The sequence below is a fragment of the Myroides sp. LJL116 genome, from assembly GCF_054871685.1.
Map to the genome: position 1 here is coordinate 1 of NZ_JBTXLR010000018.1, position 55780 is coordinate 55780.

Below are 55780 nucleotides of genomic sequence, written 5' to 3' on the forward strand. Positions count from 1 at the left end.
TGAAATCAGAACTATTTTATCTAAAGAAATACAACTCCATACTGGAGTTGACACAGGAAATAAAACAGTATATAAAATATTATAATAACGAGCGAATACGTATTAATTTAAATGGAATGAGCCCGGTGGAATACCGAGCTCATTATATTAAAAAGATTGCATAACTTCGTCCAACTTTTTGGGGTCAGTCCACAGATTAAAGTTAGAAGGGATTTTTATTTATTTTAGTAATTCTAGGGTTCTTTCTAGGGCCATTGCTCTAGATCCTTTTACTAAAATTGTTTTATTTTTTAAGGTATCTATTAGGTCCTGATCTTTTTCAAAGTCTTCGAAACTTGCGAAGAAATGATGATTATCCTTTGCTTTATCCTTGTGTTTAAAAAACTCTTTACCAATGTAGACCCCTTTGATATCTGCCTGATTATTTAGGTCTTCTACAATTTGTAAGTGCTCTTGGTTGCTATAGGTGCCTAATTCATACATATCACCAAGTATACATACTTTGTTTTTCTGGTCATCTAAAGCTATAAAATTTTCTATTGCCGCTTTCATACTAGAAGGGTTGGCATTGTAGGCATCTAATAAAACTTTGGTTTTATCAATGTTAACCCATTGCGAACGGTTATTAGTAGGTGTGTAGTGTTCAATGGCCTGTTTGATGGAATCAAGAGGTACATCAAAGAATAAACCTATGGCTACTGCTGCAGCTATATTAGTAGCATTATAAATTCCAGTTAAGTTGGAGTCTATCTTTTGATTCTTATAAGTAATTTGTGCATTTGGTAGGCTACAATAGTTTTCAAAAACAACACTAGCATCCTGGTTTTGTCCAAAAGTATATCGTGGGAAAGTAATTGTTTTAGCGTCTTGGATAGGATCATCTAAATTAATAAAGGCCATTTTATGATGATCCTCTAGATAATCGTATAACTCACTTTTTGCTTTAATAACCCCCTGTAAATCTCCGAATCCTTCTAAATGAGCCTTGCCAAAATTGGTAATATACCCAAAGTCAGGATCAATTAATTCACAAAGAAAGCTGATCTCGTTTTTATGATTTGCTCCAATTTCAATTACACCAAGGTCAGTAGTTGAGTTAAGACTTAATAAGGTTAGAGGAACACCAATGTGGTTGTTCAAATTCCCTAAGGTAGATTGTGTGGTGTATTTTTGTGCTAATACTGCAGTTATTAATTCTTTTGTAGTGGTTTTACCATTGCTTCCTGTTAAAGCTATAATAGGTAAGCCTAATTGCTGACGGTGATATTTAGCAAGTTGTTGAAGTGCACCTAATACATTTGGGACTACAATCATCTTGTCTGGATCGGTAGCTAAGGCTTTATTATCCATTATTACAAATAAGGCACCTTTATCCAGGGCTTGTTGAGCAAATTTATTTGCATCAAAGTTCTCTCCTTTTAAAGCAAAGAATAAAGAGTTTGGGGTGATATTTCTAGTATCTATACTAACGCCATCACACTGTAAAAAACACTGATATAATTCTGTAATATTCATAACACAAAAATATAAAAAAAGCCCTAAATATTTAGGGCTTTAAATGGATATCAATTATTTAATTTTTTGTTCTTCTTTTATTGGTTTTTTCTCCAACCTTAGTCATTGCTAAACGGAATCCAATATTGTCAGCACTCATGTCCTCCGGGTAGTATCTTCTAGTTGCAGGATCTAACCAGTAAATTCTATCTTTCCAAGAACCTCCTTTAATAACTCTAGATTTCTCATTATATAATTGAGAAGGTTTCTTGTTTTTCTTTGGAGCTGGCTTGTCCGCTAAAGGTTTAGTTTGCTCGTTAGAATATGGGTTAGTTGCAAGGGCTGCTGGATCTAAAGCAAATTGAGCAACTTCACCAGGTAGGTTTTTAACTGACTTTCTATTATTAGCTTGCTCAGTGAATTCTACATCTTGCTCTGTTACTATTTGTACTGTACCATCTGGTCCAATTTTAGTTTGGTAATATACGTTTCCTCTATAATAGTTGAAATCTGCATTTAAGTCATCTAAGATTGGATAGTATAAATCTGCTACCCATTCTGCAACGTTTCCAGCCATATCATAAAGACCAAAGTCATTTGGAGGGTAAGATTTTACCGCAACAGTAATATCTCCATTGTCTGTACCCCAACCTGCAATACCACCGTAATCTCCTCTACCTTGTTTGTAGTTAGCGTATTTAGTGTTTAATATTTGTGGTCTACCTCTTCTTCTTTTATCTGGGTTATCCCATGGGAATTTACCTTTTCCTTTATAGTTATTATACTCTCTATTGCCAATTAAACCAATAGCAGCATATTCCCATTCCGCTTCTGTAGGAAGTCTGAATTGAGCAGTGAATAAACCTAGGTTTTGAGTTGCATATAAATTACGTTGGTTTTCAACAGCTTTATTATTTACACCTCTATATACAATATCTGAGTTTCCTCCATATACAGAACTAGGATTTAGTAAATAAGCGTCTGTGCTAAAGTGAGCATCTCCATATGCCTCTGTTATTTTTGCATCTCGTTTCAAATAACCAGCTTGTTCTAGTTTTAACTCATTTACACGGTCAGTTCTCCACTTTGCATAATCATTGGCTTGAATCCAACTTACTCCCACTACAGGATAATTAGCATAAGCAGGGTGACGTAGGTAACTTGAAATTAAAGATTCATTGAAACCAGATGGGCTTCTCCATACAAGAGTATCGGGAAGTGCACTGTCATAAATGTCTTTATAAAGCTTGTTGTTTTGAGGGAAAACAGTTCTTAACCAGTATAGATACTCGTTGTACATAATATTGGTTGTTTCTGTTTCATCCATGTAAAAAGATTGTACATGCATTTGTTTTGGTGCATTATTCCAATCACCCATGATGTCCTCTTGGATTTGCCCCATAGTAAAAGTACCTCCCTCAATTGGTACCATTCCATTAGGAGTTTTTTGGACGTATTTGGTATTATACTGAAACCCTCCGTTTTTATCATTAATTTTCCATCCAGTGGCAGTGGAAATATTACTGTTTGAATTACTGCAGCTCGTTAGACCAGCTGCTACTAGTAAAGCTGTCAAGAGTTGAAATCCTAAATTTCTTTTAATCTTCATCTTATTGTAAGTGGATATAATATTGGACGCAATTTAGCAATTAACACTTAATTGGCAATGCATTAAAATACAATAACGCAATAGACAATTTTTTATTTGTTTTTATGTATTGTAATATATAACGACTAAGTTGTTTATGTATTGCCTTTTTAGTAAAAAATGTTAATATGCCCAGTTTAACTGTTTTTACAAAGATATAGTAAATAATTTAGTTGTTCTTTTTAGTTAATTATAGTCTTCTTTGGCTTTAAATAGATAACTATTTGTGCCTTAAGTCTATCGGGGATTATTATCTAAAAAAAAACTAATTTATAAGTTTATATCTATCTTAAAAATACAGTAAATTATTTATAAAACGGGTATATTTTTTTTTTGTTGGTAGAAAATAGTACAAATTCTTCAAAATACTTAGTGAAGTGACACTATTTTGTGGTGTTATTTTAGATAAATTTTAAAGTATACTCTATAATAGAAGCATAAAAATTAGAGCATGAGATAGTTTTTATGGGCAATTGTTCTAACAAATTCACGTTTACTTATAGGAAACAACGGTTAGTAACTCTATTTTCTCGGATAGAATTAGACTTTAGGCAGTACAGAGGTTTTACTTTTAAGGCTAATAGTCTATATTTATATACTAGAAGTAAAGTAACAACTTTGAATTAAAGCATAAAGTTATAGTAGTTATTTCTTAGCAAAGCTAAGCCAACCGCTAGAAACCTATATATTTGTACCTAGAGATTTTAAAAAGAAATATGGAAAAGATTAAATACTCTTTTTTTGCTGTTTTGGTAAGCTGTGTAGCAATTGGTCAAGAAATTCGCCCAATTGTAACAGGGGTGCCTTTTTTGACTATTAATGCAGATGCGAGGTCTTCTGGAATGGCTGATATGGGGGTTGCAACTTCCATGGATGCATATTCTCAACAACACAATGCCGCTAAGTATGCATTTGCCGAAGTAGATCAGGGATTCTCTATGAGTTACACACCTTATATGTCTAAAATAACTAGTGGAATGTCTTTAGGACAATTGACTTATTATAAGAAGCTGAATCCGCGAAGTGCCTTAGGAGCGAGTTTACGCTATTTTGGTATGGGAGATATAGATATGAGATCTGAATTTAATTCAGCTGTTATAACTAGAAGACCAAATGAGTTTTCTTTTGATTTATCTTACTCTTTGAAATTAAGTGAAACTTTTTCTATGGGTATAGCGGGAAGATTTATCACTTCAAGTTTAAAGTATCCTGAAGCGGATGATTCTTCTTCTGTTGCAACTAGTATCGCTGTAGATGTTTCTGGTTTTTATCAGGGTAGAAAGATTAGTTTTTCCGATTTTGATGGACGTATAAGAGCTGGGTTTAATATTTCTAACCTTGGTCCAAAGATAAAGTATGATGATGAAATTGGTGATGGGTCCTTTTTGCCAGCAAAATTACAAGTAGGTGCAGGCTTTGACTTTATTTTAGACTATTATAATACAATTAGCTTTACCACTGAGTTTGCCAAGTTACTTGTTCCTACCCCTCCAATAGACCCTACAGATGTAGAGGCTAGAAGAAATTATGAAGACATCAGTTGGTTCAAAGGTATCTTTGAGTCTTTTGGTAGTAAATCAGGTGGATTTGATGAACAACTAAAAGAAATCGTATGGTCTGTGGGAGTAGAGTACTGGTACGATAATAAATTTGCTCTTCGTACGGGATACTTCCACGAAAGTGAACAAAAGGGTGCTCGTCAGTTTGCTACTTTAGGTGCAGGCTTTCGATACAATAAAATAGACATTGATCTATCCTATCTATTTTCCACTTCAACTATTAATAACCCCTTAGAAAATACTTTGCGTTTTTCTTTGACTTTTAATCTAGATAAGAAAAGATTCTATTAATAAATAGCATTATATTTGTATACTAATCCAAACAATAGTTTTTTACTTGCGTTTGGATTTTTTGTCTGAATTAAATTAAACGAACTATTATATGAAAAAAATAGAAGTTATAAGTTCTTTTTTACAGTATGATTCACTAAGTGAATTGCCAATGGATATTCAAATGCTGATGCAAAAAGCAATTGAGGTTAGAAAAAATGCATACGCACCATATTCTAAATTTAGAGTAGGAACTGCATTATTATTAGATGATGGTAGTATTGTTGTAGGATCTAATCAAGAGAACTCTGCTTACCCTTCTGGTTTGTGCGCTGAGCGTACAGCTATTTTTTATGCCAATGCTGTACATCCAGATAAGAAAATCATTAGAATGGCTATCACAGCATCTTCCGATTTAAAATTAACTACTATTCCTATTCCACCTTGTGGTGCATGTAGACAAAGTATATTAGAATACGAGGTAAAACAAGATTTACCAATCGAAATGTATTTTATGGGAGCAGAAGGAGCAGTTTGCTATTCGGAATCTTTGACAAATATATTACCATTCCCATTTGACAAGGACGCACTTTAATACATTAACTTTTATTTTGTAAAAAAATACGATTCTATTTAACTAGGCTAAAAAAAGTAAGTATTTCCTTGTGTTTTGGCAATATTGAGGGAGTTTTATACGGTATAAAACTTTAAAGTAAGGTTATATGATAGAATTGTGCTACTTTTGTAGTGAAAATATATTAAAAATATTTTGTATATTTGATATATAATTTACTAGTATAATTTATTATGCTAGACTTAAAAGGTCTTTAAAAAGTTTAAACCAAGACCTTATTTTTATTTTAAAAAATGGACACATACCCCCAGATCATTACAATGTTAGCTAGCGCAAACATTGTACACACCGAGATTTCCGTATGGAAAATAATTCTTACCATTGTTTTGGTACTTTTAAATGGATTTTTTGTGGCAGCTGAGTTTGCAATCGTAAAAGTTCGAAGCTCACAAATTGAAATTCATCAAGAATTAAACTCTAAAGTAGCCGATGTAGCAAAAGGCATTGTTAGTAACTTAGATGCATATCTTGCCGCTACTCAATTAGGTATTACTTTAGCTTCTCTAGGATTAGGTTGGGTAGGAGAGAGTTCTTTAACTCCCCTTATTTTGAAAGTTTTTGAAGTATTAGGCTTGACAGGTCCTGAATGGTTAGTAATCGCTAAAAATATTTCCTTTCCTTTAGCCTTTGTTATTATTACAATCTTACATATTGTCTTTGGAGAATTAGCTCCTAAATCTTTGGCAATTCATTTTCCAACAAAGACAACCTTTGCTATAGCACTTCCATTAAGAATTTTTTACTTTGTTTTTAGACCAATAATTTGGTTGATGAACGGTTTGGCTAATGGAATGTTAAGAATGTTTGGTATTAGTCCTGTACACGGTGCTGATATACATACCGAAGAGGAACTTAAGATGATTATTACCGAGAGCCAGGAAGGTGGTGCGATTGAAGAAACGGAACGCCTTTTGATTCAAAATGTATTTGATTTTGATGACCGTAGAGTAAATAATATACAAACCTTACGTAAGAATGTTTCGGCAATCGAAATCACAACTACTGTAAAAGACGCTATTGAGTTTGCTATAAATGAAGGGTATTCCCGTTATCCAGTATTCCAAGATTCGTTGGATGATATCAAAGGTGTTATATACACTAAAGATTTGATGAAAGCCATGATGAAGGATAGTAATGATACAGCAATTGCTGATCTTATGCGTGAGCCAATCTATATCTCAGAAAGTGCTTTAATTAAGCATGTTTTAAAGCAATTTCAAGCAAAACATGTGCAAATGGCAATTGCAACTAATGAGGTAGGAGAGTTCACAGGTATCGTAACTATGGAGGATATTTTGGAAGAGTTAGTTGGAGAAATTCAGGATGAATACGATAATGAAGAACCTATTGTAGAATGTGTTAGTCCAGGAGTATATGTAGTGCATGCGCATTACAACATCTCAGACATTAATAGATTATTACCTTTCCGTTTCGAGGAAAGTGAGCAATATGACACTTTAGCTGGATTATTAGCTGATAAGTATCCTAATCATGAATTTAGTGAAAATGACGTGGTTGATTTATTCGATTACGAAGGTTTAGTACTTAAGATGTATAGGAATTCTGTAGAGAAAATTCAGCTTACTATAAAAGATTATGTTGAGGTAGATGATAATTAAACTACAAAAAATAGAGTAATACAAAAAAGGGCTTTCTTATTTTTAAGAGAGCCCTTTTTTGTATCTTTATGTTAAACCTCTAGGTGTAGATTCTATAAATTATTGGTTATGGATGAACTTGAAAAAATAATAGCTAAAGCCAAGAACTGTGTAATTTGTGCAGGTCAACTTCCATTTGCACCTAATCCTTGTTTTTGGATAGGAGCTAAGGCTAAGATTATCATCATAGGGCAGGCTCCTGGACTAAAAGTACAGCAAACTGGAATTGTATTTAATGATGATAGTGGTGATCGCCTTAGAAACTGGCTTGGAGTAAGCAGGGAAGAGTTCTATGATTTAGATAACTTCGCGATAATTCCCATGGGATTTTGCTATCCAGGAAAAGCAAAGACAGGAGATAAACCTCCAATGAAAATATGTGCCCCTACTTGGCATGAGGTTATGTTAACTCACCTTTCAAAGGCTAAGTTAACCCTATTGGTAGGACAGTATTCACAAAAGTACTACTTAAAAGGGCAACAGACTTTGACTCAGAGAGTGAAGAGTTTTCAGGACTTTATGCCTGAGTATTTTCCTTTACCTCACCCTTCGGCCAGAAATTTCATATGGTTAAATAAAAATCCTTGGTTTGAAAAACAAGTTGTGCCAGAGCTACAAAAGTTAGTTAAACAGGCTTTAAGTAGCTAGGCCATCATTAGTTGATATTTGTACTCCAATTTGGTTTTTGCTTTACATAGACATAGACAAGTGATGCAACTACTACCACTGCGCTAGCAAGGGTGATTGTTGGTATATTACTTAGTACATCTTGATAGTACCATCCTGCTAATAAAGCACCTGATCCAATTCCCAATTCTAAAGCTATATACATGGTTGACATAGCTCTACCTCTTTGATCCGGTTTACTAAAGTCAATAGTCCATGCATTTAATGCAGGAGATAGGATACCTAAAGATATTCCATAAACAAAAGCACCAGTGTATAAACCTACAACACTTGGCAATAAGGCTATAATTAACAAGGCAACACACAAGATTATTAAGCCAATTTTTATAATTGGAACTCTACCATATTTATCAGAAACTTTTCCTGCAACAAAACGTACAAGTAAAGAGGCTAAGGTGAAAATCATAAAAAATATTCCTTTGTTTTCTAGACCTAAAGACTGTGTCCAATCTGGGATTAGAGTTAGAATAACTCCATAGGAAACATAGGATAAACACGTTACTAAAGCCGCAGGTAATACATCTATATCGAAAATATCTTTACGGTTTATTTTAAGTAGTTTCCAAGTGAATTTTTCTTTCACCTTCAGGGTTTCTTTCATATTCATTAAAATAGCGATAGAAAGTAAGGCGAAAACAGAGGAGGTATAGAAAAGAAAATCAATGGAAGTATGTATTTTTATGGTACTACCTATTGCTGGACCAATTGCCATACCTGTACTAAAACAAATCCCATGTAGTCCTAAAGCTTCTCCCCATCTTTTTTGGGGGATTATATCGGCTACATAGGCTGCTGTTGCAGTAGGTTTAAAACCGGTAGAAAATCCATGGATTAATCGAAGTAATAAAAAACCTGATACACTAGTAAGAATTGGGTAAAGTAAACTACATACAAAGCACACAATCGACCCAATAGCCATAATTGGAACTCTACCTACCTTATCGGTTAACTTACCGCTAAATGGCCTAGAAATTCCAGCAGTTAGGGTAAATAAAGCTATAATAAGTCCCTTGTATTGTGCGCCACCTAAATCGCTGAGGTATTGGGGAAGTTCTGGTATTAACATGTTGAAACTAGCTGAGAAAAGCAAAGAGCTTAAACAAACTAAGAAGAACTGCATATTGTAAATAGGATGCGCAGAAGTGGTGGACATTATATATAGATAAATTTAAAAGTGCAAAGGTACCTTATTTAGGAGGCAACTACCAAAAGATATTAAAAAGAAACTACCCCTTGACCTATAAATAGGAAAAGGGGTAGTAATTATATTGTCGATTCTTTTAGAGTAAAATATTATTTTTCTCTGTGGTAAATTTCATCTGCTTTGTGGAATTTATCAAAATCGTGTTGTTGTAAATGTTTAGCATTTTTAGAGATTATGAAAATAGCTAATGCACTAAAGGCAAAACCTGGTATAATTTCATATAATGCTGGACCGAATACTAATGGCCAAATAACAACTGTAAGTGCTCCAACGATGATTCCAATTAATACAGAGAAACCAGTTGTTCTTTTCCAGAATAGAGTAAATAAAATTGCTGGTCCAAAAGCCGCTCCAAATCCTGCCCAAGCATGAGATACTAGATCAAGTACTCTACTATCTGGGTTGTAAGCAATAAAAATAGCAACGATTGCAATTAATAAAACAGCTAATCTACCTGTCCAAACTAATTCTTTTTCGCTTGCTTGTTTACGGAAATAAGCTTTGTAGAAGTCTTGGGTTAATGTACTTGAAGACATTAATAATTGAGCAGATAAAGTACTCATTACTGCAGCTAAAATTGCAGAAAGTAAAATACCTACTATCCAAGGGTTAAATAAGTATTGGATTAATTCAATGAAAACTAATTCACGGTCAGCTCTTACTGCCGCTCCATTCTCAGGGAATTTTTCAAAGTAGCTAATACCAAAGTATCCAATAGTTACAGCTCCAATCATACAAAGAGACATCCAAGACATTCCAATTCTTCTAGCTGATTTCATTGTTTTAACTCCATCTGCAGCCATAAAACGAGCTAAGATATGTGGTTGTCCAAAGTAACCTAATCCCCATGCAGCAGCACTAATAATTGCGATAAACTCAACATTATTAGTTAAACTTGTATAAGGAACATTTGTTTGAGCAGCAGCCTGCTCTGTATATGTTACGATCATATCCCAACCACCCATATGTAATATAATCATTACAGGAGTTAAAATAAGAGCGAATAACATTAAAGTTGCTTGAATTGTATCACTCCAGCTCACTGCTAAAAACCCTCCTAAGAAAGTATATGCAATTGTTGCTACAGCTCCTAAATATAATGCTGGAACATAATCCATATGGAATAATGTTTCAAATAAACGAGCTCCTGCAACCATACCAGAGGCACAGTAAATTGTAAAAAAGAATAAAATAGTAACTGCAGAAACCGTTTTCACTAAATTTCCTTCTTTACCAAAACGATTTTGGAAAAAATCTGGTAAAGTAAGAGCGTTATTGTTTATTTCAGTGTGTACACGTAATCTACCTGCAACTAACTTCCAGTTATAATAGGCTCCAATTAAAAGACCAATAGCAATCCAGCTTTCAGAAAGTCCTTTAGCATAGATAGCTCCAGGAAGTCCCATCAATAACCAACCGGACATGTCAGATGCACCAGCAGATAATGCAGTAACCACAGGACCGAAACTCCTACCTCCTAAAATGTAATCGGAGAAGTTTTTGGTTCGTAAGTAGGCTACAACACCTATTCCTAAAACAACTATCAAGTAGATGATAAATGTTGTAATAGTTGGGTTTAAAAAGTCAAACATATTAAATCGTATTTTTAAAATTTGGCTAAAAGTATTGAAAAAAAGAATTAGAATGCAAATTCAACACTGTTTTTTATCAATATCTATAGCATTGGTAGCTTTCTTTGAGATAATGATAATTCTAGAATTTGAGAATGCGTTTTACTCTCTTTAAAATACTTTTAGTATTAAGGGTATTATTAAATATTGACTTGCAAAGGTAAATTATTTTTATTATTTTTTGTAAAGTTTAAGGATAATTTATTCCACGGCTTATTTATTTGTGGAATTATGAGCGAATTGGGTAAACTAAAAATAAAGTTAATTTGCTAAATTTTGTCAGATGATAACTAAGGTCTTGTCTGTTTAATTATAAAATTTTTAGTTTTTCCATCTTAAATTGACCTTATATGTGCATTAGTTTCGATTTTTTTTGATGCATATTGGAGTGAGCCCTCTCCTATTAAATTAAACTAAGGAGGATAAAAATGTTAGTATTTTTTTTATTTAAGTATTGTTTATACTTCATAAAAGACAAGTTTCGTAAGGATTTTATAAATCAAGACTTTATAGAGGCAAATAAAATAGAAAAATACCAATAGCTTATTTAGTGGTTTTACCTATGCCTATTTTACCTTATATAGGCTTAGAAAGTAAAGCAATAGATTGTTGTTTAGGGAAGCTTTTTTAAGCATTAGGATAAGATGGAGCTTAGTATTAAATATCCCTTTTATACAGATTTAAAAGAGGTGTTGTAAAATAGATTTTTTGCAACTAGTAGAAGGAGGTAATTACAAAAAAAAAAGGGTTACAACTACATGCTGTAACCCTTTATTATACTATTTTATCTTACTTAACTTTTTTGTGTAGTATTTTTTATAACCGACAATAGAATATAAAGTAAAATAATAATTGGAATAGCTAAATAATGTAAAGCTACTACTAAAACGATACTAGTTAGCATAAAAGCAATTTGTAGTTTGTACTGGTTTAGTTTAGCTGGATTGATTTTTAGTGAAAATAAAGGTAATTCCGCATTCATTATATAAGCACTTAAAAAGCTTATTACTACAAGTACATAAGGGTTACTTATTGCACTGATCAGAAATTCTGAAGAAGTAGTGTTTGCAATCATTGGTAAGCTTAAAATAAAAAGTGCATTACCTGGTGTTGGTAAACCTATAAAAGATTCCGTTTGTCTTGTGTCTACATTAAACTTTGCTAGACGGTAGCAAGCTCCCAATGTTATGATAAAGCCTAAATAGGGTACAGCTCCCATATAATAGGTATCTGCAGTTAAGGAATACATAGGTTGGTTGGCTTGTATGTTTGCTAGAAGTTTATAAACCATAAGACCAGGAACAACTCCACTTGTTACCATATCTGCTAAGGAATCTAGTTGAAGGCCTAATTCACTTTTCACATCTAAGATACGAGCAGCAAAACCATCCCAATAATCAAAGAATATTCCAATACATACCCATATGAAAGCCATTTGTATATTGTCATCAAAAGTATATACGCAGGCAATTAAACCAGAAAGTAAATTCAAAAGGGTAATAAAGTTCGGGATATGTTTTTTCATAAATTGATTTTTACAAGTGTGTAGTAATATTTCACACCTATTGTGAAATACAAATGTATTATAAAAGTTAGAATTAAGTAAATTCTATTGCATTATTAATATTGGACTATCGTTTTATTTTTTCTTGTAGGTAGTAGTGTTAATAGATTGACGAAAAATGTTATACTTTTACTCTTTGTATTATCATTTTAAAACAAGAGGGTTATCTACTGGTTTTAGACCAAAGATGGTTATCCCTTAAAATAGAAATTATTTTTCAATGAATAAGCTTATTTTTATTTTTTTTAGTTTATTGTTTATACAAGGGTTTGCTTCCCAAGATAAACAACTCTCTGCTAGAAGTAGTATTAGTATTTTAACTTGTGGTACAGGGGATGCTTCTCATGCACTTTATGGACATACAGCCGTTTGGGTACAAGACCCTTTATTAGGTATTGATAGAGTGTATAACTATGGATTGTTTGATTTTGAAACTCCCAACTTCGTGGGTAAATTCGTAGGAGGAAATCTTTTTTATTTTGCTGATTATACCAATTTTGATCGATTTGTGCGCTCTTATGTATATGAGAATAGAAGTGTATATAAACAGGAACTAGACCTTAGTTCCCAACAGAAGCAAATCATGTATGGGTTATTGAATCAAGCTATATTACCCGAAAACAGAGAGTTTTTATACCAGTTTATTCAAGAGAATTGTACCACTAAGGTTGTAGATCTATTACAAGAAGTGCTAGATGAAAAACTTACAGTAGATGTTTCTTCCAACCAAGGAAGTTATAGATCCATATTAAGTCAATATGTAAAGCATTCCTTTTTTGAGGATTTAGGGATTAATATTTTACTTGGTGCGAAAACCGACAAAAAAAGTGAGTTAGTTTTCTTACCTTTTATATTAATGGAATCCCTAGATCAAACTAAAGTGGATGGAAAGAGTTTAGTGAAAGAAAGTAGTGTTATTTACCAGGCTGAAAATACACTTGAAAAACAAGATAATTGGATCAATAGTGTTTATTTTTTCTATGGTATTTTATTGATAGTTGGCTATTTTTGTTTCAGAGCTAAACTTGCAAGAAGGGTTGTTTATAGCTTATATGGTTGTTTTGGTATCTTCTTATTGGCCTTGACTCTTTATTCTAGTCATAGTGAGTTTGCTTTGAATGCAAGTATACTTCTATTTAATCCGCTTTTCTTAGTTTTAGTATTTAATAGAAAGTCTTCCTTAATTACTAGGATTGCTTTGATCACAATAGTAGTTAGTTTAGCACTCTATGTTGTCTTAACTATTTTTTCTGTGAAATTTATCCTTACCCTTGGTTTGTTTTTACTAACTTTAGTGTCTTTATTTAAAGACTATCGTTTTATTTTCCTTTCTAGGAAACTTCAATCTTAAGATACACCATTTATGTTTTCATTATTTAAATCTAAGCCTGCTTTAAAGGAGTTAATTCCCAATAATTATATTGATATTCATTCTCATTTATTATTTGGTATTGATGATGGAGCAAAGTCCTTACAGGATACAAAAGATATAATCACAAGTATGAAAAACTTGGGATTTGAACAGGCTATCGCTACTCCTCATACTACACCTTTAGTATGGGATAATACTAAAGAGCAAATTCTAAATAAACACCAAGAGGTTTGCGATTTGTTACAAGAGCACAGCCAATCGGTTAAATTAAGAGCTGCTTCTGAGTATTTAATGGACGAAAGCTTTTTACAAAGAATGCAACAGGAGAAATTGCTTTGTATCCATGATAATTATGTATTAGTGGAGATGTCTTATATGAATCCGCCTATTCAGTTATTGGATATCTTATATGAACTAAGAAAGCAAGGATACCAAATTGTATTAGCTCACCCAGAACGTTATAACTTTTACCACCAGAATACGGCTATGTATCATAGACTGAAAAAGGCTGGTTGTTTGTTTCAAATGAATCTTTTATCTGTAACAGGATATTATGGTAGCCATGTGTTAGAGGCAGCTAATTTTTTATTAAAAGAGGATTTAATTGATTTCACAGGTTCAGATATACACCATCAAAAACATATTGCTAGTTTTGAATCTAAAGTAAAGATTAAGGATATTAAGAATTTTGAAAAGGCTTTACAAGCCAATTCTCTATTTAGACTTAATGACTAATTTATAATTAGCACAAAAAAAAGCTTATGAGTTATCATAAGCTTTTTTTATTTTATTTTTCTAAGAAGTTATTGTTTTACAACTTCTCCTTTAATTCTTAAAGGTACAACACCATTAGTATAGTTAACAGCATTACTTTCTACAATAATTGTTCTACTAATTCTACCTAGGGCCATATTATATTTTACATCTATTTTTCCTTTTTGACCAGGTAAAATAGGTTCCGTAGGCTTAGAAGGAACTGTACATCCACAAGAAGAACGAACATTCATAATAATTAGAGGTTCATCTCCAGTGTTAGTGAAGTCAAAGGTTCTAAGACCGTTATCCTTTCCTTGCACTACAGTGCCATAGTCAATAGTATTGTTAGCAGCTTCGAATTCAATTTTTGCTCCTTGTTGAGCAAAAGATAGTGTAGTTGTCAAAACTAATACCATTAGGGCAACTATTTTTTTCATTTTATATCTATTTTGAAGTTAAACAAAGACAAATTATTCCAAATGAAAACAAAAGAAGTAATCCTTTTCATTCATTTTCAGTCTATTTTTTTTATTATTACCTAGTAATATCTATTTTTGCATTACACAAATATACAGAAATTTTAAGAAAAGTATTTTATCTTCCTTAAAAAAGTAAAGTGTTTGTGCATTTCCCAAATTTTAAAACAAGTAAAAAATAATCATAATGAGTATTCCAGCACAATTTGATGCCAAACAGGTAGAGAAAAAGTGGTACCAATATTGGCTTGAAAATAACTATTTTCATTCCACTGTGGACCAAAGAGAACCTTATACTATTGTAATCCCTCCACCTAACGTGACTGGAGTTTTACATATGGGACATATGTTGAATAATACTATTCAAGATGTTTTAATTCGTCGTGCGCGTTTAAAGGGGCTTAATGCATGTTGGGTACCTGGTACGGATCACGCCTCTATTGCAACAGAAGCGAAAGTTGTGGCAAAATTAAAAGAGCAAGGAATCAATAAAAACGATTTAACTCGTGAAGAGTTCTTAGCTCATGCATGGGATTGGACAGAGGAATATGGTGGAGTTATTTTAGAGCAATTAAAAAAACTTGGATGTTCTTGTGACTGGGAGCGTACCAAATTTACCTTAGATCCTCAAATGTCAGAACAAGTAATTAAGAGCTTTGTTGACCTATACAATAAAGGACTTATTTACCGTGGATACAGAATGGTAAACTGGGACCCAGAGGCCAAAACTACTTTATCTGATGAAGAGGTAATTTATGAAGAGAGACAAGGTAAGTTATACCATGTAAAATATCAAATTGAAGGATCAGAGGAATTTATAGTTGTTGCTACTACAAGACCAGAAACTATTTTAGGGGATACTGCAATTTGTATTAATCCAGAGGATGAGCGTTATGCACATTTAAAAGGTAAAAAGGTAATTGTTCCAATTTGTAATCGCGTTATTCCAATTATTTTCGATTCTTATGTGGATATGGAATTTGGTACAGGTTGTTTAAAAGTTACACCTGCACACGATGTTAATGATAAGGAGTTAGGAGAACGTCATGATTTAGAAATTATCGATATTTTTAATGAAGATGCTACTCTAAATGATCATGGTTTACATTATAAAGGAAAAGATCGCTTTGTAGTTCGTGAAGAAATTTCAAAAGAATTACAAGAATTATCTTTAATGCATAAAGTAGAGGATTATATCAATAATGTTGGTACTTCAGAGCGTACTAAAGCTGTTATTGAACCTCGTTTATCGGATCAGTGGTTCCTTAAAATGGAAGGATTAGCTAAACCTGCTTTAGATGCAGTTTTAGTAGATAATGAAGTTAAATTATATCCAAGTAGATATAATAATACATATAGAAGTTGGTTGGAAAATATTCGCGATTGGAATATTTCACGTCAATTATGGTGGGGACATCAAATTCCTGCCTATTATTTTGGAGAAGGAAAAGAAGATTTTGTAGTTGCACAAACTATTGAGGAAGCTTTAGAACTAGCAAAAGTTAAGTCAGGAAATGCTAATTTAACTATAGAAGGATTAACGCAAGATCAAGATGCCTTAGATACTTGGTTCTCTTCTTGGTTATGGCCAATGGCTGTATTTAACGGAGTTAGTGATCCAGATAATGAGGAATTTAAATACTATTATCCAACGAATGATTTAGTAACTGGTCCAGATATTATTTTCTTCTGGGTTGCTAGAATGATCATGGCTGGAATTGAGTATACTGGTCAAAAACCATTTAATAATGTTTACTTCACTGGAATCGTTAGAGACAAGCAAAGAAGAAAAATGTCTAAGTCTTTAGGGAATTCACCAGATGCTCTAGGTTTAATTGAAAAATTCGGTGCAGATGGAGTAAGAGTAGGATTATTACTTTCTGCTTCAGCTGGTAACGATATTCTTTTTGATGAAGAGTTATGTAATCAAGGTAAAGCCTTTACTAATAAAGTATGGAATGCCTTTCGTTTAATTAAAGGATGGGAAGTAAGTCAAGATATCGCTCAGCCTTCTTGTAATAAAGTTGCAATCGAGTGGTACCGTGCTAAACTGCAAAAGTCTTTAGTAGAAATTGAAGATCACTTCCAAAAATATAGAATTTCGGATGCTTTAATGACTACGTATAAGCTAGTATGGGATGATTTTTGTTCTTGGTTCTTAGAGTTGATTAAACCAGGTTACCAACAACCAATCGACCAAAAGACTTATGCAGCAGCAATTGAACTATTAGAAGAGAATTTAAAACTACTTCATCCTTTTATGCCATTCTTATCAGAAGAGATCTGGCAACATATTGCGGAACGTTCTGCCCAGGAGGCTTTAGTTGTGTCTCAATGGCCTACTATGCAAAGCTTTGATGAGAAGTTAATAAAAGAGTTTGAATTCACTCAAGAAGTAATAGCAGGAATTCGTACTATTAGAAAAGATAAGAATATCTCTTTTAAAGAGACAATAGAATTAAAGGTTTTAAACACTTTAGGTGTATCTGATAGATTTGACCCAGTTATTGAAAAAGTAGGAAATGTTAGTAGCATTGAATATATTACTGAACAAGTGAGTGGTGCTTTATCTTACCGTGTTGCTTCTAATGAATATTTTATTCCAATTACAGGAAGTGTAGATGTGGAACAAGAGATTGAAAAATTAGAAGAAGAGTTAAAATACCTACAAGGGTTTTTACGCTCTGTACAAGGTAAATTATCAAACGAAAAATTTGTAAGTGGAGCTCCTGCTGCAGTTGTAGATAATGAACGTAAAAAAGCGGCCGATGCCCAAGGGAAAATCGCCACAATTGAACATAGTTTAAAAGCTTTAAAATAGTCTATTAACTATAATATTTTATTAAAGAGTTGTCAATTTGGCAACTCTTTTTTTATTTTTGCCTATGCGTATAAATATACACACTCATAGTAAGAGTAAGATACAAAATGAGATAGCTATTTTCAATCAATATCCTCTGGAGTTAGATAAACAAGTCAGATACTATTCCATTGGTATACATCCTTGGTATATCAATGAGCAAACTATAGAGGAGGAATTGCTTATTTTACAGCAGAATATTTCTTCTGAAGGTTTTTTAGCCATTGGAGAGTGTGGGCTAGATAAGTATAGTTCAGTGGATTTAGCTTTACAAGAACAGGTTTTAATCAAGCAATTACAGCTTGCACAACGCTATAACAAAGCAGTTATTTTACACCTTGTCTCTCATTATGATACTATTATCAGATTAAAAAAGGAATATAATATTACCATTCCTTTAATAATTCACGGTTATAGAAAGTCGAAAGAACTTGCTTTAAGTTTACAGAAAAATGGTTTTTATTTGAGTTTTGGATGTGCTATAATACAGCAAGAATCTGTAGCTAAAGTATTTCAAGGGATAGACAAAGATTATGTCTTTTTAGAAACAGACAATAATAAGGAATATAGTATCGATCAGGTTTACAATAAAGCTATTTGCTTACAACCAGATATAGAAGTAACAATAGAGAAGAACTTTAAAAGAGTATTTAAAAATATAATATAATAATAGCATAGAGCTAATTTAATTTCGAACACATGGCAATTTGGCAAGAACGCGCTGAACTACTTTTTAAAGAACAGGGCTTAGAACGATTAAAAAACGCAAAGATATTAGTAGTAGGTTTAGGTGGAGTAGGATCTTTTGCAGCAGAGTTTTTAGTACGAGCAGGGATAGGAAATATGACCATTATTGATGGGGATACCGTAGATATTACCAATATTAATAGACAATTACCTGCTTTGCATTCCACTATTGGCTTGTCTAAGGTAAGTGTTGTAGCAGCTAGATTGATGGATATTAATCCAGAATTAAACTTAACTTGTGTAGAGGAGTTTATTTCTCCTGAACGCGCTTTTGAGATTGTGACTCCAGATTATGATTATGTACTAGACTGTATAGATAGTGTTACTCCTAAGGTGAATTTGATTTTGGCTGCTAAGAGAAACAAGGTAAAGGTGATTAGTAATATGGGAGCAGGAGGAAAGATGGCTTCTAGCAAGATTACTGTGAAAGATATTTCTAAAACAGATGTATGTCCCTTGGCAAAACAGATTAGAAAACGCTTGAAAAAAGAGGGAATTAGTTCTGGGGTGAAAGCGGTTTTTAGTACAGAACAGCCTGATCAAAGTAGTTTGAAGATGACAGATGGAAAGAACTTTAAGAAATCTTTCTTTGGTACAAATAGCTGGATGCCTGCTTTATTTGGTTTGCGTTCTGCAGAATATGTTATCTGTTATTTATTAGAAAAGAAATAGTATCAGAAAAGGTATATTTATAAAAAAAGCCGACTCTAAAATAGAGTCGGCTTTTTTATGAGGTTATATCCATTTTGCAGAAAGTAGTAGTTGTATTGCTACAATAGCAATAGCTAATATCCAAAGGAAGGTAAAAGCTAGCTTTTGCAGCAAGCCAGATTTAATTCCGTTTTGTTTTTGGGCTTTCATAAGCATAAGCATTGGCATAATCAAAGCAAGAACTACCAAAGAGATCGATGCATATCCCAAGGCCATAATAAAGCCATCTGGATAGAATAATGCAAAGATAATCGGTGGAGTGAACGTTAGAGCTAATGCAGAAAAATTATTGGTGATATAGGTTTTCTTTTTCCCTAAATCTTTGATAAAATCATTTAAGGCTAAGGCAACTCCCCAAAACGAGGTTAGAATAGCTGCGGCGGCAAATATATTAAAGGCTATGCGAATTACATTAGAGTCATATACATTTCTAATAGCGCTTAGTAATCCTTCTAGACCAGAATTTTGCTTAAGTATTTCTGTGAATTTTTCGTTTTCAATCGTTCCTAGAATAGTTAATTCCCAAATGATGTATAAAACTAAAGGAATACTACTTCCGATGATAAAAACCCACTTTAGTTTTTTGGTGTCCCCATGAAGGTATTTAACTAAGCTTGGGATTACAACATAAAAACCAAAAGAGGTAAAGATTACTGGAATAGTTGCTATAATAGGTAGTGTGCTACTAGGAATGTATTCTAAATTGGTGCCTTGAATTTTTGGCAACAGTAAACCAATTACAATACATAAGAAAAGTAGTTTTACAGAGAAAACAATTTTAGTACTTATATCTACAATTCTAGTCCCAAAAAGGATTATTCCTCCAAATACAACTGCAAATATTACTGCTGCTACCTCCGGGGAAAGAGTTATGTTGAAAATGCTCTCGAGGTTAGTCTTTACAATCTCTCCTCCTCCTGTTATATAGGCACTAACTAAGGCATACATTAAACTTAACATACTTAAAGCTGTAATAATAGCACCTCCATTTCCAAGATACTTATGGGTAAGGGTATTTAAACCATCTTCGTGAGAGTTATATTTATATACGTTTACTAGTAAGATAGAGGTATAGCACATGGCAAACCATATAGTAAATAGGATTAATGTCATAAAGCCAAAGCCTACGCTTGCAGATATAATTGGCATAGCTAGCATTCCTGCTCCAATAGTTGTTCCTGCTACAATTAGGATACTTCCTATGAATCTTTGCATTTTTATTTTTGTATTTAAAGTTGGGTGTTATTTCTTTTATTCTAAAATTGGAAGTTTTCCAAGAGTCATTAAAGTTTGAATTACCAAAATGGAAACTCCAAATGTGATTATTAGTAGGAAGGCAAATTTTTGAAAAAAGTTGATTTTTTCATGTCTTCTTTTCTTTACTTGTATATACATGAAAACAGGTATAAATAAAGAAGTAATCACTACAGAAATTGCTGCGTAGCTTAAAGCTAATATAAATCCTTTAGGATAATATAAAGCAAATAATAAAGGTGGCAGGAAAGTAATTAAAAATAAAATGAAGCGATTTTCTTTAAAGGAAGTTTTTTTAGATAAGTCTTTAATATAATCAAAGAGCGCTAATGCAACTCCTAATAAAGAAGTTAAAATAGCTGCTGCTGTAAAAACATTAATAGGAATTTGCATCCAGGTAGATTCTGAGATACTACTTACCGCTAGAATCATTCCCTCTAATCCTTTGTTGTTTTGAATAATGCTATATAAAGTAGAAGGTGCAATACTTCCTAAAATGGACATTTGCCAAAATATATATACAACTAAGGGTAAAAGACTTCCATAAAAGAAAGCTTTCTTTAGTAATTTCTGGTCTCCATTAAGGTATTTTACCATACTTGGTACAACGATGTGAAAACCAAAAGAGGTAAAGATAATGGGAATAGAGGAATAGATAAGTTTTTGCTCTATAGGTGATGCAAGTAAATTATCTACTTTTATATAGCCAAGCATGGTTACTATTATGATAAATAGGAAGACCAATTTTACTACAAAAATCCATTTTGTTGCTACATCTACTACTTTGGCACCTAAGGCTACGATGCCTCCAAAGATAATGGTAAATACAATGGCTGTTTGCCAAGGAGTTAAGGTAATATTTAGCCAATTCTTTAGATTTAGCTGTAAAATATCACTTCCTCCAGCTATATAAGCACTAACTAGAGCGTACATAAGGGTTAACATTGAGATCCCCGTAACAATAGAGCCTATCGATCCAAGATATCTATGGGTCATCGTACTTAATCCGTCTGTGTGGGAATGATCTTTATAACATTCTACCAATAATAAAGACGTATAGCACATTGCTATCCAAATTAAAACCATTACTAGGGTTATTCCACTAAAGCCAACTCCTGAGGATATAATGGGCATTGCTAGCATGCCTCCGCCTATGGCAGTTCCAGCTATTATAAGAATACTTCCGATTAGTTTGCTATTCACTTTTATGATGTTTTATTTGAGGATAATTGTAAAAAAACATAAATATATTTTTATTTTTCTCAATTATCAACTCGATTTGTTATTTTGTATTAAAAAAAGAATCTTTGATTAGATATCGCATTGTTTTGTACTTTGAAAATTCAATCTATTTCCTTATCTTATTGTCTACAATAAGATATAAAATAATTGACTTTGCTAACTTTAGAACTAGAATTAAAAAATAAAAACATCAATCCAACAGCTATGCGTTTATTAGTACTTAAGTTTTTAAAAAAACAAAGTACAGCTGTTACTTTAAATGATATTGAGAATAGCTTTGAGCAATCGGATAGGGTTACCATCTACAGGACGATAAAAACCTTCGAAGCTAAAGGACTAATTCATAGTATCACTTCTAATAATGTAACACAATATGCATTATGTAGGGATGCCTGTAATGAAGTTAATCACCAAGATACACATTTACACTTTCAATGTAAGGATTGTAATGCGATAATTTGTTTGCCTAGTATTTCTATTCCAAAAATCGAATTGCCAAAAAACTTTAGCTTAGACGAATTAGAAATAATAGCTAGGGGCATTTGTGATCAATGCCAGGATTAACTAACTACGATATCGATGCTCTTCGATAATATGGGAGAGAATTTGTTTTGCGTGTATTCTAGAATTTTCAATAAATAACTTATGGGTATTTATACCACCACATACTACACCTGCTAGATATAAATTATCTATGTTGGTTTCCATGGTGTCATAATTATACATTGGTTCCTTTGTTGCTTGATCTTTTATTTGAATACCTACCTTTCTTAAAAAATCATAATTTGGATGATATCCTGTTAAGGCTAAAACAAAATCATTAGCAATTGTTTTAGACTCTCCATTTTGTTCAAAGCTAACGTGCTCAGGAGTTATGTTTGTTAAGTTACTATTGAAATATGCAGTAATACTATTTTCAGCTATTCTATTTTCTATATCTGGTTTAGCCCAATACTTTACTGTATCGCTGATTTTATCATCGCGAATAATCATCGTTACATTAGCTCCTTTTCTATAGCATTCTAAAGCAGCATCAACAGAGGAGTTACTAGCTCCTATGACTACAACATTAGTTGATGCATAAAAATGTGGATCTTTGTAGTAATGGGAAACCTTCTCTAGGTTTTCACCAGGGATATGGAGTAGATTTGGAAAATCATAAAAACCAGTAGCAATGATAACATTGATAGAAAAATACTTTCCTTTAGAAGTTTCTATTTCAAAATCACCAGAAGAGTTCTTCTTAATATCCGTAACTTGAGTGAAAAGTTGAATATTTAAGTCACTATTGGTACATACGCGCCTGTAGTACTCTAAAGCTTCATTTCTTCTAGGTTTGTTTTGAATACTTACAAAGGGAATGTTATCTAATTCTAATAGTTCAGAAGAAGAGAAAAATTGCATGTTAACTGGATAATTATATAATGAATTAACCAAGCAGCCCTTTTCCAATACAATATAGGAAAGGCCCTTTTTTTTTGCTTCTAGTGCGCATGCAATACCAATTGGGCCTGCACCTACTATCACTATGTCAAAATTTTTAACCATTATAATAAATCTTCTTCTGTTTTTTAAATTTTCTCAAAAATACAAATTTTGAATTAATTAGACTACACAAAATCAGGTAAAAAAAAACAGGCTATCTTATCTGTGGTAGATAAGATAGCCTGTAAGCTATATAATAGTCTATAAAAATAGATTATTTTTGTTTGTTCGCGATTAAGAAAACTCCAATTTCCATATCTTTACTAATTCCCCAATCTGCTGGATTGATGTCGAATCCTTTTTCGTCTTTAGTTCCAAATTTTAGTCCCCAATCTGTACGATTAGCGATAAAGTTAGCTTCTAAAGTAGCATTTTCTTCTGTGATAGTAACTTTTGCAGGGAAAGTTGTATTTACAGTCTTTCCTAAGATAGTTAAGTTTCCACTTACAGATTTGTTTGCTCCTTCAACTTTACTTTCTGTAGCTGGATCTAAATCTTCAACTTTAGTAATTTGAAAAGTTACTGTAGGATATTGAGCTATATCAAAGAAATCTACACTCTTTAAGTGATTAGTTAAGTCAGAAACTTTTTTCTCATCATCACCAACCGATGCAGGGTTAACTGTGATAGTGTTCATGTCTAAAATATAGTTTCCTGCAGTTAAACCATTTTGGTCAATAGAAACCTCTCCTTGGCTTAAAGAAAGTTTCCCCCATCTTGGATCAATACCACCTGTATGTCCAACTTTCCAAGTAGTGTAACTGTTTTGTGTATCCACAACATATTTAACACCTTGTTCTTTTGCAACTTCTTGCTCTGTTGTAGTAGTTGCTGTGTCTGCATTCTTGTTTCCACATGAAGCAAGAGTCAAAGTAGCTGCAATAGCTAAAGATAATACGATTTTTTTCATATCTGAAATGCTAATTTATTTTTATCAAATTTACGATTCTATATCCGAATATACAAGAAAGTCCATGAAATGCAGGTCTTTCTTAATGTAGGTTAAGAAATTACAAGGCTATATAAGAAAGTATTCTAAAAGCATTGTTTTTTATTACTTCACGAATAAGTTTTACTCGAGAACTAATTATTCTATTTCTTTAAAAGTTTCGATAATACTTTTAAGCTCTAAAGTATCATATACTTTTTCTCTTTGTGTTGTCCAAGATATAAGTTCATAATTTGCTTTTTTCCCTTGGATTAACGTTTGAATCATGAACATCGGCATTTGGTTTAACTGCATTTCCAAATAGTACATTTTTGCAGGTAAGCCATTTATGTTTAAGTTTTCTTGTTTTGCAATAGTGTATTGCGGTTTGTTTTGGTATACTTTTAAAGCATCCTCTACATAAGTTTGAAAGTCTTTGCTTGTATTGTTTTGTTCTAAGAGATGTTTAGTCACTAGGTAAACCTCCGTAAAGGTATTACCGTATTCTAAGTCCGCTCCTGGATACAAATCATGCATAGGTGCTAATGCAACTGGAATGTCTAACGAATAAAGGTCTTCCACGACGATATGTTGTGGCGGTGGGACCTTAATAGTACAGCTAAAAAGAATTAATGCTGTAAAAAGTACTAAGGATATTTTTTTCATTTCTATTGGTTTTTATAGTAAAGATATGCTAAATTTTAACATATTGTAAAAAAAAAGTCTTAATGCTTTTAATTAGCGTTGTTTAAAATTGTATTTTAGAGCTTGTAATTTTTAAAATTTTGTAATTATGGCAAAGAAAGTATTAATGTTAGCAGGAGATTTTGTCGAAGATTATGAGGTGATGGTACCTTATCAAGCTTTACTATCTATAGGAGTAGAAGTAGATGTTGTTGCTCCTGGTAAGAAAAGTGGAGATGTTATTGCAACTGCTGTACATGATTTTGTAGGATACCAAACTTATGCAGAGTTTAAGGGGCATAATTTTGTTTTAAATAAAACATTCAGCGAGGTTACTGTAACGGATTACCAGGGATTATATATCTGTGGAGGTAGAGCTCCTGAGTATATTCGTCTAAACCAAGATGTGATTGAGCATGTAAGATATTTTTTCCTACAGGATTTACCTGTTGCTGCTATTTGTCATGGTATTCAAGTATTAACCGTTGCAAATGTTTTAAAAGATAGAAAGCTAACTGCCTATCCTACTATCGGACCGGATATTACTTTAGCTGGTGGACAGTATGTTGAAGTAGGGGCAGATAAAGCAGTAGTTGATGCTAATTTGGTAACTTCTCCAGCTTGGCCAGGACATCCTGCTATACTTAAAGAATTTTATACCCTATTAGGTATTACAATTAGTTAGGGTTAAAACTGTTTTAGAATATATTTTGCGATGTTAAATAAGATTAGAAGTAGATAAAGATTTCTTATTTTAGCATCGCAATATTTATTTTATGATTTCACAAGAACAATTTTTAAAGGAGTTAGATATTATCATAACCAATGCTCTAAGAGAAGATATTGGAGATGGAGACCATAGCTCACTGGCTTGTATTCCAGCCAATGCAACAGGTAAGGCTAAAATACTAGTAAAAGAGTCTGGGGTTTTAGCTGGAATTGAATTTGCTAAAATGATATTAAATAAAGTAGATCCTAGTCTAGAATTGGAGATTCTAATACAAGATGGTCAGCCAATTGAAGTAGGGGATATTATTGGATATATTAGTGGTAATTCTCAATCTATTTTAAAAGCTGAGCGCTTTATGCTAAATTCAATGCAAAGAATGAGTGCTATTGCTACTAAAACTAAAGAGTTTGTCGATCTTTTACAAGGAACAGGTACTAAGATTTTAGATACACGTAAAACTACTCCAGGGATTCGTGCTTTAGAAAAATGGGCTGTTAAAATTGCAGGAGGTGAAAATCATAGATTTGCTTTATACGATATGATTATGCTAAAAGATAATCATATTGATTTTGCAGGAGGAATTGCTCAAGCAATTCAAAAGACCAACGATTATTTACAAAAGACTAACAAAGATCTTAAGATTATTGTTGAAGCGCGTAATCTAGATGAGGTTGAGCAAATATTAGCTTGTTCTAATGTCTATAGAATTTTGTTAGATAATTTTGACTACAAGATGACTAAACAGGCTGTTGCTTTAATCAATGGTCAATGCCAAAGTGAGTCTTCTGGTAATATTGATCATAGTACAGTAAGAGAATATGCACTATGCGGGGTAGACTTTGTTTCTAGTGGGGCGCTTACCCATTCTATAAGTAACTTAGATTTAAGTTTAAAGGCCGTGTTATAATAAAGGGTAGCTTGTTTAATGTTTTAAATGAGCTATTTCTTATATCATACAAGCTATAAGTCAAGTTTTAAGATATGGAATTGCTTTGCATTATTCTATGTATTGGCTATACATTGCGGTAGCAGTGATTAGCATAACAGCATTATATTCATTTTACAAATATGAGAGGCAAATTCTACCAGATTCCCGTAATAGATAAGATCGTATGTTTTTTAAAGAGAGTGAAATTTTCTTTTTTACAGGGATACTCTTTATACGATCTTTTAGAGCTCTATATAATGGGAATAGTAAAGGGTGCTTTTTCTTATAGGGCAGGTTCAATTGCTTTTAGTTTTTTTATGGCACTGTTTCCCTTTGCCTTATTTATCTTAAACCTTATTCCATATATACCCTTAGAAAATTTTCAAATTGATTTCTTGGAATTTATAAAAAATTCATTGCCTCCTAATACCTATGGAGCAGTAGAATCTATTCTAAGTGATATTATGAATAACAGTTATAAGTCACTACTTTCTTCGGGTTTTTTCTTGTCCATTTTTTTAATGAGTAATGGAGTTTTTGCCATTTTAGGAGGTTTTGAATCTTCTTACCATATAACTATTTCTAGAAATTTTATCCGACAATATCTAATGGCTCTTGTATTATCTATAGGGCTCTCGTTTGCACTTATTTTTTCAGTAGCTGTTTATGTTGTTTTAGAAGTTATCATGTATACCTTTCATTTGGATAGTAGCCTTATTCTTTGGGCAAGAAACCTTTATTTACTACTGATTGTATTTTTAACTACTTCTACTTTGTATAAATTTGGAGCTAAACAAACAAAAAGCATCCCCTTTGTTTCTATAGGTTCTATTTTTACCACTGTGTTGTATATTTTAACCTCGTATTTATTTGGAGTATATGTATTGCGATTTGCTCGATATAATGAATTGTATGGATCTATTGGTACTTTGTTAGTAGTTATGTTTTATCTATGGATAAACTGTATGATATTACTATTAGGTTTTGAATTAAATGCAACAATAAGTAAATTGAAGAGTAAAAAGAGTTATATTTGAGAAGGAGTGTTAATTTAATATAGATTAGTATGAGAAAAATTCTTTTAGTTATCTCTTTGTTTTTGGTAAGTTTTTTGAGTGCACAAGCCCAAGAAATCACTGGAAAATGGAAAACAGTAGACGATGCCACAGGTAAGGAAAAGTCTATCGTAGAAATTTACGAAAAATCAGGAAAATATTATGGTAAAATAGTCCAGCTTTTAGATCCTAGTAGGGATAATCCCTTATGTGAGAAATGTGAAGGAGAGAATAAAGATAAGCCGATTCTTGGTTTAGTTTTTATCAACAATATGCAGAAGAAAAATAACGATCTTTCTGGAGGTACTATTTTAGATCCAGAAACTGGTAAGGTATACAAATGCTCCATTAAATTGGAGTCCGCGAACAAACTCAATGTTAGGGGATATGTAGGAATATCTCTTTTAGGACGCACTCAATCTTGGCAGCGTGTAGAATAAAAAAAGTGGTGCTTATAAAAAGGCACCATTTTTTTTTATAGTAGGCTTTAGTCTAAAGTCGTGTTATCTTTGTAACAATAAAACAAGTGTCATGTATTATTTTGTGGAAGTTATCATTCCTTTGTCTTTAAATTCGACTTTTACTTATTTAGTAAGTACTGATGAATATGAATTCGTACAAGTTGGTATGCGTGTAGCAGTACCATTTGGAAAGTCAAAAGTATATACAGGATTGGTCATTGATAAGCACCAAAGAGTCCCAGAAAGTTATCAGGCTAAAGAGATTTTTGAAATATTAGATATTGAACCAATTGTAAGTGAAAAGCAAATTGAACTTTGGAAATGGGTAAGTGAATACTACATGTGTAGCCTAGGAGAGGTGTATAAGGGGTGTATGCCAAGTAAATTGCTCTTAGAGAGTGAAACTTTGATACAATTTAACCCTAACTGCGTTATCCAAGTGGAAGAGTTATCAGATAATGAGTTCTTAATTTATGAGGCTCTTCAAAGTCAATCTATTTTGAAGTTAAAAGATATTATTGGAATACTTAATACAAAGAAAGTATTTCCGATTTTGCATAGTTTAATGCAAAAGGAAGTTGTTTTTTTACAAGAAGAAATAGTAGATAAGTATAAGCCAAAGATTGGACGCTTTATAATCTGGGCAGGGGATTTGCAAAAGGAATCTATCCGAGAGGAATTCATTAGTTCTTTAAAGCTTAGTACCAAGCAAACCCAATTAATAGAATACCTTCTGCATTTAGAAAATAATAGATCTCTACCTGTATTAGCCTCTGAACTTATAGAGCAGTCAGGATGTTCGGCCTCTATTTTAAAAGCCCTTATTACAAAGGGTATCGTTGCTGAGGTTTTTAAGGCGCAAGACCGTGTTGTTTTTGAAGAGGCTACCCAAGATGAAATAGTATTAAGTACATACCAAGAAAGGGCTTTAGATCAAATTATAGAACATTACACTAAGAAGATGGTTGTTCTATTACATGGTGTTACTGCATCTGGTAAAACGGAAGTCTACATCCGGCTTATAGAAAATTTTTTAAGAGAAAATCCAAATGGACAAATACTTTATTTGGTTCCAGATATTGGATTGACTACCCAATTAGTAACTCGGTTAGTTCGTTATTTTGGTAATCAAGTAGCTGTTTTCAATTCTAAGTATTCCGCAAACGAGCGCTTAGAGGTTTATAAACAAGTATTACAAGGTTCTGAAAAAGCTAGAATTATTATAGGGACGCGATTGGCGGTATTTTTGCCATTTAAGGACTTACAATTAGTTATAGTAGATGAAGAACAAGAAGTAAGTTATAAACAGCAAGAAGTTGCTCCACGCTATAATGGAAGAGATTGTGCGGTAGTTTTAGCTTCCCAGCATAAAGCTAAAGTTTTGTTGGGTTCGGCTACCCCGAGTTTGGAATCTTATTATAATGCGGATCAAGGTAAGTATGGTCTAGTGACTTTAGATAGGAGGTATAATAATATACTACTACCGGAGATAGTACTTATTGATTTAAAAGAAAATTATAAGAAGCGTCAAATGGTTGGGCACTTCTCAAAATATCTAATTCAACAGATTCAAGAAGCTTTGGCTTTAAAGGAACAAGTGATTATTTATCAAAACCGCAGGGGATTCTCTCCAGTTGTGGAATGCATGACCTGTGGGCATGTTCCTGGGTGTGATCATTGTGATGTGAGTCTAACCTACCATAAATATTCTAATGAATTGCGTTGCCATTATTGCGGGTTCTCTATAATGATGCCTAAATTTTGCCAAAAATGCCACTCTTTAGATTTAAATAGCAAAGGTTTTGGTACCGAGCAGGTTCAGCAAGAATTGCAGGCCATGTTCCCAGAGCATAGGATTGCTAGAATGGATCAAGATACCACAAAGCTCAAATACAGTTTTGAAAAACTTATTGACGACTTTAAAAATAGGGAAATTGATATTTTAGTAGGGACTCAAATGCTAGCTAGAGGCTTTGACTTTGATAATGTTAGTTTAGTAGGGATTTTAAATGCTGATAATAGTTTGTTCCATCCCGACTTTAGAGCCTTTGAACGCGCCTTTCAAACCATGGTGCAAATTAGTGGTAGAGCTGGTAGAGGTAATAAAAAAGGACAAGTGGTAATACAAACCTATAATCCAAACCATAATATCATTCAACAAGTTACCAATTATAACTACCATGGTATGTATAAAGAACAAATGTATGATCGTTATAATTTTAAGTACCCTCCTTTTTATAGGTTAGTGCGTATTACATTAAAGCATAGGGATTTTGATAAATTAAAACAGGCATCTTTGTGGATGTATAATTATTTAACCAAGGAACTCGGTATTCCAGTTCTAGGCCCAGAAGAGCCTAGTATTAATAGAATTCGAAATGAATATCTTCGGGTAATATTAATTAAAATACCACAAGATAAACCCCTTAATTTAACTAAAGCTAGAATTGTAGATATACTCAAAAGCTTTGAGGCTATTGGGCCTTATCGAGCAGTTAAGGTAGTTGCTAACGTAGATTTTTATTAATCCGTTAGGGATCAATGCTTAAAGTTAAAGAAATGTTTTAATTACAAATAAACTTTAATAGTATTTGGATGGTAAGGATACATGTTGTATTTTTGCAGCCAATTTTATAACAAATTAATTTTTTGTATTTATGAATCATTATGAAACTGTTTTCATCTTGAATCCCGTTTTATCTGAAACTCAGGTAAAGGAAACAGTAACGAAATTTGAAGAATTTCTTACTTCTAGAGGAGCTGAGATGGTATCTAAAGAGGATTGGGGGCTTAAAAAATTAGCGTACGAAATCCAACACAAGAAAAGTGGATTTTATCACTTATTTGAGTACAAAGCACCTGGAGATGTTATTATCAACTTAGAGACTGAGTTTAGACGTGACGAAAGAGTTATGCGTTTCTTAACTGTAAGTTTAGATAAAGAAGCAATCGCTTGGGCGGAGAGAAGAAGAGAGAAATTAAAATCTAAAAAAGCTTAATTATTATGTCTAGTATTGAGCAATCTGCAAAAGGAAAAAAAGACGGGGATATCAGATATCTTACGCCTTTAAACATAGAAACAAACAAAACTAAAAAGTATTGTCGTTTCAAAAAATCAGGAATCAAATATATCGATTATAAAGATGCTGATTTCTTATTAAAATTCGTAAACGAGCAAGGTAAAATTTTACCTCGTCGTTTAACAGGAACATCTTTAAAATTCCAAAGAAAAGTTTCTGTAGCTGTTAAAAGAGCTCGTCATTTAGCATTAATGCCATATGTGGCTGATTTATTAAAATAAAAAAGAAGCAGAAACTATGGAACTTATTTTAAAACAAGACGTACAAAAGTTAGGATTTAAAGACGATATCGTAAATGTTAAACCAGGATACGGTCGTAACTATTTAATTCCTCAAGGACTTGCAGTTTTAGCTACTCCTTCTGCTAAGAAAGTATTAGCTGAGAACTTAAAGCAAAGAGCACACAAAGAAGCTAAAGTTATCGCTGATGCACAAGTAATTGCAGAAGCATTAAGAGCTTTAGATATCAAAATCAGTGTTAAAGCTGGTGGAGAGAAATTATTCGGATCAGTTACTAACCAAGACTTAGCAGAGTTCTTTGCTAAAGAAGGTCAGCAAGTTGATAAAAAATTCATCACTTCTGGAGTAATCAAACGTACTGGTAAATATACTGCTAGTGTTCGTTTACACCGTGATGTAATTGTTGAAGTGGAATACGAAGTAATCCCTGAGCAAGAATAATCATTGATTATATATAAGAAAAGCCCTCTAATTTTAGAGGGCTTTTTTTTTGTCTTTTTTTTAAAGAACTTTAGATAGAAATACGCAAAAGTTATTTGATATGTATTTTAATCAGTAGGGAATCTATGGTAGAATTAGTATTTTTGAACTTTAAAATTTAGTTTTATGAAATATACTCGACTTACAAAGGAGCAATTTGAAGAATTACATCCTGAATTTATCAATTTTTTAGCCTCACAACAAATCGATAAAAAGGAGTGGGATAATATTAAAGCTTCAAAACCAGAGGTTGCAGAACAAGAATTAGATGTTTTTTCTGATTTGATATGGGAAGGGGTTTTAAACAAAGCTGAATTTTTAGAGCATTATTCTAAAAATCACTTATTTTTATTTGGGTTTAATGACAAAACCATACATACTATTGTAATTAAAACTTTGCAAGAAGATATAGATTTTCTAACAAAAGAAGGTTTACAATGGTTAAGTGATGCTGTTTTTACAGCTGAGGTTGAGATCAAATATGGTAGTAAGGATTTTGGTGAGGATCGCAACAAAGAAATTTTCGACATTATTCAACAAGGAGCCATCCTTAGTGATGGAGTGTTGTATAATCAGTTTAAAGAAATGTTGAAATTATAAGACTTTCTATGAATATACAAGATAAAATGGAGTCTTTAAGAGTTGAGCTTAATACGTATAATTATGAATATTACGTATTGGACACTCCGAGTATTAGTGATTTTGAATTCGATCAAAAGTTAAAAGAGTTAGAGGCTTTAGAGAAACAATATCCACAGTATATGGATATGAATTCACCAACTCAAAGAGTAGGTGGAGAAATAACTAAAAACTTTAAAACAATAGAACACCAACATCGTATGTATTCTTTAGATAACTCCTACTCTGTGGAGGATTTAAAGGATTGGGAACTGCGTTTAGAAAAGGTTCTAGGGCATATTCCAACTGGGTATACCTGTGAGTTAAAATACGATGGTGCATCTATTAGTATTACCTATGAGAATGGGGTTCTACTTAGAGCTGTAACTAGAGGAGATGGTACACAAGGAGATGATGTAACAGCTAATATTCGCACGATAAAGTCTGTACCGCTAGTTTTAAAGGGTAACTATCCTGCCTTATTTGATATACGTGGAGAAATAGTTTTACCTTTTGAAGGTTTTGAAAAAATGAATCGCGCTTTAATTGAAATGGGCGAGACGCCTTATTCAAACCCTAGAAATACGGCCTCGGGTAGTTTAAAGCTACAAGATAGTGCTGAGGTTGCCAAAAGGCCATTAGAATGTTTATTATATAATGTAGTAGGAAGTGATTTGCCCTTTTCTAGTCAAATGGATTCTTTAGAATCAGCTAGATCATGGGGCTTTAAAGTTCCTAATGTGTCTAAGTTAGTTAGTTCTTTAGATCAGGTTATTGCCTTTATAGAATATTGGGATAAACATAGGTCTGAATTGCCTTATGAAACCGATGGTGTAGTAATTAAAGTTAATGATCTGCAAGATCAACAGGAGTTAGGTTTTACTTCCAAGGCTCCACGTTGGGCTATCGCCTATAAGTTTAAAGCAGAACAAGTAGAGACTACTTTGGAGTCAATAACTTATCAAGTAGGAAGAACAGGTGCAATTACACCAGTGGCTAACCTAGAGCCTGTGCAATTAGCAGGGACTATTGTAAGACGTGCTTCTTTGCATAATGCCGATCAAATCGCAAAACTAGATGTTAGAGTAAACGATAAGGTTTTTGTTGAAAAGGGAGGAGAAATCATTCCGAAAATTGTAGGTGTTAATGTTGAAGTGCGCGCTCAGGACTCTGTAAAGACGGTTTATATAAAAGAATGTCCAGAATGTGGGACAGCTTTAAAACGTACTCCTGGAGAGGCTCAACATTATTGTCCAAACTTTTCTCAGTGTCCACCTCAAATAGCAGGTAGAATTCAACACTTTATTTCTAGGAAAGCTTTAGATATCCAAGGGCTTGGTGAGGAAACTGTTATCCTTTTATGTAAGAATCACTTGGTGGAAAATTATGCCGATTTATATGATTTGACTATAGATCAAGTATTACCCTTAGATCGTATGGCACAAAAATCTGCAGAAAACTTAATAAATGGAATTCAAGGTTCTAAAACAATTCCTTTTGAAAGGGTATTATTTGGTCTTGGAATACGATTCGTTGGTGAGACAGTTGCTAAGAAACTAGCTCAACATTATAAAAACATTGATGCTTTAGCTCATGCAGGATTTTTAGATCTAATTGAAGTAGATGAAATAGGGGAGCGCATTGCTCAAAGTGTGATTGACTTTTTTAGTAGTGCTCAAAACAGAGAAATTATTCAACGTTTAAAGGACTATGGTGTACAGATGGAAGTACAGGAAAAAGAATCTACTGTTGTTTCTGATGTTTTATTAGGTAAGACAATTGTAGTTTCTGGAGTGTTCACTCAAATGACAAGGGATCAAATCAAGCAAAGTATTGAAGACCATGGAGGAAAGAATGGAAGTTCAATTTCTTCTAAGACAGACTTTGTAGTAGCTGGGGATAAAATGGGGCCTTCAAAATTAGAAAAGGCTAATAAATTAGGAATCACTATTTTAAGCGAGCAGGATTTTATCGATATGATAAAGTAAAACCGTGTTAAAAAGCTGAGTTTTGAATTTCTATTTCTGTATTTTTACAAAAAACAATAGATATGTTAAGCCAAGTATGGAAGAACAATTCCCTTAAGAAAATTGTACGTAAATCAAAGTTGGCTAGCCTTCCAGATTGTTTTAATTTTGAAATTAAAACAATAGGATTGCTAATCGATCAGCAGCATATAAGACAGTTAGATGATCTCTTAGGGTATTTGCATAGCAATACTAAGGAGAATCTTAAAACAGATGTTGTCGTTTTTGGAAAACGCAGTAAAGAACAAGAGGAGAAAGTACATAAGTTTGTGGAAATCCACAGTTTTGATTACTCAGGAGAATGCATTGATCAGCAGATTGTCGATTTTATGAATTATCCTTTTGATATGCTTATTGGCTTTTATAAAGAAAGTAACCCGGTTTTAGAATATGTTACTTTATTATCCAAGGCAAAATTCAAAGTAGGAGTAAATCAAAATGATAGAACTATTTCTCATTTAGAAGTTCGCCTTAGTCATTTAAATGCAAAACAATTTATAGAAGTACTTTTAGAATATATAAAAGGTTTAAAAAACCAATAACCAATAACAAATAAGTTATGCAATCATTAGTAGGAACAGGAGTAGCTTTAGTTACCCCTTTCAAAAAAGACCAAAGTGTCGATGTAGAGGCTTTACAAAAATTAGTAGAATATTCTATTTCAGGGAAAGTAGAATATTTAGTTGTTTTAGGAACAACTGCGGAATCTGTTACTTTAAGTAAACAGGAAAAAGAGTTAGTAAAGAAGGTGGTAGTTGATGCTAATCAAGGAAGATTACCTTTGGTTTTAGGAGTTGGAGGAAACAATACTAAAGAAGTAGTAGAGGAATTAACTACTGGAAATTTAGAAGGTTTTCAAGCAATTTTATCTGTTTCTCCTTATTATAACAAACCAACACAAGAGGGAATCTATCAGCATTTTAAACAAATAGCTATTAATAGTCCTTTGCCAATTATATTGTATAATGTTCCTGGTAGAACAGGTAGCAATATGTTGCCTAGTACTGTAATTCGCCTTGCTAATGAATTCGATAATATAGTTGCTATAAAAGAAGCAGCTGGAGATATTGTACAAGCAATGGAGTTAATCCGTCAAAATACAAGAAAAGATTTCTTAATTATTTCTGGAGATGACGCACTAGCTTTACCAATGACATTAGCTGGAGGATCTGGAGTAATTTCTGTTATCGGACAAGGAGTTCCACAGACTTTTACGGAAATGATTCGCCTAGGACTAAACAAACAAGTAGAAGCAGCATTTGATTTACATTATAAATTAATGCCTATAATGGATATGATTTTCGAACAAGGTAATCCTGCAGGTATTAAACATATTTTGAAGTTAGCAAATGTTTGTTCAGATGAACTTCGTTTACCTTTAGTAAATATAGACCAAAATTTAGGGCAAAGAATTCAAAATGAATTCGAAATGCTTTGTAAATAGATATTTTCTAATTTTTTAGAGGGTCAAAATTTCTAAAAAAATAAATTTAAGAGATATTTTTAGGCCTTGTCTACTGTATTTAGTGGCCTATAAAGCAGTTAATTAGCAAAAGATGTCATTTTTAATGACATCTTTTCTTTTTAGTATAAAAAGGTTTTTGTATAATGCAATTATATAACTAAATTTGCACTTGCTTTCCTTTGAAAATAAATAGGGAACTTTTGTTTAATAATATTACTATTATATGAGAAGATATATCGGGGTATCTTTTTTGATGCTTACACTTGCAGGATGTAGTCCATTGCAACAAGCCTTGAAATCAGAGGATATGGAATTAAAAAAAGAAGTAGCCAGTGACTTCTTCGAACAAAAGAAGTATAGACGTGCATTGCGTTTATATGAGCAATTAGAAGCACCAATGAGAGGTCGTACTGATGCAGAACAAATGTATTATAATTTTGCGGAAGCAACCTACATTTTAAAGGATTACCAAACAGCAGGACCTAGATATAGAAACTTTGCAGCAAGTTATCCTAGAAGTGAAAAAAGGGAAGAAGCATTGCTGAAAGAAATCAAAAGTGGACTTCCTTTATCAAGAGAATATTCTTTCGATCAACATGAAACATATGAGTTAATCGAAAAATTACAAAGATTCATTGATCAATATCCTACTTCTGACTATGTTTTTGAAGCAAACTCAATGATGGTAAGTCTGAATGAAAAGTTAGAAAAGAAAGCTTTCGAAAATGCGAAGCATCTAAATACAATTGGAGAATGGACTCGTAATTATGGAGCTGCAATCATTGCATTAGACAACTTCATTTATGATTATCCAGGAACTAAATTTAAGGAAGAAGCACTTTTTTATAAGTTAGATTCAGCCCATAAATTGGCTATGAATAGTGTAGCAAGTAAAGAAGAAGAGCGTTTGAAAAATGCAAAGCTTATGTATGAAACTTTGGTTCGCTTTGAACCAGATGGTGTATTTAGGCCAAAAGCAGACGACATGATGGAAGAGATTAATAAAGAATTAGAGAAATTTTCAAAATAATTTAAGCGATAGAGATGGATTTAAAGAAAACAAATGCTCCGGTAAATACAATTACTTACAATAAGAGCCAAATTGAAGAGCCTGCAGGAAATATTTATGAGGCTATTACAATCATAGCTAAAAGAGCAAGCCAAATCAATACGGAGATTAAAAACGAATTGATTGAGAAGTTAGAAGAGTTCGCTACTTACAACGATAGTTTAGATGAAGTTTTTGAAAATAAAGAACAAATCGAAGTATCAAAATTTTACGAAAAATTACCTAAATCACATGCATTAGCTTTAGAAGAGTGGTTAGAAGGAAGAGTAAGTTTTAAAGAAGTTGTAAAATAATTTAATACTAAGCTAATGTCACTATTAAGCGGAAAAAAAATAATACTAGGTGTAACTGGTGGAATTGCCGCTTATAAGACGGCAAACTTAGTACGTTTACTTATAAAAGCAGGTGCCGAGGTTCAAGTAATTATGACACCTGCTTCTCATCAATTTGTTACCCCTTATACCTTATCTACTTTATCTACTAAGCCTGTATATACTAATTTCTTCAATACAGCTGATAATAAGGGGACTTGGAACAATCACGTAGATTTAGCTCTTTGGGCAGATTTAATTTTAATAGCTCCTGCTACAGCCAATACATTAGCAAAAATGGCTAATGGAATCTGTGACAATCTATTAATGGCAATATATTTATCTGCTAAATGTCCTGTTTATGTTGCTCCAGCTATGGATTTGGATATGTATATCCATCCAACTACAGATAAAAACCTACAATCTTTAAGCCAATTTGGCAATAAGATCATACCAGCGGAGTTTGGACCTTTAGCTAGTGGGCTAATTGGGCAAGGACGTATGGCAGAGGTTGAAAATATTCTTGATTTTTTAAACAAAGATTTAGCCAACAATCTTACTTTAGCTAATATTACTGCACTAGTTACTGCAGGGCCTACCTATGAAGCTATTGATCCAGTACGTTTTATTGGAAACCATTCTTCTGGAAAAATGGGCTTTGATATTGCTTATGAATTAGCACAAAAAGGTGCTAAGGTTATTTTGGTTAGTGGTCCTACTAACCAGAAAATTGATCACCCTAATATTACTGTGATACCTGTGGTTAGTGCTCAGCAAATGTATGATGCTTGCCATAGCTACTTCAATGATGTACAAGTAATGGTTGCAGCCGCAGCAGTGGCGGATTATCGCCCTATTACTGTGATGGATCAAAAGATGAAGAAGAACAGTGATACCTTTACTATTGAATTAGAAAAGAATCCAGATATTTTAGCTAGTTTAGGAGAAATCAAAAAACAACAATTCTTAATTGGTTTTGCTTTAGAAACACAAAACGAAATTGAGTATGCTAAAGGCAAACTAATGCGAAAGAATTTAGATTTAATTGTATTAAATTCTTTAAATGATAAAGGGGCTGGTTTTGGAAAACCAACAAATAAAGTTACCTTTATTGATAAAGATTTTAATATTGAACCTATGGAATTAAAATCTAAAGAAGAAGTTGCAAAGGACATCGTTGAAAAAATCGCTAAACATTATGAATAAACTTTTTTGGCTAATTATTATACTATTAAATTCCTTGTGCTCCTACGGGCAAGAACTTAATGCTACAGTAAATATTAATTATAGCCAATTAGGTAATAGTAATGCTTCTTATTTTACTACTTTAGAAAAGTCTTTACGAGAACTCATCAATAATACCTCATGGGGAAGTAGGAGATATAGCGCATTAGAGAAAATCGATTGCGTTTTTATTTTAAATGTTAGTAGTTTAAATAACAATATAGTAAGTGGTACATTACAAGTACAAAGTACTAGACCAGTTTTTAATACTACTTATTCTACTCCTGTTTTAAATTTTAATGATAAAGACATTACTTTTAGTTATATAGAGTTTGAGAATTTAGTGTTTAACCCGAATTCTTCCGATTCTAACCTAACTAATTTGATAGGGTTTTATGCTAATCTTATCATTGGATTAGATGCAGATACTTTCAAGTCTAATCAAGGAAATGCTTATTTGCAAAGTGCTGCTAGTATTGTGAATTCAGCTCAACAGTCTAATTATAAAGGCTGGAAGCAAGCTGATGGTAATGCTAATCGTTATTATTTAATTAACGACTTAGTTTCTAATTCCTATAGCGAATTTATTGAAGCTCTTTATGTATATCATCGCAAAGGACTAGATGTGATGTCACAGGATAATACCCTTGGTAGGGATGGGATATATCAAAGTCTTGTAGAACTCAATAAGTTGCATTCCACTAAAGGAAATTCTTTTTTGATGCGTGTATTCTTTGATGCCAAAACTACAGAATTACAAAATTTATATACAGGGATTAGTGATCCAAATAAAAAAAAGGTAGTAGATTTACTTAAAAAATTATCTCCTTTGAATACTAGTAAATGGAATAGTTTATAGTCAAACTAAGTTATTTTTATATGTTAACATTACTGACAATTAAAAATTTTGCGTTAATTGATGCATTAGAAATTGAGTTTTCTAATGGTTTTTCAATTATCACTGGTGAAACTGGGGCAGGTAAAAGTATTCTTTTAGGTGCTTTAGGATTACTACAAGGTAAAAGAGCTGATTTAGGTTCTTTAAAAGATAAGCAAGAAAAATGTATCATTGAGGGACATTTTTGTGTCAAGGGATATCGTTTGGAGAACTTATTTGAAATGTTAGAATTGGATTACGAGGAGTTAACTATTATTCGTCGCGAAATTTTGCCTTCTGGTAAATCACGTGCTTTTGTGAATGATAGTCCTGTAAATTTAAATGATTTACAAGAACTTAGTCGTGTTTTAATTGATATTCACTCCCAAGCCCAGACAGGAGAACTACAGGAACAAGCTTATCAAATTCATATCTTAGATGCAGTAGCTAATAATGAAAGTGTTTTGCTAGAGTATCAAGATCAATTAAAAAAATATAAAAAACTTAATAAAACCTTATCTTCACTTGAACAGCAAAGAGAAGATCTTCTAAAAGAGCAGGATTATAATTCTTTTTTACTACAAGAATTAGAACAAGCTGAACTTAGTCATTTAGATCAGGAAGCACTAGAAGAACAATTACAAAGTCTTACTAATGTAGAACTAGTTTTAGAAAACTTAGGACATAGTATTCGCATTGTAGAGCAGGAACAATTAGGTATTTTACCTAATCTAAAGGATTTAAAATCTGCTATGGGTAAAATCCGCGGTGTTTCTAAAGCTTACCAAGATATTTGGGATAGGATAGATAGTGTTGAAATCGAGCTTTCGGATATATGCAATGAATTAGAGCAAGCCTCTTTTGGAGTGGCACAAGATCCAGAGCAATTAGACCTTATCAATAGTAAATTACAGCTATTATATACCCTTCAGAAGAAGCATCAGGTTAATACAGTTGAAGAGTTAATACACATAGAAAAAGAATTGAGTTCAAAGGCATTTTTAGCTAGTGATCTAGAAGCTGATATAGAACAAACAAAGATAAAAGTAGGTCAATTGGAGGCTTCTTTAGAAGAGTTATCTAATGAGTTAACTACTAAAAGAAAACAAGCTGTACCTGTTTTAGAAGAGCAGATTTTAGAGATTCTTACTTTAGTAGGTATGCCTAATTCTAGTTTTCGATTCGAATTTCATGCTTCTGACCAATTTTTATTTAACGGAAAAGACCACATACAACTTTTATTCTCTGCTAATAAAGGAATGGACTATGGTTTATTAAAGAAAGTTGCCTCAGGAGGGGAGATGTCAAGAATTATGTTAGCTATTAAAGCTACTTTAGCTAGGTATTCTAGTTTACCTACTATTATTTTTGATGAAATTGATACGGGAGTATCTGGTGAGATAGCCGATAAAATGGGACATATTATGTTTTCGATGAGTAAGCATATGCAGGTTTTTTCTATCACCCATTTACCTCAAATTGCAGCTAAAGGTAATCAGCATTATAAGGTTTTTAAAACCTCTGATTCTACCACTACCACTTCTTCTATTATCGCTTTAGGCCCAAAGGAGCGTATTACAGAAATAGCAACTATGTTATCCGGTAAGGATATCACAAGTAGTGCTTTAGAGCATGCTAGAGAGTTATTACAGTTATAAGTATATTATATCATATCATATTATAATAAAAAACCCATCTATAAATTATAGATGGGTTTTTTTTATGATAGTTTAAATAGCTAGAATTAGATAGAATCAATAATGCTATTTAAAGTTTTACTTGGTCGCATAGCTTTAGAAGTAGCCTCTACATTAGATTGGTAATAACCACCAATTTCTTGTGCTTTACCTTGAGCTTGGATTAACTCTTGGTTAATAGTTTGCTCTTGCTCTTGCATTTGTTTTGCAATTGCTGTAAAGATTGCTTTTAGCTCTTGGTCTTTATCTTGAGCAGCTAATGCTTGTGCCCAATATAAAGCTAAATAGAAATGAGAACCTCTATTGTCTATAGATCCTACTCTACGTGCAGGTGATTTGTCATTATCTAAGAACATTGCAGTTGCTTGATCTAAAGTTTCTGCTAAGATAAGAGCTTTAGGATTGTTTTGTGTATGGCTTAAGTGCTCAAAAGAAGCTCCTAATGCCAAGAACTCACCTAGTGAATCCCAACGTAAGTATCCTTCTTCGATAAACTGCTCAATATGCTTAGGAGCAGAACCTCCAGCACCTGTTTCAAATAATCCTCCTCCATTCATTAAAGGTACGATAGATAACATTTTAGCTGATGTTCCTAATTCTAAAATTGGGAATAAATCCGTTAAGTAGTCTCTTAAAACGTTACCTGTAACAGAAATAGTATCTAATCCTTTACGGATTCTTTCTAAAGTTACTTTAGTAGCTTCAACAGGTGATAAGATTTGAATGTCTAATCCAGTTGTATCGTGATCTTTTAAGTATTGGTTAACTTTAAGAATTAACTGTTGGTCGTGAGCTCTATTTTTATCTAACCAGAAAATAGCTGGTGTATTAGATAAACGTGCACGGTTTACAGCAAGTTTAACCCAGTCTTGGATAGGTGCATCTTTAGCTTGACACATTCTAAAGATATCTCCTTTTTCTACCTCTTGAGAGAAAATAGTATCTCCTTTTTCATCCTTCACTACGATAGAACCATTGTCTGGAGCTTGGAATGTTTTATCATGAGAACCGTACTCTTGTGCCTTTTGCGCCATTAAACCAACGTTTGGAACAGATCCCATTGTTGTTGGGTCATACGCACCGTTTAACTTACAGTCTTCAATAACTGTTTGATAAACTCCTGCATAACTACGGTCTGGGATAATAGCTAAAGTATCTTGTAATTTACCTTCTTTATTCCACATTTGACCAGAAGTTCTAATCATTGCAGGCATAGATGCATCTACGATAACATCAGAAGGAACATGTAAGTTTGTAATTCCTTTGTCTGAGTTAACCATAGCGATATCAGGACCATTTTGAATTGTTTGTTCAATTAATGCTTTGATTTCAGCCTCTAAAGCATGTCCAGCGATTTTAGCATATAAGTCACCTAAACCATTGTTAGGGTTGATTCCTAACTCTGCAAATAATTCTGCATATTTTTGGTAAACTTCTTGGAAGTATACCTCTACAACAGCACCGAAGATAACAGGGTCAGAAACCTTCATCATAGTTGCTTTAAGGTGTGTAGAGAATAAGATTCCCTGGTCTTTTGCTTCTTGCTTACATTTTGCAACAAAAGCTTTTAATTTTTTTAGATTGATTACCGAGCAATCGATAATTTCTGCTTTTTGTAAATCTGCAAAGTCTTTTAAGATAGAAGTACTATGGTCTTTTGAAAGAAATTCAATTTTGTATTTACCAGCATTTTCAACTGTTACTGCTTTTTCTGTTGCATAGAAATCTCCATCTTGCATAGAAGCAACTCTAGTTTTAGAGTCTTTTGACCAAGCCCCCATAGAGTGTGGATGTTTTTTAGCATAGTTCTTAACTGCTTTAGGAGCTCTACGGTCAGAGTTTCCTTCACGAAGAACAGGATTTACTGCAGAACCTAAAACTTTTGCATAAGCGGCTTTGATTTGCTTTTCTTGCTCTGTCTTTGGTTCACTTGGATAATTAGGAACAGCATATCCATGAGCTTGTAATTCTTTAATTGCAGCGTTTAACTGAGGTAAAGAAGCTGAAATGTTTGGTAACTTAATAATATTAGCTTCTGGCGTTTTTGCTAAATCACCTAATTCTTGTAATGCATCAGAGATCTTTTGATCTTCTTTTAAGAATTCAGGAAAGTTAGCTAGAATACGTCCTGCTAATGATATATCACGAGTTTCTACATCTATGCCAGCTGTTTTTGCAAATCCTTGTACGATTGGTAAAAAAGAATAAGTAGCTAACATCGGTGCTTCGTCCGTTAGTGTGTAAATAATTTTAGATTTTTGGCTCATCTTATATATATTAAAATAGTAACTAAATTAGTCAAATACCATTAAGCGGTATAAAGCAAATATACTAAATTGTTAGAAGAAATGTAGTAATACTGCCTGTTCTAGCCTTAGAATTATTGATTTAGTATTACAGTGTTGTAATATTTTTAAATTGTTATTTTTATAATTAATATTTTGTTGATTTACTTATAAAGAGTAAATATTATATGATTAATTATATTGACTTAGGCTTTTATAAGTATTATTTCTTTGATTTTCTACAATAGATAAGCACTATTTGTATTTATAGATGGAAAAAAGCTTGTCTATTTTATTTGGGTTTAACACTTTTATTTTTCGTTTAGGCTTTCCTTGAATAGGAGAGGGATAAAAAAAAGGTCTTTCTATATAGTATAGAAAGACCTTTTTTAAATCTTGGGATTTATTTATTTTTTGAATAGAAAAGGAAATAAGCTTTTCCACCATGGTTTTTTAGCATTTTCGATATCGTGTTCTACACCATATCCATACCCATAACCGTATCCGTATCCACCAAATCTACTTCCTGTAATAGTATCATTTAATAAGATAGACATATTTGGTAATTTGTTTTCTCTATATAAATCATTTGGTAAACGTAGCATTCGTTTATCTAGGTAATTTGCGCGACAAACATATACGAATGTGTCTGCATATTTAGCAACTAATAAAGTATCAGTTACAAGACTAACTGGAGCAGTATCTACAATGATATAGTCGTAATCTTTCTTCAAAGTTTCGAACATCTCTCCAATAGCATCTCCCATTAGTAATTCAGCCGGGTTAGGAGGAATTGTTCCTGCAGGAAGTGCATAAAGATTTTCGTAACCATCGATTTTTACTACATATTTATGGATATTGTCTTCTTTATGTAATAAGTAATCAGATACTCCTTTTTGTGGTAATAAGATGTAATCATCTAAACGAGGATTTCTTAAATCTAAACCAATTAGAAGCGTTTTCTTTCCTGATAAAGCAATAGTTGCAGCTGTATTAACAGAGGTAAACGTTTTTCCTTCCTTAGGGAAAGTAGAGGTTAAAAAGATCATTTTAGCCTGTCCTTTAGGAACTCTATTTAGCATGAATTCTAAGTTGGTTCTAATGATACGAAGCGCCTCTGCAGTACTAGTTCTACTTGTTATATCTACAATCTTACTATTGTCATCCGAGTGTGGAATGTCTCCAATAAATGGAACGTTTGAGTTGTGCTCAATATCCAATCTGGTTTTAATTTTAGTATCCAGTAAGTTTTGAAGATAGATAATAGCAAAAGGAATAAGGGAACCTAAAATTAACGCAGCCAATAATACAATTGCACTCTTTGGTGAAACTGGTTTATCTGAACTTCTTGCACTATCAATTACCTTAGCGTTAAGGTCTGTTGCAGCAAGTGCAATAGCAGTTTCTTCCCTTTTTTGGAATAAATAAAGGTAAATAGCTTCCTTAACTTTTTGCTGTCTATCAATAATACGGAATTCACGTTCTTGTCTAGGAACTTGTGCAAGTTTAGAACGTAAGTCTCTTTCTTTATTGTTTAATTCTCTTTGTGTTATTTTTAAACTACCCTCTAAGTTTCTTAAGCTCTCCATCACAGAAGCTTTCATAGAGGCGATTTGGCTATCCAATTTTATAACAGCAGGGTTTCTATTGGTTGAACTACCACTAATTCTATTGCGATCTAAAATCAACTGATTATATTGATTGATCAAACTATTAGAATTTGCATCCGATTGAATAATGTTTCCAGGGATTAGTTCATTTGGTTGACTCTTTAATAAGAAGTCAATCATAGAAGAAACTACCTTTAATTCTGTTTCGTTGGCAATAATTTGTTTTTCATAAGAATTTGCATTCTCTAGAATTAAGCCAAGTTCTGTTGGAATATCTGTTATAGCATTAACAGCTTTATAGCCTTCTACAGATTTTTCAACATCTCCTAATTCCTCTGTAATTAACTTTAAACGAGTTTCAATAAATTCAGAAGTTTTCTCTGATACAAATCTTTTGTCTGCAATAGCAGCATCATTGTATAGATTTACTAAGTTGTTTAAGAAATCAATTGCTTTTGTTGGAGTAGCATCCACCATCGATAAATCTAAGACAGTAGAGAATTTATCCGTAGGAGTAATTTGTACATTTCTAATATAAGCATCAACTATTTGTTGAATAGGAGTGATTTGTACTAGTAATTCTGTTACAACTTCGCTTTCTTCTAATTCTTCTATTTGTTTTAAAGTATCTAGTGTTGGGATACGTGCTGGCTCATTTTTAGTAACAATAAGCTGGCCTAAAATAGTTTGGAAAGGAGTGTCGTATGGATAAGTTCCAATAAGCTCTTTTTTATCATCATATAGATCAAAAGAGTCTTGTTGTAAGTTTTTAACGTAAAACTCATATTTGATTTTATCAAAGTCAAATACTCTATCTACAAAGTTGAAGCTAATTGGGCTGTCTTCATACATTTGACTAGCAATAAACTTGCTTTCATTAATGTAGGAAATATTTAATTGTAAGCGTCTTACTACTCTTTCAGTAAGGTTTCTTGATTTAAGGACTTGGGTTTCGTTTTCTACATTACTTTTACCACCAGAAAGCATCCCAAGATCTGCGAAAGCAGCCATTTCAGAAGCAATTCCACCACCTCTTTTCTCATCTTTTACGATAATAGTGGTGTTGATTTTATAGGTTTTTTGTGTAAAACGAAGGTAAACGAAGGCCAATGCTAAAGCAATAATAATGCTTAGTACAAACCAACGCCAATGTATTATGTATTTTTCAATTTCTTCACGAATATTAATATTCGTATCATCATTGTTATCAAACTTATTTTCCATGATAATTATTTAACGGATAATGCAATTATAGTTACAAGTAAAGACAAGGCCGAAATACCTACTGTTAAGTTTGGTCCAACTACAGAAGAGTTTATTCTTGTTTTATTAGGCTCTACGTATACAATATCATTTTGGTTTAAATAATAATAAGGAGAGGTAATAAAGTCTGACTTAGTCATATCTACACGAATGGGAATCTTATGTCCATCGATCTCACGAATAATTAATACATTATCTCTTTTACCATAGATAGTCATATCACCAGATAAAGAAATAGCTTCCATTAAAGTTAATCTTTCGCTTGTTATAGTATGTACCCCTGGTTTATTAACTTCTCCTTGAACTGTTACTTTGAAGTTCACAATTCTTAAATTAATAATAGGGTGGTTGATATATTGGCTGATTTCCTCATTTAAGTATTCAATTGCTTGACTACGGGTTAAACCACCTAATTTAATACTACCTAAAACTGGAAACTCTATGTTTCCTTGATTGTCGATAAGGTAAAGTTGCTGCTTCATTTGCCCAGCACCTTCCGGTTGAGTTGGACTAGCAGTCATAGTATTCATTAAATTAAAAGGAATAGCAGATTCAGGATCTTGAGCTGAAACAACAATCATTAATAGATCATCAGGTTGTAATCTAGTTTGAAAGTTTGTGTTTGAAGCATTTTCTAATAATACTGTATCAATATCTTGGTAGTAAACAAACGCTTCCTTTTGTGCACATGAACTAAGCAGTACAATGCAAAAAAGCGCAGTTAAAAGTTTAAAAAAGGATTTATTTTTCATTAGTTTTTGTGCAAATATAAAATTTTAAGATTGTCAAAAAAAAGAAATGTGAAAATTTTGGTCACATAGCCAATTTTGTGTGTGTGGGATATTTAAATAGAAGTAAAAGTATTAAAAAGTAATTTTCTTTTTTCTTAGCTCAAAGTTTTGACCCAGGTAAACTCTTCTTACCATTTCATCTTCTACTAATTCTTCTGGTTTACCAGCCTTTAAAATCCCTCCTTCAAACATTAAATAGGTCTTGTCAGTAATGGCTAATGTTTCTTGAACATTGTGGTCAGTAATCAAAATACCTATGTTTTTGTTTCTTAACTGAGCCACTATTCGTTGAATATCTTCCACAGCAACAGGGTCTACTCCCGCAAATGGTTCATCTAAAAGAATAAATTTCGGATCGGTTGCTAATGCTCTAGCGATTTCAGTTCTTCTTCTTTCCCCACCGCTTAATAAGTCTCCACGGTTTGTTCGGATATGTTCTAGGCTAAATTCTTCAATCAGAGATTCCATTTTTAGAATTTGTTCTGCCTTAGATAGCTTTGTTAATTGAAGAACACTTAAAATATTATCCTCAATACTTAATTTTCTAAAAACCGAGGCTTCTTGTGCTAAATACCCAATACCATGTTGGGCTCTTTTATACATAGGGAAGTCAGTAATATTGGTGTCATCCAAATATATGTTTCCACTATTAGGCTTTACTAAACCTACAATCATGTAAAAAGAAGTGGTTTTTCCTGCTCCATTAGGTCCTAATAAACCAACGATTTCTCCTTGGTTTACTTCAACAGACACCCCTTTAACAACCTTTCTCTTCTTATATATCTTGACAATATTGTCGGCTCTTAATTTCATGGTTAATTTTGTTTGGTTAATCCTTTTTGATTAGTACCACTATCTTTCTTTTGCACGAATTTAGAAATATAAATACTAAGTTCATATAAAATAAGCAAAGGAATTGAAACTATTATTTGGCTCACTACATCTGGTGGGGTTATAATAGCTGCAATAATTAAAATTAAAACAATTGCATACTTGCGGTATTCTCTTAAGAACTCGGGAGTTACTAAGCCCATTACCGATAAGAAATAGATTATAATTGGCAATTCAAAAACCAGACCACATGCAATAGAAGTTGTTTTAACTAAACTAATATAGGAGTTGATGTCAATTTGATTTTTTACAATATCACTGATTTGGATATTGGCTAAAAAGTTTATGGATAATGGCGTAATTAAAAAGTAGCCAAATAAAACTCCTATAAAAAACAATAAGGAAGAACTTGCAATAAATAAACGTGCGTACTTTTTCTCATTAGTATATAATGCGGGGCTTATAAATTTCCAAATCTCCATTAAGATGAAAGGAACAGCTAGAATAAATCCGGCTGTAATACAGGTCCATATAATAACGGAAAATTGACCGTCCATGGTTCTGTTTTGAATTTCAAACGGAAGTTCATTTCCACAAAAGCCTTCTCCAAAATTAAAATGCTGCGAAGCCTTACAGAAAAGTCTGTAGGTGATAAAGTCAGAATTTTTTGGGGCGAAAATGATGTTGTTAAAAATAAAGTCACTAAAGAAAAAGGCAACTACTCCTCCTCCTAAAATGAACATTGCAGATCGGACTAACAACCATCTTAACTCTTCTAGATGGTCTAAGAAAGACATGCTTTGTTTGTTTTTTTGTTTTTTGTTTATCATAGTTTTATACAATTCCTTCTTTTAAAATGTCGTGAAGATGAATAATACCAACATATTTACCTTCTTGTGTCACTAATAATTGGGTAATAGCATTGTCTTCTAAAATAGATAGAGCTTTAGAAACATGTTCTTTTGACTCTATTGTTTTAGGCTGTACGCTCATTATATCTTTAGCTGTCATTCCTTGGAAATTGTCGTGTTTTTCTAACATTCTTCTCAAGTCTCCATCGGTTATAATACCAACTAATTTGTCGTTATCTACCACAGCAGTTACACCTAAGCGTTTTTGAGATATTTCCACAATTACTTGTTTTATATCAGCATCCTTATCCACTAATGGCTTATTGGTGTCCTTTAATATATTGGCAACTTTCAACAATAATTTTTTACCCAATGCTCCACCTGGATGGTATTTTGCAAAATCAGACGGCCCGAAGTTACGCATTTCTATTAAACAAGCAGCTAAAGCATCTCCTAATACTAATTGTGCTGTTGTACTATTCATAGGTGCTAAATTATTTGGATCTGCCTCTTGGTCTACTTTAGACAGTAATACATAGTGTGCTCCTTTACCTAGAAAAGAGTTTTCATTAGCAGTGATAGCAATAAGGGTATTTCCTTGACGCGTTAATAAAGGGGTAAGCACTTTTATCTCTGGACTATTACCACTATTAGAGATACAAATAACACAATCTTGTGGTTGAATTATACCTAAATCTCCATGCATAGCCTCTGCTGCATGCATATAAATAGAGGGTGTTCCTGTGGAATTAAATGTGGCTACAATTTTCGCGCCAATTAATGCACTTTTTCCAATTCCTGTTACAATTACCCTTCCTTGGCAATTTAAAATCGTTTTTACAGCTAAAGAGAAGTCCTCTGTTAGGTAATTCGTAAGTTTTTTAACACTTTGGCTTTCAGATAAAATAGTCTGTTTTGCTGTGTTTAATATAGTTTTTGTAGTATCCAAAATTAGTGAATGTTAAATATTAGGATTGAACTAAAGAAATTTTGTACCTTTATGGTACTGCAAATTTATGTAAAATACCATACAAAAATAATGAAATCAACTGAAATTGACTTGTACAAGGAGTTAAAGAGATATTTTGGCTTTTCACAGTTCAAAGGTCTTCAAGAAGATGTGGTTAAAAGTATTATCTCAGGACACAATACTTTTGTAATCATGCCAACCGGAGGAGGGAAATCTTTATGCTATCAATTACCGGCTTTAGTTTTGGAAGGTACTGCTATTGTTGTATCACCTCTTATTGCTTTGATGAAAAATCAAGTAGATGCTATTCGTAGTCTTTCAAGTGAATATGGTGTAGCCCATGTTTTAAATTCATCTTTAACTAAATCTGAAGTAAATCAGGTCAAGGAAGATATTAAAAGTGGTGTTACTAAGCTACTATATGTAGCTCCAGAATCTTTGACTAAAGAAGAATATGTTAGCTTTCTTCAAGGGGAAAAGCTTTCCTTTGTTGCTATTGATGAAGCGCATTGTATTTCTGAATGGGGACACGATTTTAGACCAGAATACCGTAATCTGCGAAATATTATTCGACAATTAGGGGATATACCTATTATTGGTTTGACAGCCACAGCAACGCCAAAGGTGCAAGAGGATATTTTAAAAAACCTTGAAATACCAGATGCAAATGTTTTTAAGGCTTCTTTTAATAGACCTAATTTATACTACGAAATAAGACCTAAAACCAAACAAGTAGAAAGTGATATCATTCGCTTTATCAAGCAACGCCAAGGTAAAAGTGGTGTGATTTATTGTTTGAGTCGTAAAAAAGTAGAAGAGATTGCTAACGTATTGCAAGTTAATGGAATTAGTGCTGTGCCTTACCACGCTGGACTAGATGCTAAAACTAGAGCCAAGCACCAAGATATGTTCTTAATGGAGGAGGTAGATGTAGTTGTTGCAACCATTGCTTTTGGTATGGGAATTGACAAGCCAGATGTGCGCTATGTTATTCACCACGATATACCTAAGTCTTTAGAAAGTTATTACCAAGAAACAGGTAGAGCAGGTAGAGATGGAGGAGAGGGACACTGTTTAGCTTATTATGCCTATAAGGATATTGAAAAGCTAGAAAAGTTTATGTCTGGAAAACCTATTGCAGAACAAGAGATTGGTTTTGCTTTATTGCAAGAAGTAGTTGGTTATGCGGAAACATCGATTTCAAGACGTAAGTTTTTACTTCATTATTTTGGAGAGTATTTCGACGAGATAAATGGAGAAGGGGCCAATATGGATGATAATGTGAGAAATCCTAAGACTAAGGTAGAGGCCAAAGACAATGCGGTAAAAGTACTCCAAGTTATCCAACAAACTAAGCAGGTGTATAAAACCAAACAAATTGTTTTTACTCTAGTAGGGAAAGTGAACGCTTTAATTAAAGCGAACAAAACCGACACACAGGATTATTTCTCTATAGGAAAGGATAAAGACGAAAAGTACTGGATGGCTTTAATCCGACAAATGCTAGTAGCTGGTCTACTAAATAAAGATATTGAGACTTATGGAATTTTAAAACTAACACCTAAGGGGGTAGATTTTATGAAAAATCCAGAATCTTTTATGATGACAGAAGACCATGTGTACTCTGATTCAGATAAAGATTTAGATGCTAACATGAATAAAAGTGTTGCTGCTGTAGATCAGGTGTTGATTCAACTCTTAAAGGATTTACGTAAAAAAGTAGCCAAAAAGCATGGGGTACCACCATTTGTAGTGTTTCAAGATCCTTCCTTAGAAGAAATGGGATTAAAATACCCAATTACTTTGGAGGAGATGGCCAATATTATTGGAGTAAGTGAAGGGAAAGCAAAAAAATATGGTCGTGAATTTGTAAGTCTTATAAAGACCTATGTAGAGGAGAACGATATTATACGTCCTGACGATTTAGTGGTTAAATCCACTGGAGCTAATTCAGCTTTAAAATTATATATTATTCAAAATGTCGACCGTAAATTAGCTCTTACCGATATCGCTAGTGCTAAAGGTTTAGATATGGATGCTTTATTAAAGGAGATGGAGCAGATAGTATATTCTGGAACAAAGTTAAATCTTAGCTATTGGTTAGATGAAATCTTGGATGAGGATAACCAAGAAGAGATATACGATTACTTTATGGAATCTGAAACAGATAGTATTAAAGTAGCATTAGAGGAGTTTGATGGAAGTTATGATACAGAAGAATTGCGATTAATGCGACTTCAGTTTATCAGTAAAGAAGCAAATTAAGCTATAAAACAACAAGTCCCAAAATACAAAGTATTTTGGGACTTGTTGTTTTTAATTCATTGGTAAAACCACTTTCTAGCTTGTAAAAACCTTATGGAAATTAAGGTTGGTATAATTCTCCTCTATGTGGTTTTAAAACATCTCTTATTTGTTTCATTTGAAGATCATTTACAACCATAAAAGCTATATGGTGGGTTGCAGATAACTCTTGAGTGTCAATGATGTCAATTGCGAACTTTTCCAGTTCTACATACTCCTTTAAGTGGATTACATGGTGCTCTGCCGTTTTCTGGCCAAAAGGGCCTTGAAAATCCCAAATTAATTTAATTTTTCTTTCCATTTTATATGTCAATTTCAGCTTTACAAAACTACAAAAAAATAAGGTGAGATCGATCCTTGCCCATTATTATGGGTAAAATCACTTTCAGTAGGATGTTAGAAAGGTTTTTAAAAGGAGTAATGACTTAAATTATTGGATTTTACTTGTAAGAGAGTCAAAGTAATTAGCCTAAGGATATCTTTTTTTGTACTTTTGGATTTCTTATAAATTGAAGATATGAAACAAGAATTGGTAGTTTTAGTAAATGAACAAAATGAGCAAATTGGGTTAATGGAAAAAATTGAAGCCCATGAAAAAGCTTTGCTACATCGTGCATTTTCTGTTTTTATATTAAATAGTAAAAATGAAATTATGTTGCAGCAAAGAGCTGCTCATAAATATCATTCTCCTTTATTATGGGCAAATACTTGTTGTTCTCACCAAAGAGAAACAGAAACTAATATTCAAGCTGGTAAAAGAAGACTTCAAGAGGAAATGGGGTTTGAAGTAGAATTAAAAGATCTTTTTAGTTTTATTTATAAGGCTCCTTTTGATAATGGATTGACAGAACATGAATTAGATCATGTTATGGTAGGTTATTTTGATAACGAACCTGTTATTAATCCGGATGAAGTTGCGCAGTGGAAATGGATGTCTATAGAGGATATTAAGCAAGATATGGTGGATAATCCACAAATTTACACCGAATGGTTTAAAATTATCTTCTTTGAATTTTACGACTTCATCGAAGCACAAAAGAAATAATCATGAAATTAACTGTAAGTAGGAAAGCACATTTTAATGCTGCACATCGCCTTTTTAGGAAAGAGTGGAGTGATCAAAAAAACCAAGCTGTTTTTGGTAAATGCAATAACCCTAATTATCATGGACACAATTATGAATTGATTGTACATGTTAGTGGTCAAGTAGATCCTATGACAGGATTTGTTATGGATTTAAAGGTCTTAAGTGATCTTATTGAATTGCATATTGAAGATGCTTTTGATCATAAGAATTTAAACCTGGATGTTCCAGAATTTGCAGATTTGATCCCTACAGCTGAAAATATTGCTGTTGTGATATGGCAAAAGTTGCGAAATTTTATTCCAAAGGACAATGATTTAGAGGTAGTTTTATACGAAACACCTAGAAATTTCGTGTCTTTCAAAGGAGAATTTTAAAATATTATTTTCCTAAGGTAAATTTTGTAAATTTGTAGCTTATTTTTTTAAGGCAAAGTGCGTGAACTTTGGCTTACATATTTATACAGGAGATTTAGCATATGAGTTTTATTCAGTATCCTATAGTGTTTAACCCTATACTCAAAGAAAGAATTTGGGGTGGGGAAAAACTCGGTACAGTATTAGGGAAAGAGTTGTTTTCACAACAAGTTGGCGAAAGCTGGGAAATATCTGGTGTTACTGGTGAAGTTAGTATTGTTGCTAATGGGGCTTATAAAGGATGGAGCCTTGATAAATTAATAACCACTTTTCCCAAAGATGTTTTGGGAGAATATATATATAACAGATTTGGGACAAAGTTTCCACTTTTGTTTAAGTTTTTGGATGCCAAAGAGGATCTCTCTATTCAATTACATCCAAACGATGAATTGGCAATGAAGAGGCACCAGTCATTCGGTAAAACTGAAATGTGGTATGTAATGCAAGCCGATAAGGATGCTCGTGTAGTAGTAGACTTTAAAGCGGGAGTTACTCCTTCAGATTATATTGATCATTTGCAAAAGAAGACTCTACCAAGTATTTTAAATGAAATACCAGTAAAAAAAGGCGATGTTTTCTTTATAGAAACGGGTACCGTACATGCAATTGGTAAGGGGGTTTTATTGGCCGAAATTCAGCAAACCTCAGATATTACCTATCGCGTTTATGATTGGGATCGTAAAGATAAAGAAGGAAACTCTCGAGAATTACATGTAGATAATGCACTTGATGCTATCAACTATGGCCCTAAGAAGGTAGAGATATCTTATAGTGAAAAGCAAGATTTAGCCAATTCAGTGGTGAATTGCCCTTATTTTACGGTTAACTTTATTCCACTAAAGAAACAATACATAAAAGACAAAAACCAAGATCGATTCTATCTTTATATTTGTACGCAAGGACAAGGTAGCTTTGATTTGGACGGAGAGATATTTAGCTTTCAACAAGGAGATAGTATGTTAATACCTGCTTGTTGTAGCCGAGTTATTATTAAAGGTGAAGCTACTTTATTAGAGATTTTTGTTCCATAAAAGACGAAAATCTAAATATTAAAGTTGTAGATTTGTACAGATTATTAATTTAAAAATAAGGAATTATGGCAAGTGTAAAAAACTTAAAAAAAGATATCCATTATGTATTAGGTGATATTTTAGAAGCTATCTATATCCACGAAATGGCGACAACTGGAGCAACTTCAGAAACAATGGCTATTGAAGAAGAAGCATTAACTGCGTTTGATGAATTGATCTCTTTAGTAAATGCAAAAGGGGTTGAAAATAAAAAAGCACATTTTAAAGGAGTTTATTCTCAATTGGAAAATGTTGCAGGTCAATTAGTTGATAAAATTAACGCTCTTTAGTTAGAAAAAAGATAAAAAAAACACGCTAAAGGGCTTGGAAAAGTCTAAAAGCGTGCTATCTTTGCACTCGCAAAATGAGTCGCCGGTGTAGCTCAGTTGGCTAGAGCAGCTGATTTGTAATCAGCAGGTCGTGGGTTCGAGTCCCTCCATCGGCTCCAATTTTGAAAATTAGATATTGCCTTACGGTTATTATTACATAATGCCGGTGTAGCTCAGTTGGCTAGAGCAGCTGATTTGTAATCAGCAGGTCGTGGGTTCGAGTCCCTCCATCGGCTCTAATTTTCAAAATAGGAATTCAATTACTCTTTTTGCGTTTATAAAAAAACGCCGGTGTAGCTCAGTTGGCTAGAGCAGCTGATTTGTAATCAGCAGGTCGTGGGTTCGAGTCCCTCCATCGGCTCAATTTTAAAAATTAGATATTGCCTTACGGTTATTATTACATAATGCCGGTGTAGCTCAGTTGGCTAGAGCAGCTGATTTGTAATCAGCAGGTCGTGGGTTCGAGTCCCTCCATCGGCTCTAATTTTTAAAATAAAGTAATTAATAGCCTTTTGCATTATTACATAATGCCGGTGTAGCTCAGTTGGCTAGAGCAGCTGATTTGTAATCAGCAGGTCGTGGGTTCGAGTCCCTCCATCGGCTCAATTTGAAAATTAAATATTGCCTTACAACTCAGGCTAGACGCCGGTGTAGCTCAGTTGGCTAGAGCAGCTGATTTGTAATCAGCAGGTCGTGGGTTCGAGTCCCTCCATCGGCTCTTTAAAAGGGGCTGTCTCTAAAGAAAAAGAGACAGCCCTATTTTTTTGCATTTTACTTCTGTGTGATTTTCGGTATTTTTCTAAATATGCGAAGCTCAGACATTGGAAAAATATATTTTCAGTTTTTTTGT

At 32.9% G+C, this 55780-nt stretch carries 51 protein-coding genes and 6 tRNA genes; 39 read left to right on the plus strand and 18 right to left on the minus strand.

Annotated features, from left to right (window positions below):
- Positions 1–164, plus strand: a 164-nt coding sequence (locus ACYSNM_RS11800; RefSeq protein ID WP_461756392.1) for an IS3 family transposase, incomplete at its 5' end; no start/stop codon positions are given.
- 55 nt (positions 165–219) lie between these two features.
- Here ACYSNM_RS11800 and ACYSNM_RS11805 read toward each other — a convergent pair.
- On the minus strand, positions 220–1515 hold the full coding sequence (locus tag ACYSNM_RS11805; protein ID WP_461757097.1) for a UDP-N-acetylmuramoyl-tripeptide--D-alanyl-D-alanine ligase: 1296 nt from the start codon (positions 1513–1515) through the stop codon (positions 220–222).
- 58 nt (positions 1516–1573) lie between these two features.
- Positions 1574–3103 carry a gliding motility lipoprotein GldJ gene (gene gldJ, locus ACYSNM_RS11810; protein ID WP_461757098.1) on the minus strand — a complete coding sequence of 510 codons (1530 nt, stop codon included), beginning with the start codon at positions 3101–3103 and terminating at the stop codon, positions 1574–1576.
- A gap of 755 nt (positions 3104–3858) precedes the next feature.
- Between gldJ and porV the strand changes: the two genes are divergently transcribed.
- From porV to ACYSNM_RS11830, 4 genes are all read left to right on the plus strand, one after another.
- Positions 3859–4992 (plus strand): type IX secretion system outer membrane channel protein PorV, encoded by a 1134-nt coding sequence (gene porV / locus ACYSNM_RS11815; protein WP_461757099.1) that lies wholly within the window; start codon positions 3859–3861, stop codon positions 4990–4992.
- Between the two features lie 91 nt (positions 4993–5083).
- A complete protein-coding gene (locus tag ACYSNM_RS11820) occupies positions 5084–5566 on the plus strand; it encodes a cytidine deaminase (protein WP_461757100.1) in 483 nt (160 codons plus the stop codon).
- Between the two features lie 272 nt (positions 5567–5838).
- Positions 5839–7224 (plus strand): hemolysin family protein, encoded by a 1386-nt coding sequence (locus tag ACYSNM_RS11825; protein ID WP_461757101.1) that lies wholly within the window; start codon positions 5839–5841, stop codon positions 7222–7224.
- Between the two features lie 108 nt (positions 7225–7332).
- Positions 7333–7911, plus strand: coding sequence for a uracil-DNA glycosylase family protein (locus ACYSNM_RS11830; RefSeq protein WP_461757102.1), 579 nt, complete (start codon positions 7333–7335; stop codon positions 7909–7911).
- 7 nt (positions 7912–7918) lie between these two features.
- On the opposite strand, the gene ACYSNM_RS11835 is transcribed toward ACYSNM_RS11830, so the two are convergent.
- From ACYSNM_RS11835 to ACYSNM_RS11845, 3 genes are all read right to left on the minus strand, one after another.
- Positions 7919–9103, minus strand: coding sequence for an MFS transporter (locus ACYSNM_RS11835; protein ID WP_461757103.1), 1185 nt, complete (start codon positions 9101–9103; stop codon positions 7919–7921).
- Between the two features lie 140 nt (positions 9104–9243).
- Positions 9244–10746: a sodium/proline symporter PutP gene (gene putP / locus ACYSNM_RS11840; RefSeq protein WP_461757104.1), complete on the minus strand. Its 1503-nt coding sequence runs from the start codon at positions 10744–10746 to the stop codon at positions 9244–9246.
- Between the two features lie 832 nt (positions 10747–11578).
- A complete protein-coding gene (locus ACYSNM_RS11845; protein ID WP_461757105.1) occupies positions 11579–12310 on the minus strand; it encodes a CDP-alcohol phosphatidyltransferase family protein in 732 nt (243 codons plus the stop codon).
- A gap of 259 nt (positions 12311–12569) precedes the next feature.
- On the opposite strand from ACYSNM_RS11845, the gene ACYSNM_RS11850 reads away from it, so the two are divergent.
- Entirely contained in the window at positions 12570–13700 is a 1131-nt protein-coding gene (locus ACYSNM_RS11850; RefSeq protein ID WP_461757106.1) for a lipoprotein N-acyltransferase Lnb domain-containing protein, read from the plus strand.
- A 12-nt stretch (positions 13701–13712) separates the two neighbouring features.
- The gene (locus ACYSNM_RS11855; protein ID WP_461757107.1) at positions 13713–14456 is read left to right on the plus strand and encodes a tyrosine-protein phosphatase; all 744 of its coding nucleotides are present in this window, start codon (positions 13713–13715) and stop codon (positions 14454–14456) included.
- Positions 14457–14524: 68 nt separating this feature from the next.
- On the opposite strand, the gene ACYSNM_RS11860 is transcribed toward ACYSNM_RS11855, so the two are convergent.
- The gene (locus tag ACYSNM_RS11860) at positions 14525–14914 is read right to left on the minus strand and encodes a DUF1573 domain-containing protein (protein ID WP_461753686.1); all 390 of its coding nucleotides are present in this window, start codon (positions 14912–14914) and stop codon (positions 14525–14527) included.
- A 226-nt stretch (positions 14915–15140) separates the two neighbouring features.
- Between ACYSNM_RS11860 and ACYSNM_RS11865 the strand changes: the two genes are divergently transcribed.
- The 3 genes from ACYSNM_RS11865 (at position 15141) to ACYSNM_RS11875 (ending at position 19232) form a co-directional block, all read left to right on the plus strand.
- Positions 15141–17774, plus strand: coding sequence for a valine--tRNA ligase (locus ACYSNM_RS11865; protein ID WP_461757108.1), 2634 nt, complete (start codon positions 15141–15143; stop codon positions 17772–17774).
- A gap of 64 nt (positions 17775–17838) precedes the next feature.
- Complete coding sequence (locus ACYSNM_RS11870; protein WP_461757109.1) at positions 17839–18480, plus strand: TatD family hydrolase; 642 nt, start codon at positions 17839–17841, stop codon at positions 18478–18480.
- Positions 18481–18512: 32 nt separating this feature from the next.
- Positions 18513–19232 carry a tRNA threonylcarbamoyladenosine dehydratase gene (locus ACYSNM_RS11875; RefSeq protein ID WP_461757110.1) on the plus strand — a complete coding sequence of 240 codons (720 nt, stop codon included), beginning with the start codon at positions 18513–18515 and terminating at the stop codon, positions 19230–19232.
- 63 nt (positions 19233–19295) lie between these two features.
- Here ACYSNM_RS11875 and ACYSNM_RS11880 read toward each other — a convergent pair whose 3' ends face one another.
- Positions 19296–20486 carry an aromatic amino acid transport family protein gene (locus ACYSNM_RS11880; protein WP_461757111.1) on the minus strand — a complete coding sequence of 397 codons (1191 nt, stop codon included), beginning with the start codon at positions 20484–20486 and terminating at the stop codon, positions 19296–19298.
- A 36-nt stretch (positions 20487–20522) separates the two neighbouring features.
- Positions 20523–21728, minus strand: coding sequence for an aromatic amino acid transport family protein (locus ACYSNM_RS11885; RefSeq protein ID WP_461757112.1), 1206 nt, complete (start codon positions 21726–21728; stop codon positions 20523–20525).
- A gap of 192 nt (positions 21729–21920) precedes the next feature.
- Here ACYSNM_RS11885 and ACYSNM_RS11890 point away from each other — a divergent pair, with 192 nt between their 5' ends.
- Positions 21921–22331, plus strand: coding sequence for a Fur family transcriptional regulator (locus tag ACYSNM_RS11890; RefSeq protein ID WP_461757113.1), 411 nt, complete (start codon positions 21921–21923; stop codon positions 22329–22331).
- Here the strand turns inward: ACYSNM_RS11890 and ACYSNM_RS11895 are convergent, their stop codons facing one another.
- The 3 genes from ACYSNM_RS11895 to ACYSNM_RS11905 all read right to left on the minus strand — a co-directional run bounded on the left by ACYSNM_RS11895 (position 22332) and on the right by ACYSNM_RS11905 (position 24846).
- Complete coding sequence (locus ACYSNM_RS11895) at positions 22332–23315, minus strand: YpdA family putative bacillithiol disulfide reductase (RefSeq protein ID WP_461757114.1); 984 nt, start codon at positions 23313–23315, stop codon at positions 22332–22334.
- Between the two features lie 151 nt (positions 23316–23466).
- Positions 23467–24162: a YceI family protein gene (locus tag ACYSNM_RS11900; protein ID WP_461757115.1), complete on the minus strand. Its 696-nt coding sequence runs from the start codon at positions 24160–24162 to the stop codon at positions 23467–23469.
- A gap of 177 nt (positions 24163–24339) precedes the next feature.
- The gene (locus ACYSNM_RS11905) at positions 24340–24846 is read right to left on the minus strand and encodes a hypothetical protein (RefSeq protein WP_461757116.1); all 507 of its coding nucleotides are present in this window, start codon (positions 24844–24846) and stop codon (positions 24340–24342) included.
- Positions 24847–24973: 127 nt separating this feature from the next.
- On the opposite strand from ACYSNM_RS11905, the gene ACYSNM_RS11910 reads away from it, so the two are divergent.
- The 17 genes from ACYSNM_RS11910 (at position 24974) to recN (ending at position 41087) form a co-directional block, all read left to right on the plus strand.
- Positions 24974–25549, plus strand: a complete 576-nt coding sequence (locus ACYSNM_RS11910; protein ID WP_461757117.1) for a DJ-1/PfpI family protein — start codon at positions 24974–24976, stop codon at positions 25547–25549.
- Positions 25550–25640: 91 nt separating this feature from the next.
- A complete protein-coding gene (gene nadC / locus ACYSNM_RS11915) occupies positions 25641–26501 on the plus strand; it encodes a carboxylating nicotinate-nucleotide diphosphorylase (RefSeq protein WP_461757118.1) in 861 nt (286 codons plus the stop codon).
- A gap of 161 nt (positions 26502–26662) precedes the next feature.
- Entirely contained in the window at positions 26663–27559 is an 897-nt protein-coding gene (locus tag ACYSNM_RS11920) for a YihY/virulence factor BrkB family protein (protein WP_461757119.1), read from the plus strand.
- Positions 27560–27588: 29 nt separating this feature from the next.
- Positions 27589–28017 (plus strand): DUF2147 domain-containing protein, encoded by a 429-nt coding sequence (locus tag ACYSNM_RS11925; RefSeq protein WP_461757120.1) that lies wholly within the window; start codon positions 27589–27591, stop codon positions 28015–28017.
- 91 nt (positions 28018–28108) lie between these two features.
- Complete coding sequence (priA, locus tag ACYSNM_RS11930) at positions 28109–30565, plus strand: replication restart helicase PriA (protein ID WP_461757121.1); 2457 nt, start codon at positions 28109–28111, stop codon at positions 30563–30565.
- Between the two features lie 130 nt (positions 30566–30695).
- Entirely contained in the window at positions 30696–31037 is a 342-nt protein-coding gene (rpsF, locus tag ACYSNM_RS11935; RefSeq protein WP_461753671.1) for a 30S ribosomal protein S6, read from the plus strand.
- A gap of 5 nt (positions 31038–31042) precedes the next feature.
- Positions 31043–31339, plus strand: a complete 297-nt coding sequence (gene rpsR, locus ACYSNM_RS11940) for a 30S ribosomal protein S18 (RefSeq protein WP_155092406.1) — start codon at positions 31043–31045, stop codon at positions 31337–31339.
- 16 nt (positions 31340–31355) lie between these two features.
- Entirely contained in the window at positions 31356–31799 is a 444-nt protein-coding gene (rplI, locus tag ACYSNM_RS11945; RefSeq protein ID WP_461757122.1) for a 50S ribosomal protein L9, read from the plus strand.
- Positions 31800–31964: 165 nt separating this feature from the next.
- Positions 31965–32438: a DUF6495 family protein gene (locus tag ACYSNM_RS11950; protein WP_461757123.1), complete on the plus strand. Its 474-nt coding sequence runs from the start codon at positions 31965–31967 to the stop codon at positions 32436–32438.
- An 8-nt stretch (positions 32439–32446) separates the two neighbouring features.
- On the plus strand, positions 32447–34444 hold the full coding sequence (gene ligA / locus ACYSNM_RS11955; RefSeq protein WP_461757124.1) for an NAD-dependent DNA ligase LigA: 1998 nt from the start codon (positions 32447–32449) through the stop codon (positions 34442–34444).
- Between the two features lie 62 nt (positions 34445–34506).
- Positions 34507–35025: a DUF6913 domain-containing protein gene (locus tag ACYSNM_RS11960; RefSeq protein WP_461757125.1), complete on the plus strand. Its 519-nt coding sequence runs from the start codon at positions 34507–34509 to the stop codon at positions 35023–35025.
- 17 nt (positions 35026–35042) lie between these two features.
- Complete coding sequence (gene dapA, locus ACYSNM_RS11965; protein WP_461757126.1) at positions 35043–35927, plus strand: 4-hydroxy-tetrahydrodipicolinate synthase; 885 nt, start codon at positions 35043–35045, stop codon at positions 35925–35927.
- Positions 35928–36171: 244 nt separating this feature from the next.
- On the plus strand, positions 36172–36978 hold the full coding sequence (locus tag ACYSNM_RS11970) for an outer membrane protein assembly factor BamD (protein ID WP_461757127.1): 807 nt from the start codon (positions 36172–36174) through the stop codon (positions 36976–36978).
- A 14-nt stretch (positions 36979–36992) separates the two neighbouring features.
- Positions 36993–37310 carry a DNA-directed RNA polymerase subunit omega gene (locus tag ACYSNM_RS11975; protein ID WP_461753664.1) on the plus strand — a complete coding sequence of 106 codons (318 nt, stop codon included), beginning with the start codon at positions 36993–36995 and terminating at the stop codon, positions 37308–37310.
- A 15-nt stretch (positions 37311–37325) separates the two neighbouring features.
- Complete coding sequence (coaBC, locus tag ACYSNM_RS11980; protein WP_461757128.1) at positions 37326–38534, plus strand: bifunctional phosphopantothenoylcysteine decarboxylase/phosphopantothenate--cysteine ligase CoaBC; 1209 nt, start codon at positions 37326–37328, stop codon at positions 38532–38534.
- Entirely contained in the window at positions 38527–39411 is an 885-nt protein-coding gene (gene porD, locus ACYSNM_RS11985; protein ID WP_461757129.1) for a type IX secretion system protein PorD, read from the plus strand. Before coaBC ends, porD begins: the two co-directional genes overlap by 8 nt.
- 20 nt (positions 39412–39431) lie before the next feature.
- On the plus strand, positions 39432–41087 hold the full coding sequence (gene recN, locus ACYSNM_RS11990) for a DNA repair protein RecN (protein WP_461757130.1): 1656 nt from the start codon (positions 39432–39434) through the stop codon (positions 41085–41087).
- 86 nt (positions 41088–41173) lie between these two features.
- On the opposite strand, the gene ACYSNM_RS11995 is transcribed toward recN, so the two are convergent.
- From ACYSNM_RS11995 to ACYSNM_RS12020, 6 genes are all read right to left on the minus strand, one after another.
- Positions 41174–43393: an NADP-dependent isocitrate dehydrogenase gene (locus ACYSNM_RS11995; protein WP_461757131.1), complete on the minus strand. Its 2220-nt coding sequence runs from the start codon at positions 43391–43393 to the stop codon at positions 41174–41176.
- A gap of 425 nt (positions 43394–43818) precedes the next feature.
- Complete coding sequence (locus ACYSNM_RS12000) at positions 43819–46245, minus strand: GumC family protein (protein WP_461757132.1); 2427 nt, start codon at positions 46243–46245, stop codon at positions 43819–43821.
- Positions 46246–46250: 5 nt separating this feature from the next.
- The gene (locus tag ACYSNM_RS12005) at positions 46251–47036 is read right to left on the minus strand and encodes a polysaccharide biosynthesis/export family protein (RefSeq protein ID WP_461757133.1); all 786 of its coding nucleotides are present in this window, start codon (positions 47034–47036) and stop codon (positions 46251–46253) included.
- A 111-nt stretch (positions 47037–47147) separates the two neighbouring features.
- Positions 47148–47888, minus strand: coding sequence for an LPS export ABC transporter ATP-binding protein (gene lptB / locus ACYSNM_RS12010; RefSeq protein ID WP_461753657.1), 741 nt, complete (start codon positions 47886–47888; stop codon positions 47148–47150).
- Positions 47889–47890: 2 nt separating this feature from the next.
- Positions 47891–48703, minus strand: a complete 813-nt coding sequence (gene tatC / locus ACYSNM_RS12015) for a twin-arginine translocase subunit TatC (protein WP_461757140.1) — start codon at positions 48701–48703, stop codon at positions 47891–47893.
- Between the two features lie 37 nt (positions 48704–48740).
- A complete protein-coding gene (locus tag ACYSNM_RS12020) occupies positions 48741–49706 on the minus strand; it encodes a KpsF/GutQ family sugar-phosphate isomerase (RefSeq protein ID WP_461757134.1) in 966 nt (321 codons plus the stop codon).
- A 90-nt stretch (positions 49707–49796) separates the two neighbouring features.
- On the opposite strand from ACYSNM_RS12020, the gene recQ reads away from it, so the two are divergent.
- Positions 49797–51992, plus strand: a complete 2196-nt coding sequence (gene recQ, locus ACYSNM_RS12025) for a DNA helicase RecQ (RefSeq protein WP_461757135.1) — start codon at positions 49797–49799, stop codon at positions 51990–51992.
- Positions 51993–52092: 100 nt separating this feature from the next.
- Here recQ and ACYSNM_RS12030 read toward each other — a convergent pair whose 3' ends face one another.
- Positions 52093–52332 carry a hypothetical protein gene (locus tag ACYSNM_RS12030; protein ID WP_461757136.1) on the minus strand — a complete coding sequence of 80 codons (240 nt, stop codon included), beginning with the start codon at positions 52330–52332 and terminating at the stop codon, positions 52093–52095.
- Between the two features lie 216 nt (positions 52333–52548).
- Between ACYSNM_RS12030 and idi the strand changes: the two genes are divergently transcribed.
- The 10 genes from idi to ACYSNM_RS12080 all read left to right on the plus strand — a co-directional run bounded on the left by idi (position 52549) and on the right by ACYSNM_RS12080 (position 55648).
- Positions 52549–53076 (plus strand): isopentenyl-diphosphate Delta-isomerase, encoded by a 528-nt coding sequence (idi, locus tag ACYSNM_RS12035; RefSeq protein WP_461757137.1) that lies wholly within the window; start codon positions 52549–52551, stop codon positions 53074–53076.
- A 2-nt stretch (positions 53077–53078) separates the two neighbouring features.
- On the plus strand, positions 53079–53492 hold the full coding sequence (locus ACYSNM_RS12040; RefSeq protein WP_461757138.1) for a 6-carboxytetrahydropterin synthase: 414 nt from the start codon (positions 53079–53081) through the stop codon (positions 53490–53492).
- A gap of 101 nt (positions 53493–53593) precedes the next feature.
- Positions 53594–54562: a type I phosphomannose isomerase catalytic subunit gene (locus ACYSNM_RS12045; RefSeq protein WP_461757139.1), complete on the plus strand. Its 969-nt coding sequence runs from the start codon at positions 53594–53596 to the stop codon at positions 54560–54562.
- 65 nt (positions 54563–54627) lie between these two features.
- On the plus strand, positions 54628–54891 hold the full coding sequence (locus ACYSNM_RS12050) for a hypothetical protein (RefSeq protein WP_461753650.1): 264 nt from the start codon (positions 54628–54630) through the stop codon (positions 54889–54891).
- 81 nt (positions 54892–54972) lie between these two features.
- A tRNA-Thr gene (locus tag ACYSNM_RS12055) sits at positions 54973–55049 on the plus strand.
- A gap of 43 nt (positions 55050–55092) precedes the next feature.
- Positions 55093–55166 (plus strand) — tRNA-Thr (locus ACYSNM_RS12060).
- Between the two features lie 51 nt (positions 55167–55217).
- Positions 55218–55291: transfer RNA gene (locus ACYSNM_RS12065), tRNA-Thr, on the plus strand.
- 45 nt (positions 55292–55336) lie between these two features.
- Positions 55337–55410 (plus strand) — tRNA-Thr (locus ACYSNM_RS12070).
- A 49-nt stretch (positions 55411–55459) separates the two neighbouring features.
- Positions 55460–55533 (plus strand) — tRNA-Thr (locus ACYSNM_RS12075).
- A gap of 41 nt (positions 55534–55574) precedes the next feature.
- A tRNA-Thr gene (locus ACYSNM_RS12080) sits at positions 55575–55648 on the plus strand.
- The last annotated feature ends 132 nt before the right edge of the window (positions 55649–55780 follow it).

Bases quoted from the DNA above. Each gene is read 5' to 3' on its own strand.
- ACYSNM_RS11805 (WP_461757097.1), bottom strand. From the start codon at position 1,515: ATGAATATTACAGAATTATATCAGTGTTTTTTACAGTGTGATGGCGTT.
- gldJ (WP_461757098.1), bottom strand. From the start codon at position 3,103: ATGAAGATTAAAAGAAATTTAGGATTTCAACTCTTGACAGCTTTACTA.
- porV (WP_461757099.1), top strand. From the start codon at position 3,859: ATGGAAAAGATTAAATACTCTTTTTTTGCTGTTTTGGTAAGCTGTGTA.
- ACYSNM_RS11820 (WP_461757100.1), top strand. From the start codon at position 5,084: ATGAAAAAAATAGAAGTTATAAGTTCTTTTTTACAGTATGATTCACTA.
- ACYSNM_RS11825 (WP_461757101.1), top strand. From the start codon at position 5,839: ATGGACACATACCCCCAGATCATTACAATGTTAGCTAGCGCAAACATT.
- ACYSNM_RS11830 (WP_461757102.1), top strand. From the start codon at position 7,333: ATGGATGAACTTGAAAAAATAATAGCTAAAGCCAAGAACTGTGTAATT.
- ACYSNM_RS11835 (WP_461757103.1), bottom strand. From the start codon at position 9,103: ATGTCCACCACTTCTGCGCATCCTATTTACAATATGCAGTTCTTCTTA.
- putP (WP_461757104.1), bottom strand. From the start codon at position 10,746: ATGTTTGACTTTTTAAACCCAACTATTACAACATTTATCATCTACTTG.
- ACYSNM_RS11845 (WP_461757105.1), bottom strand. From the start codon at position 12,310: ATGAAAAAACATATCCCGAACTTTATTACCCTTTTGAATTTACTTTCT.
- ACYSNM_RS11850 (WP_461757106.1), top strand. From the start codon at position 12,570: ATGAATAAGCTTATTTTTATTTTTTTTAGTTTATTGTTTATACAAGGG.
- ACYSNM_RS11855 (WP_461757107.1), top strand. From the start codon at position 13,713: ATGTTTTCATTATTTAAATCTAAGCCTGCTTTAAAGGAGTTAATTCCC.
- ACYSNM_RS11860 (WP_461753686.1), bottom strand. From the start codon at position 14,914: ATGAAAAAAATAGTTGCCCTAATGGTATTAGTTTTGACAACTACACTA.
- ACYSNM_RS11865 (WP_461757108.1), top strand. From the start codon at position 15,141: ATGAGTATTCCAGCACAATTTGATGCCAAACAGGTAGAGAAAAAGTGG.
- ACYSNM_RS11870 (WP_461757109.1), top strand. From the start codon at position 17,839: ATGCGTATAAATATACACACTCATAGTAAGAGTAAGATACAAAATGAG.
- ACYSNM_RS11875 (WP_461757110.1), top strand. From the start codon at position 18,513: ATGGCAATTTGGCAAGAACGCGCTGAACTACTTTTTAAAGAACAGGGC.
- ACYSNM_RS11880 (WP_461757111.1), bottom strand. From the start codon at position 20,486: ATGCAAAGATTCATAGGAAGTATCCTAATTGTAGCAGGAACAACTATT.
- ACYSNM_RS11895 (WP_461757114.1), bottom strand. From the start codon at position 23,315: ATGGTTAAAAATTTTGACATAGTGATAGTAGGTGCAGGCCCAATTGGT.
- ACYSNM_RS11900 (WP_461757115.1), bottom strand. From the start codon at position 24,162: ATGAAAAAAATCGTATTATCTTTAGCTATTGCAGCTACTTTGACTCTT.
- ACYSNM_RS11905 (WP_461757116.1), bottom strand. From the start codon at position 24,846: ATGAAAAAAATATCCTTAGTACTTTTTACAGCATTAATTCTTTTTAGC.
- ACYSNM_RS11910 (WP_461757117.1), top strand. From the start codon at position 24,974: ATGGCAAAGAAAGTATTAATGTTAGCAGGAGATTTTGTCGAAGATTAT.
- nadC (WP_461757118.1), top strand. From the start codon at position 25,641: ATGATTTCACAAGAACAATTTTTAAAGGAGTTAGATATTATCATAACC.
- ACYSNM_RS11920 (WP_461757119.1), top strand. From the start codon at position 26,663: ATGAGAGGCAAATTCTACCAGATTCCCGTAATAGATAAGATCGTATGT.
- ACYSNM_RS11925 (WP_461757120.1), top strand. From the start codon at position 27,589: ATGAGAAAAATTCTTTTAGTTATCTCTTTGTTTTTGGTAAGTTTTTTG.
- priA (WP_461757121.1), top strand. From the start codon at position 28,109: ATGTATTATTTTGTGGAAGTTATCATTCCTTTGTCTTTAAATTCGACT.
- rpsF (WP_461753671.1), top strand. From the start codon at position 30,696: ATGAATCATTATGAAACTGTTTTCATCTTGAATCCCGTTTTATCTGAA.
- rpsR (WP_155092406.1), top strand. From the start codon at position 31,043: ATGTCTAGTATTGAGCAATCTGCAAAAGGAAAAAAAGACGGGGATATC.
- rplI (WP_461757122.1), top strand. From the start codon at position 31,356: ATGGAACTTATTTTAAAACAAGACGTACAAAAGTTAGGATTTAAAGAC.
- ACYSNM_RS11950 (WP_461757123.1), top strand. From the start codon at position 31,965: ATGAAATATACTCGACTTACAAAGGAGCAATTTGAAGAATTACATCCT.
- ligA (WP_461757124.1), top strand. From the start codon at position 32,447: ATGAATATACAAGATAAAATGGAGTCTTTAAGAGTTGAGCTTAATACG.
- ACYSNM_RS11960 (WP_461757125.1), top strand. From the start codon at position 34,507: ATGTTAAGCCAAGTATGGAAGAACAATTCCCTTAAGAAAATTGTACGT.
- dapA (WP_461757126.1), top strand. From the start codon at position 35,043: ATGCAATCATTAGTAGGAACAGGAGTAGCTTTAGTTACCCCTTTCAAA.
- ACYSNM_RS11970 (WP_461757127.1), top strand. From the start codon at position 36,172: ATGAGAAGATATATCGGGGTATCTTTTTTGATGCTTACACTTGCAGGA.
- ACYSNM_RS11975 (WP_461753664.1), top strand. From the start codon at position 36,993: ATGGATTTAAAGAAAACAAATGCTCCGGTAAATACAATTACTTACAAT.
- coaBC (WP_461757128.1), top strand. From the start codon at position 37,326: ATGTCACTATTAAGCGGAAAAAAAATAATACTAGGTGTAACTGGTGGA.
- porD (WP_461757129.1), top strand. From the start codon at position 38,527: ATGAATAAACTTTTTTGGCTAATTATTATACTATTAAATTCCTTGTGC.
- recN (WP_461757130.1), top strand. From the start codon at position 39,432: ATGTTAACATTACTGACAATTAAAAATTTTGCGTTAATTGATGCATTA.
- ACYSNM_RS11995 (WP_461757131.1), bottom strand. From the start codon at position 43,393: ATGAGCCAAAAATCTAAAATTATTTACACACTAACGGACGAAGCACCG.
- ACYSNM_RS12000 (WP_461757132.1), bottom strand. From the start codon at position 46,245: ATGGAAAATAAGTTTGATAACAATGATGATACGAATATTAATATTCGT.
- ACYSNM_RS12005 (WP_461757133.1), bottom strand. From the start codon at position 47,036: ATGAAAAATAAATCCTTTTTTAAACTTTTAACTGCGCTTTTTTGCATT.
- lptB (WP_461753657.1), bottom strand. From the start codon at position 47,888: ATGAAATTAAGAGCCGACAATATTGTCAAGATATATAAGAAGAGAAAG.
- tatC (WP_461757140.1), bottom strand. From the start codon at position 48,703: ATGTCTTTCTTAGACCATCTAGAAGAGTTAAGATGGTTGTTAGTCCGA.
- recQ (WP_461757135.1), top strand. From the start codon at position 49,797: ATGAAATCAACTGAAATTGACTTGTACAAGGAGTTAAAGAGATATTTT.
- ACYSNM_RS12030 (WP_461757136.1), bottom strand. From the start codon at position 52,332: ATGGAAAGAAAAATTAAATTAATTTGGGATTTTCAAGGCCCTTTTGGC.
- idi (WP_461757137.1), top strand. From the start codon at position 52,549: ATGAAACAAGAATTGGTAGTTTTAGTAAATGAACAAAATGAGCAAATT.
- ACYSNM_RS12040 (WP_461757138.1), top strand. From the start codon at position 53,079: ATGAAATTAACTGTAAGTAGGAAAGCACATTTTAATGCTGCACATCGC.
- ACYSNM_RS12045 (WP_461757139.1), top strand. From the start codon at position 53,594: ATGAGTTTTATTCAGTATCCTATAGTGTTTAACCCTATACTCAAAGAA.
- ACYSNM_RS12050 (WP_461753650.1), top strand. From the start codon at position 54,628: ATGGCAAGTGTAAAAAACTTAAAAAAAGATATCCATTATGTATTAGGT.